General features: G+C 72.1%; 55 protein-coding genes and 6 tRNA genes (1 of these 61 running past the window's edge). 23 read left to right on the top strand and 38 right to left on the bottom strand.

What is annotated here, in order from left to right:
- Positions 1-107: 107 nt before the first annotated feature.
- Positions 108-179: transfer RNA gene (locus ACZ63F_RS35610), tRNA-Val, on the bottom strand.
- 75 nt (positions 180-254) lie between these two features.
- Positions 255-719 carry a TIGR02611 family protein gene (locus tag ACZ63F_RS35615; RefSeq protein WP_469717551.1) on the bottom strand — a complete coding sequence of 155 codons (465 nt, stop codon included), beginning with the start codon at positions 717-719 and terminating at the stop codon, positions 255-257.
- Positions 720-910: 191 nt separating this feature from the next.
- Here ACZ63F_RS35615 and ACZ63F_RS35620 point away from each other — a divergent pair, with 191 nt between their 5' ends.
- Positions 911-1,324 carry an SsgA family sporulation/cell division regulator gene (locus tag ACZ63F_RS35620; RefSeq protein ID WP_004002642.1) on the top strand — a complete coding sequence of 138 codons (414 nt, stop codon included), beginning with the start codon at positions 911-913 and terminating at the stop codon, positions 1,322-1,324.
- 272 nt (positions 1,325-1,596) lie between these two features.
- A complete protein-coding gene (locus ACZ63F_RS35625; protein WP_352366749.1) occupies positions 1,597-2,157 on the top strand; it encodes a CGNR zinc finger domain-containing protein in 561 nt (186 codons plus the stop codon).
- Positions 2,158-2,264: 107 nt separating this feature from the next.
- On the opposite strand, the gene ACZ63F_RS35630 is transcribed toward ACZ63F_RS35625, so the two are convergent.
- On the bottom strand, positions 2,265-2,417 hold the full coding sequence (locus ACZ63F_RS35630) for a hypothetical protein (RefSeq protein ID WP_167450005.1): 153 nt from the start codon (positions 2,415-2,417) through the stop codon (positions 2,265-2,267).
- 259 nt (positions 2,418-2,676) lie between these two features.
- Positions 2,677-3,132, bottom strand: coding sequence for a hypothetical protein (locus tag ACZ63F_RS35635; RefSeq protein WP_469717554.1), 456 nt, complete (start codon positions 3,130-3,132; stop codon positions 2,677-2,679).
- Positions 3,133-3,367: 235 nt separating this feature from the next.
- Here ACZ63F_RS35635 and ACZ63F_RS35640 point away from each other — a divergent pair, with 235 nt between their 5' ends.
- Positions 3,368-3,886 carry a DsbA family protein gene (locus ACZ63F_RS35640; protein ID WP_382724173.1) on the top strand — a complete coding sequence of 173 codons (519 nt, stop codon included), beginning with the start codon at positions 3,368-3,370 and terminating at the stop codon, positions 3,884-3,886.
- A 133-nt stretch (positions 3,887-4,019) separates the two neighbouring features.
- Here ACZ63F_RS35640 and ACZ63F_RS35645 read toward each other — a convergent pair whose 3' ends face one another.
- The 3 genes from ACZ63F_RS35645 to ACZ63F_RS35655 form a co-directional block, all read right to left on the bottom strand.
- Entirely contained in the window at positions 4,020-4,844 is an 825-nt protein-coding gene (locus ACZ63F_RS35645; protein ID WP_469717556.1) for a GNAT family N-acetyltransferase, read from the bottom strand.
- Positions 4,845-4,958: 114 nt separating this feature from the next.
- Positions 4,959-5,780: an aminotransferase class IV gene (locus tag ACZ63F_RS35650; protein ID WP_352367659.1), complete on the bottom strand. Its 822-nt coding sequence runs from the start codon at positions 5,778-5,780 to the stop codon at positions 4,959-4,961.
- Positions 5,781-5,881: 101 nt separating this feature from the next.
- Positions 5,882-6,946 carry a chorismate-binding protein gene (locus tag ACZ63F_RS35655; protein ID WP_469717558.1) on the bottom strand — a complete coding sequence of 355 codons (1,065 nt, stop codon included), beginning with the start codon at positions 6,944-6,946 and terminating at the stop codon, positions 5,882-5,884.
- Positions 6,947-7,124: 178 nt separating this feature from the next.
- Between ACZ63F_RS35655 and ACZ63F_RS35660 the strand changes: the two genes are divergently transcribed.
- From ACZ63F_RS35660 to ACZ63F_RS35680, 5 genes are all read left to right on the top strand, one after another.
- A tRNA-Gly gene (locus ACZ63F_RS35660) sits at positions 7,125-7,197 on the top strand.
- 38 nt (positions 7,198-7,235) lie between these two features.
- Positions 7,236-7,309: transfer RNA gene (locus ACZ63F_RS35665), tRNA-Cys, on the top strand.
- A gap of 1 nt (position 7,310) precedes the next feature.
- Positions 7,311-7,382: transfer RNA gene (locus tag ACZ63F_RS35670), tRNA-Val, on the top strand.
- A gap of 34 nt (positions 7,383-7,416) precedes the next feature.
- Positions 7,417-7,488, top strand: a tRNA-Val gene (locus tag ACZ63F_RS35675).
- Positions 7,489-7,522: 34 nt separating this feature from the next.
- Positions 7,523-7,594 (top strand) — tRNA-Val (locus ACZ63F_RS35680).
- 50 nt (positions 7,595-7,644) lie between these two features.
- On the opposite strand, the gene ACZ63F_RS35685 is transcribed toward ACZ63F_RS35680, so the two are convergent.
- The 4 genes from ACZ63F_RS35685 to ACZ63F_RS35700 form a co-directional block, all read right to left on the bottom strand.
- Positions 7,645-7,968 carry a TFIIB-type zinc ribbon-containing protein gene (locus tag ACZ63F_RS35685; protein ID WP_352367661.1) on the bottom strand — a complete coding sequence of 108 codons (324 nt, stop codon included), beginning with the start codon at positions 7,966-7,968 and terminating at the stop codon, positions 7,645-7,647.
- Between the two features lie 121 nt (positions 7,969-8,089).
- Positions 8,090-9,025, bottom strand: coding sequence for a phosphotransferase (locus tag ACZ63F_RS35690; RefSeq protein ID WP_469717561.1), 936 nt, complete (start codon positions 9,023-9,025; stop codon positions 8,090-8,092).
- A 356-nt stretch (positions 9,026-9,381) separates the two neighbouring features.
- The gene (locus tag ACZ63F_RS35695) at positions 9,382-9,558 is read right to left on the bottom strand and encodes a hypothetical protein (RefSeq protein WP_123978469.1); all 177 of its coding nucleotides are present in this window, start codon (positions 9,556-9,558) and stop codon (positions 9,382-9,384) included.
- 207 nt (positions 9,559-9,765) lie between these two features.
- Positions 9,766-10,041 (bottom strand): hypothetical protein, encoded by a 276-nt coding sequence (locus tag ACZ63F_RS35700; protein ID WP_093505273.1) that lies wholly within the window; start codon positions 10,039-10,041, stop codon positions 9,766-9,768.
- Positions 10,042-10,237: 196 nt separating this feature from the next.
- Between ACZ63F_RS35700 and ACZ63F_RS35705 the strand changes: the two genes are divergently transcribed.
- Positions 10,238-11,584: a serine/threonine-protein kinase gene (locus ACZ63F_RS35705; protein ID WP_469717694.1), complete on the top strand. Its 1,347-nt coding sequence runs from the start codon at positions 10,238-10,240 to the stop codon at positions 11,582-11,584.
- A gap of 15 nt (positions 11,585-11,599) precedes the next feature.
- On the opposite strand, the gene ACZ63F_RS35710 is transcribed toward ACZ63F_RS35705, so the two are convergent.
- The 9 genes from ACZ63F_RS35710 to ACZ63F_RS35750 all read right to left on the bottom strand — a co-directional run bounded on the left by ACZ63F_RS35710 (position 11,600) and on the right by ACZ63F_RS35750 (position 24,352).
- Positions 11,600-12,418, bottom strand: a complete 819-nt coding sequence (locus ACZ63F_RS35710) for a TrmH family RNA methyltransferase (RefSeq protein WP_093505269.1) — start codon at positions 12,416-12,418, stop codon at positions 11,600-11,602.
- Positions 12,419-12,497: 79 nt separating this feature from the next.
- Positions 12,498-13,730, bottom strand: a complete 1,233-nt coding sequence (gene cobA, locus ACZ63F_RS35715) for a uroporphyrinogen-III C-methyltransferase (protein ID WP_469717565.1) — start codon at positions 13,728-13,730, stop codon at positions 12,498-12,500.
- Between the two features lie 668 nt (positions 13,731-14,398).
- Positions 14,399-18,259: a nicotinate-nucleotide--dimethylbenzimidazole phosphoribosyltransferase gene (cobT, locus tag ACZ63F_RS35720; protein ID WP_469717568.1), complete on the bottom strand. Its 3,861-nt coding sequence runs from the start codon at positions 18,257-18,259 to the stop codon at positions 14,399-14,401.
- Positions 18,260-18,603: 344 nt separating this feature from the next.
- Positions 18,604-19,830, bottom strand: coding sequence for a precorrin-6y C5,15-methyltransferase (decarboxylating) subunit CbiE (cbiE, locus tag ACZ63F_RS35725; protein ID WP_352366003.1), 1,227 nt, complete (start codon positions 19,828-19,830; stop codon positions 18,604-18,606).
- A 114-nt stretch (positions 19,831-19,944) separates the two neighbouring features.
- Entirely contained in the window at positions 19,945-20,574 is a 630-nt protein-coding gene (locus ACZ63F_RS35730; protein ID WP_469717571.1) for a GNAT family N-acetyltransferase, read from the bottom strand.
- A gap of 141 nt (positions 20,575-20,715) precedes the next feature.
- Entirely contained in the window at positions 20,716-21,552 is an 837-nt protein-coding gene (locus tag ACZ63F_RS35735) for a MetQ/NlpA family ABC transporter substrate-binding protein (RefSeq protein WP_469717573.1), read from the bottom strand.
- A gap of 70 nt (positions 21,553-21,622) precedes the next feature.
- Complete coding sequence (locus tag ACZ63F_RS35740; protein ID WP_382724163.1) at positions 21,623-22,348, bottom strand: methionine ABC transporter permease; 726 nt, start codon at positions 22,346-22,348, stop codon at positions 21,623-21,625.
- On the bottom strand, positions 22,345-23,379 hold the full coding sequence (locus ACZ63F_RS35745; protein ID WP_469717575.1) for a methionine ABC transporter ATP-binding protein: 1,035 nt from the start codon (positions 23,377-23,379) through the stop codon (positions 22,345-22,347). Before ACZ63F_RS35745 ends, ACZ63F_RS35740 begins: the two co-directional genes overlap by 4 nt.
- 325 nt (positions 23,380-23,704) lie before the next feature.
- Positions 23,705-24,352, bottom strand: coding sequence for an HAD family hydrolase (locus ACZ63F_RS35750; RefSeq protein ID WP_469717577.1), 648 nt, complete (start codon positions 24,350-24,352; stop codon positions 23,705-23,707).
- A gap of 69 nt (positions 24,353-24,421) precedes the next feature.
- Here ACZ63F_RS35750 and ACZ63F_RS35755 point away from each other — a divergent pair, with 69 nt between their 5' ends.
- Entirely contained in the window at positions 24,422-24,781 is a 360-nt protein-coding gene (locus ACZ63F_RS35755; RefSeq protein WP_351958827.1) for a hypothetical protein, read from the top strand.
- A 1-nt stretch (position 24,782) separates the two neighbouring features.
- Positions 24,783-25,202: a hypothetical protein gene (locus ACZ63F_RS35760; protein WP_469717579.1), complete on the top strand. Its 420-nt coding sequence runs from the start codon at positions 24,783-24,785 to the stop codon at positions 25,200-25,202.
- 88 nt (positions 25,203-25,290) lie between these two features.
- On the opposite strand, the gene ACZ63F_RS35765 is transcribed toward ACZ63F_RS35760, so the two are convergent.
- The 3 genes from ACZ63F_RS35765 to ACZ63F_RS35775 form a co-directional block, all read right to left on the bottom strand.
- The gene (locus ACZ63F_RS35765) at positions 25,291-25,788 is read right to left on the bottom strand and encodes a GNAT family N-acetyltransferase (protein WP_469717581.1); all 498 of its coding nucleotides are present in this window, start codon (positions 25,786-25,788) and stop codon (positions 25,291-25,293) included.
- A 44-nt stretch (positions 25,789-25,832) separates the two neighbouring features.
- Positions 25,833-26,339, bottom strand: a complete 507-nt coding sequence (locus ACZ63F_RS35770) for an RNA polymerase sigma factor (protein ID WP_469717582.1) — start codon at positions 26,337-26,339, stop codon at positions 25,833-25,835.
- A 74-nt stretch (positions 26,340-26,413) separates the two neighbouring features.
- On the bottom strand, positions 26,414-27,595 hold the full coding sequence (locus ACZ63F_RS35775; protein ID WP_469717584.1) for a glycerophosphodiester phosphodiesterase: 1,182 nt from the start codon (positions 27,593-27,595) through the stop codon (positions 26,414-26,416).
- 319 nt (positions 27,596-27,914) lie between these two features.
- Between ACZ63F_RS35775 and ACZ63F_RS35780 the strand changes: the two genes are divergently transcribed.
- Both ACZ63F_RS35780 and ACZ63F_RS35785 read left to right on the top strand, forming a co-directional pair.
- On the top strand, positions 27,915-28,586 hold the full coding sequence (locus tag ACZ63F_RS35780; protein ID WP_089103180.1) for a lysophospholipid acyltransferase family protein: 672 nt from the start codon (positions 27,915-27,917) through the stop codon (positions 28,584-28,586).
- Between the two features lie 179 nt (positions 28,587-28,765).
- Positions 28,766-30,430, top strand: coding sequence for a multicopper oxidase family protein (locus ACZ63F_RS35785; protein ID WP_469717586.1), 1,665 nt, complete (start codon positions 28,766-28,768; stop codon positions 30,428-30,430).
- A gap of 95 nt (positions 30,431-30,525) precedes the next feature.
- Here the strand turns inward: ACZ63F_RS35785 and ACZ63F_RS35790 are convergent, their stop codons facing one another.
- The 5 genes from ACZ63F_RS35790 to ACZ63F_RS35810 all read right to left on the bottom strand — a co-directional run bounded on the left by ACZ63F_RS35790 (position 30,526) and on the right by ACZ63F_RS35810 (position 36,574).
- Positions 30,526-32,052 carry an MFS transporter gene (locus ACZ63F_RS35790; protein ID WP_469717588.1) on the bottom strand — a complete coding sequence of 509 codons (1,527 nt, stop codon included), beginning with the start codon at positions 32,050-32,052 and terminating at the stop codon, positions 30,526-30,528.
- Positions 32,049-32,600 (bottom strand): TetR/AcrR family transcriptional regulator, encoded by a 552-nt coding sequence (locus ACZ63F_RS35795; RefSeq protein ID WP_469717590.1) that lies wholly within the window; start codon positions 32,598-32,600, stop codon positions 32,049-32,051. Before ACZ63F_RS35795 ends, ACZ63F_RS35790 begins: the two co-directional genes overlap by 4 nt.
- A 125-nt stretch (positions 32,601-32,725) precedes the next feature.
- Positions 32,726-33,697 (bottom strand): aldo/keto reductase, encoded by a 972-nt coding sequence (locus ACZ63F_RS35800; RefSeq protein ID WP_469717591.1) that lies wholly within the window; start codon positions 33,695-33,697, stop codon positions 32,726-32,728.
- Between the two features lie 163 nt (positions 33,698-33,860).
- Complete coding sequence (argH, locus tag ACZ63F_RS35805; protein ID WP_469717593.1) at positions 33,861-35,288, bottom strand: argininosuccinate lyase; 1,428 nt, start codon at positions 35,286-35,288, stop codon at positions 33,861-33,863.
- A 68-nt stretch (positions 35,289-35,356) separates the two neighbouring features.
- Positions 35,357-36,574, bottom strand: coding sequence for an argininosuccinate synthase (locus ACZ63F_RS35810; protein ID WP_469717595.1), 1,218 nt, complete (start codon positions 36,572-36,574; stop codon positions 35,357-35,359).
- A 189-nt stretch (positions 36,575-36,763) separates the two neighbouring features.
- Here ACZ63F_RS35810 and ACZ63F_RS35815 point away from each other — a divergent pair, with 189 nt between their 5' ends.
- The 3 genes from ACZ63F_RS35815 (at position 36,764) to ACZ63F_RS35825 (ending at position 38,985) form a co-directional block, all read left to right on the top strand.
- Positions 36,764-37,627, top strand: coding sequence for a hypothetical protein (locus ACZ63F_RS35815; protein ID WP_469717597.1), 864 nt, complete (start codon positions 36,764-36,766; stop codon positions 37,625-37,627).
- Positions 37,628-37,689: 62 nt separating this feature from the next.
- Positions 37,690-38,277 carry a pyridoxamine 5'-phosphate oxidase family protein gene (locus ACZ63F_RS35820; RefSeq protein ID WP_469717599.1) on the top strand — a complete coding sequence of 196 codons (588 nt, stop codon included), beginning with the start codon at positions 37,690-37,692 and terminating at the stop codon, positions 38,275-38,277.
- Between the two features lie 3 nt (positions 38,278-38,280).
- Positions 38,281-38,985 carry a L,D-transpeptidase family protein gene (locus tag ACZ63F_RS35825; protein ID WP_469717601.1) on the top strand — a complete coding sequence of 235 codons (705 nt, stop codon included), beginning with the start codon at positions 38,281-38,283 and terminating at the stop codon, positions 38,983-38,985.
- 79 nt (positions 38,986-39,064) lie between these two features.
- On the opposite strand, the gene ACZ63F_RS35830 is transcribed toward ACZ63F_RS35825, so the two are convergent.
- The 4 genes from ACZ63F_RS35830 to ACZ63F_RS35845 form a co-directional block, all read right to left on the bottom strand.
- A complete protein-coding gene (locus ACZ63F_RS35830) occupies positions 39,065-39,451 on the bottom strand; it encodes a TraR/DksA family transcriptional regulator (protein WP_469717603.1) in 387 nt (128 codons plus the stop codon).
- A gap of 58 nt (positions 39,452-39,509) precedes the next feature.
- Positions 39,510-40,580, bottom strand: a complete 1,071-nt coding sequence (locus tag ACZ63F_RS35835; protein ID WP_469717605.1) for an NADH:flavin oxidoreductase/NADH oxidase — start codon at positions 40,578-40,580, stop codon at positions 39,510-39,512.
- A 203-nt stretch (positions 40,581-40,783) separates the two neighbouring features.
- Positions 40,784-42,265, bottom strand: coding sequence for a sensor histidine kinase (locus tag ACZ63F_RS35840; RefSeq protein WP_469717607.1), 1,482 nt, complete (start codon positions 42,263-42,265; stop codon positions 40,784-40,786).
- Between the two features lie 4 nt (positions 42,266-42,269).
- Positions 42,270-43,010 (bottom strand): response regulator transcription factor, encoded by a 741-nt coding sequence (locus tag ACZ63F_RS35845; protein ID WP_469717696.1) that lies wholly within the window; start codon positions 43,008-43,010, stop codon positions 42,270-42,272.
- 149 nt (positions 43,011-43,159) lie between these two features.
- Here ACZ63F_RS35845 and ACZ63F_RS35850 point away from each other — a divergent pair, with 149 nt between their 5' ends.
- The 7 genes from ACZ63F_RS35850 (at position 43,160) to ACZ63F_RS35880 (ending at position 50,357) form a co-directional block, all read left to right on the top strand.
- Positions 43,160-44,518: a ferredoxin reductase family protein gene (locus ACZ63F_RS35850; RefSeq protein ID WP_469717609.1), complete on the top strand. Its 1,359-nt coding sequence runs from the start codon at positions 43,160-43,162 to the stop codon at positions 44,516-44,518.
- Positions 44,519-44,537: 19 nt separating this feature from the next.
- On the top strand, positions 44,538-45,059 hold the full coding sequence (locus ACZ63F_RS35855) for an FMN-binding protein (protein ID WP_469717611.1): 522 nt from the start codon (positions 44,538-44,540) through the stop codon (positions 45,057-45,059).
- A gap of 59 nt (positions 45,060-45,118) precedes the next feature.
- A complete protein-coding gene (locus ACZ63F_RS35860; protein WP_351498861.1) occupies positions 45,119-46,501 on the top strand; it encodes a ferredoxin reductase family protein in 1,383 nt (460 codons plus the stop codon).
- A gap of 46 nt (positions 46,502-46,547) precedes the next feature.
- A complete protein-coding gene (locus ACZ63F_RS35865) occupies positions 46,548-47,342 on the top strand; it encodes an FMN-binding protein (RefSeq protein WP_469717614.1) in 795 nt (264 codons plus the stop codon).
- Positions 47,343-47,397: 55 nt separating this feature from the next.
- Positions 47,398-48,138, top strand: coding sequence for an FAD:protein FMN transferase (locus tag ACZ63F_RS35870; RefSeq protein ID WP_469717698.1), 741 nt, complete (start codon positions 47,398-47,400; stop codon positions 48,136-48,138).
- A gap of 205 nt (positions 48,139-48,343) precedes the next feature.
- Positions 48,344-48,508, top strand: a complete 165-nt coding sequence (locus ACZ63F_RS35875; RefSeq protein ID WP_469717616.1) for a hypothetical protein — start codon at positions 48,344-48,346, stop codon at positions 48,506-48,508.
- A gap of 76 nt (positions 48,509-48,584) precedes the next feature.
- Positions 48,585-50,357 (top strand): ABC transporter ATP-binding protein, encoded by a 1,773-nt coding sequence (locus tag ACZ63F_RS35880; protein ID WP_469717618.1) that lies wholly within the window; start codon positions 48,585-48,587, stop codon positions 50,355-50,357.
- On the opposite strand, the gene ACZ63F_RS35885 is transcribed toward ACZ63F_RS35880, so the two are convergent.
- The 6 genes from ACZ63F_RS35885 to argJ all read right to left on the bottom strand — a co-directional run.
- Complete coding sequence (locus tag ACZ63F_RS35885) at positions 50,352-51,110, bottom strand: hypothetical protein (protein ID WP_469717620.1); 759 nt, start codon at positions 51,108-51,110, stop codon at positions 50,352-50,354. The two genes, ACZ63F_RS35880 and ACZ63F_RS35885, sit on opposite strands and share 6 nt — an antisense overlap.
- Positions 51,100-51,687 carry an RNA polymerase sigma factor gene (locus tag ACZ63F_RS35890; protein WP_469717622.1) on the bottom strand — a complete coding sequence of 196 codons (588 nt, stop codon included), beginning with the start codon at positions 51,685-51,687 and terminating at the stop codon, positions 51,100-51,102. Before ACZ63F_RS35890 ends, ACZ63F_RS35885 begins: the two co-directional genes overlap by 11 nt.
- Positions 51,688-51,831: 144 nt before the next feature.
- The gene (locus ACZ63F_RS35895) at positions 51,832-52,377 is read right to left on the bottom strand and encodes an arginine repressor (protein WP_469717624.1); all 546 of its coding nucleotides are present in this window, start codon (positions 52,375-52,377) and stop codon (positions 51,832-51,834) included.
- Between the two features lie 7 nt (positions 52,378-52,384).
- On the bottom strand, positions 52,385-53,581 hold the full coding sequence (locus tag ACZ63F_RS35900) for an acetylornithine transaminase (protein WP_469717626.1): 1,197 nt from the start codon (positions 53,579-53,581) through the stop codon (positions 52,385-52,387).
- A complete protein-coding gene (gene argB / locus ACZ63F_RS35905) occupies positions 53,578-54,480 on the bottom strand; it encodes an acetylglutamate kinase (RefSeq protein ID WP_457698793.1) in 903 nt (300 codons plus the stop codon). The genes ACZ63F_RS35900 and argB overlap by 4 nt, the downstream gene beginning before the upstream one ends.
- Positions 54,477-54,506, bottom strand: the 3' portion of a protein-coding gene (argJ, locus tag ACZ63F_RS35910) for a bifunctional glutamate N-acetyltransferase/amino-acid acetyltransferase ArgJ (protein WP_469717628.1). Its footprint extends 1,122 nt past the window's final position; 30 of the gene's 1,152 nt are visible here — the last part of the coding sequence; its start codon lies off the right edge, out of view; the stop codon is at positions 54,477-54,479. The genes argB and argJ overlap by 4 nt, the downstream gene beginning before the upstream one ends.

Genomic DNA, 54,506 nt, shown 5'->3' on the forward strand with positions numbered 1-54,506 from the left:
AGGCGTATCGCTACCCCCCCCCCCCCCCCCCCCCCCCCCCCCCCCCACCCCCCCACCCCCCCCCCCCCCCCCCCCCCCCCCCCCCCCCCCCCCCCCCCGGTTCCGGGTGGGCGATACTGGGTTCGAACCAGTGACCTCTTCGGTGTGAACGAAGCGCTCTCCCACTGAGCTAATCGCCCGGGCGCAGGAAGAACATTACCCCATGTCAGGGGGTGCCCCCGACCAGTCGCCGGGGGCCTGGGCCCGCGACCGGATCACTCCTCGATCTTCCAGGGCATCACGATCCCGAACCTGGAGAGGTAGACGCCGGCCCCGGCGGCCACGACCGCCAGGCCGATCGTCGTGAGCGTGATGTTGCGGCGGCGCACCCTGGGGTCGAGGGCCTTCTGGGCCGCCTCCGTGACCTTGCGCTTCGTCCAGCGCAGCACCAGCTGGGCCCAGACGAACTCGGTGGCCCAGATCGCCATGCCGGCGAAGATGATCACCCAGCCGGGGCCGGGCAGCGGCAGCAGGACGATGCCCACGGCCACCACCGCCAGGCCGATCGCGAAGACCCCGACCTGCCAGCTCAGGTGCAGCATCCGGCGCGCCCTGACGAACTCGGGCGCCCGCGATCCGAGCCCGCGCTCGTCGCGCGCCCGGTCCGCCGCCGTCCCGTCCGCCCCGCTGCCGTCCGAGGCCACGGCAGTCTCGCCCGGTTCGTTACTCCCCGTATTCATACGACCAAACCCTACCCGAGCGATTCCCGTCACCGGAATGGTCGTAGATCGCGTCCAGGTTCTCGGCCGGAAGAGTTACGTAAACACACGCAAAACACTCAGAGGGGTTTACAACGGCACCGTAGGTGGCATGTCGATTTCGCCGACGTGCGAATCCCCGAGCGCACACTGAGCGAAAGGCCCTGGCGCTTATGAACACCACGGTCAGCTGCGAGCTGCACCTGCGCCTCGTTGTGTCGAGCGAGTCATCCCTGCCTGTCCCCGCAGGCCTGCGGTACGACACGGCCGACCCCTACGCCGTGCACGCCACCTTCCACACCGGAGCCGAGGAGACCGTCGAGTGGGTGTTCGCCCGCGACCTCCTCGCCGAGGGGCTGCACCGCCCCACCGGCACCGGAGACGTCCGCGTCTGGCCGTCCCGCAGTCACGGTCAGGGCGTCGTGTGCATCGCCCTGAGCTCCCCGGAGGGAGAAGCCCTACTGGAAGCCCCGGCGCGGGCCCTGGAGTCCTTCCTGAAGCGGACGGACGCCGCCGTGCCCCCGGGCACGGAACACCGCCATTTCGATCTCGATCAGGAGCTCTCGCACATCCTGGCGGAGAGCTGAGGGCACGCCCCCTGCAAGCCGCCCGGCGCCGTCCACTCGGGGAGACGGCTCGGGCCTAGACAACCGCATACGGCAGCACCGGCGCCCGCCACCGTGTTCGGTCACGGGGCGGCGCCGGTGTGTCCGCGTTCCCGCTGGAACCCCCGGGAGGCGGTGTGCGTTGTACCGGTCAGTCACGAGTGGGACAGGGCACGGTGCGGGGCCGCCGTATGTCGCTACCATCGGCCACCATCGGCGGGCGCCCGCCCGACCCTCAGGCCAGGGAGCGAAACGTGCTGATCACCCACGACACCCGGTGTTCTCTCGACGCCGTGGTGGATCTGGTGAACACCGTGCCGGAGGACGACGCGGCGGCGGACGGCCTGCCCGATGTCGCGGCCCTCCAGGATTTCGTACGAAACCACGACATCAGCGATGTGGGCGTGCTCTCGGAGTTCGACCTGTCGGCGGTGCGCAAGATCCGCGGCCGGTTCGCGGGCATCTTCGCCGCCCCGGACGCCAGGACCGCCGCCGGGATGATCAACGAGCTGGTCGCGGCCGCGGGCACCACTCCCCGGCTCACGGACCATGACGGCTACGACTGGCATGTGCACTACTTCGCGCCCGGCGCCTCGGTCGCCGACCACCTCGCCGCCGACTGCGGGATGGCACTGGCGTTCTTCGTCGTCGCCGGGGAGGAGGAGCGGCTGCGGCGCTGCGAGGCCCCGGACTGCAGGCGCGCCTTCGTCGACCTCTCCCGTAACCGCTCGCGCCGCTACTGCGACAGCCGGACCTGCGGAAACCGTCTGCATGTCGCCGCGTACCGGGCACGCCGCAAGGAGGCGGCGGGCTGATCGGGCGGCCGTCGGCGGCAGGGTGCCCGTGGCGGGAGGAGCGACGGGGCGCGGGGCGGATGCCGACGCCGGTCCCGGCGGGTGGCGCCGGGACGGGCGGGTACGGCTCACAGCCACAGCAGGTCGTGCAGCGCAGCCATGAGGAGCAGACACCCGATCACCGCTAGGAAGATCATCAGCGGTGGCTGGGAAAGGGCGAAGAGGCACCCGCGGGGCTCGTCCTTCGGCGGCGCGGCCTCGCTCTGTTTCGTGTCCAGCATCTCGCGGCGATGATGTCCCAGTGGGCACCCGCTACGCGATCAACACGCCCGGAATGGGCGGGAGTTCGCCGAATTCCGCGATGTCCGTTTCGCTTCCGCCCGTCCTCTGCACACTTCCGAGCGGGCCGTGGGCGCACTGTGTCGTTTCAATGCCTCATGCGATTGTCATATGCACGCGCCCGCAACCCGGCTGAACTGCGCCGCGCCCGGCGGGCTTCCGGGCGCCGCCCCCGGGCCCCCGGTCCGCCGCCGCGGTGTGTCATATCCCGTGCTTCTTGAGGATGGCCTCGATGTCGCTGAAGTCGTCACCGGAGCCGGTGCCGCGGGGCGCCGCCGCGGGCCTGGACGCCGGGCGGGCGGCCGGACTCAGGGTCGGCGCCGAGGCGGCGGGTGCGACGGCCTCGCGCTCCGCGCCCCGCGCGGCCGCCTTCCGCTCGGCGCGCGTGCCACGGGTGCCGCCACGCCGGCGCTCCACGGCGCGAGTGGTGGCGAACAGGGCCCAGGCCGCGCCGAGCACGCCGAAGCCCGCCCAGGCCGTCAGGCTGAAGGCGGTGTCGGCGAGCCAGCCGACCACGCCCGTCATCACCAGGCCGACGGGAACGAGGGAGTAGGCGGCGATACGGGCCGCCGCCAGGTACCGCTTGCGATAGGCGGTGACCACGGCGATGCCCAGGCCTGCCGCGGACACGGCGGAACAGACTGTCTCGGCGATCATCCGGTCCTCCTGCGGGCTGGGTCGGGCGGGCGGAGTGCGTGCGCCGCTCCGCCCCCTTCCATCGTGCACCGCCCGGCCCGTGCGATCCATGTCCAGGCCCGACAATCAGGGGCATCTCGGGGTCCGCTCCGGGGCACCTCCACCCCAGGGACGAGCCGCGGCCACACCCGGCGCCGCCGGCCGCCCCCGCCGTCTCGATTGGGTGGACTGAGCACGGCCTGGAAGACTGGCAGGCATGAACGACTCCCCCGCGCGGGCCGACGCCCCGGTCCTCGACGTCTGGTGTGAACTCCAGTGTTCCGACTGCCGCAGCGCCCTGGACGACCTCCGCGCCCTGCGTGCCCGGTACGGTGACCGGCTGGAGCTGCGGCTGCGGCACTTCCCGCTGGAGAAGCACAAGCACGCCTTCGCCGCCGCGCAGGCCGCCGAGGAGGCCCTGGTGCAGGGCAAGGGCTGGGAGTACGTCGAGGCGGTCCTCGGCCGGGTCGAGCGGCTGGACCGCGAGGGCGAGCCGTTCCTGGTCGAGGTGGCCGGCGAACTGGGCCTGGACGCCGAGGAGTTCGACACCGCACTGATCGACGGCCGGCACATCCTGATCGTGGACGCCGACCAGGCCGAGGGCAAGGCCATCGGGGTGACCGGAACCCCGACGTACGTCATCGGCGGCGAACGCCTCGACGGCGGAAAGAGCCAGGAAGGCCTGCGCGAGCGCGTGACGGAGATCGCCGACCGGTTGCTGGCCGAGCAGGAGTGATCCGGCAGGACTGACCGCGCCGAAGCGACCGGGCCGAAGCGACCGGGCCGGAGTGACCGGGCGGCAGCGACCGCGCCGAAGTGACCGGGCCGAGGTGACCGGGCCGGAGTGAGCGCGCCGGAGTGACCGGGCCTCAGATCAGGTTCTTGTACAGGACGCAGGAGACGGTGACGTACCCCAGCGACTCGTAGAGCCGCTCGGCCGGGGTGTCGCCGGCGAACACGTTGAGGCCGAGGACGGGTCTGCGGGCGGCGATCGTCTGCTGCTCCGCCAGCAGCATGAGGGTGCGGCCGTGTCCCCGGCCGCGGTGGGCGGCGTCGACCTGCACGTCGTACACCCAGGCCTGGTCCTTCCGGAAGGCCATCCACAGGGTGCCGACGGGTGTCCCCTCGTGTTCGAGGACGGTGAGCCGCACGTCCTCGGTGGCGAGGCCGCCCGGCAGCAGCCGCTCGTGGTCGCGCCGCGACTTCTCGTGGGCCTCGGCCTCGGGCAGGCCCCGCTCGATCCACGTGCGCGCGTACGCCTCGGACTGGCGGCCGAACCACTCCTCGAACTCGGCCTCGGTCATGGCGCGGCCGACGCTGCCCGCCGGCAGGGCCGGCGGGGTGCCGCCGAGGTGCTTCTCCATCCTGCGGTTGCGCGGGACGTACCCGAGCGCTGTGACGAGCCGCAGCGCGGGCTCCGCGGCGGCCGGGACGCTCACCTCGATCTGCCGGCAGCCCCAGCCCCGCGCCACCTCCTCCGCGGCGAGCGCGGCCACGGTGCCCCGGCCCCGGTGGCGGTCGGGCTCCTCGATGCGCAGGTCGGCGATCCGGGCCACGCGGGCCCCGAGATGCGGCGAGGTGCCGAGGTGGAGGGTTCCGACGGGCCTGCCGTTCACGCACACCTGGAAGTGGCGGGACGGCGCCCCGTCGGCGCCGTGCTGAAGCGGCTCGGTCGGCCGCAGGGTCGTGGTCATCAGCCGTGTTCTACCCGCCCGGGACGGTGACGTCAGCCCCACGAGGCCCGCCGGTCAATGCCCTGCCTGGCAAAGCCCCGTGGGGCTCTGCCGGGCAAAGCACCGTGGAGGCACTCAGGGATCCAGATCCTCACCCGAGCGCTCGTCGAAGATGCGCATGGCCTTGGCGGTCACCGGGCCCGGGGCGCCGGGCAGTGCACGGTCGTCGACGCGGTGCACGGCCTGGACGTCGCGCAGGGTGGAGGTGAGGAAGATCTCGTCGGCCCGCTCCAGGACGTCCAGGGGCAGGTCGGTCTCGCGGGCGCCGGTCCACTCGACGGTCAGGGCGCGGGTGATGCCGGCCAGGCAGCCGGAGGAGACCGGCGGGGTGTGGATCTCTCCGTCGAGGACGACGAAGACGTTGGAACCGGTGCCCTCGCAGAGCTGCCCGACCGTGTTGGCGAACAGGGCCTCGGAGGCGTCGTGCCGGTGGGCGCGGGCCAGGGCGACGACGTTCTCGGCGTAGGAGGTGGTCTTCAGGCCGGTGAGCGCACCGCGCTCGTTCCGGGTCCAGGGGACCGTGATCACGGCGGTGGAGTCGGGGCGGCGGCCGGTCTCGCCGAGGGCGACCACGAGGGTCGGGCCGCGGTCGCCACGGTCGGAACCGAGGGGACCGTGGCCGCCGGTGTAGGTGATGCGCAGCCGGCCCAGCTCCATCGGGTTGGCCGCGAGGACCGCCTCGCAGGCCCGGCGGACCTCGTCGTGGTCGGGGTCGGGCAGGCCGAGGCCACGCGCCGAGCGGGTCAGCCGGTCGAGGTGGCGGGTGAGCGCGAAGGGCCGGCCCCCGGTCGCCTTCACCGTCTCGAAGATGCCGTCCCCCACGGTCAGCCCGTGGTCGAAGACGGAGACACGCGCGGACTCCACGTCCTGCAACCCGCCGTCCAGCCAGATCTTCACTGCTCACTACCTCTACACGTCAGCGTCCGGAGCGTCGGACGCACGAGGTGCGTCCGACGCGGCGGACCGGCCGGGGTCCGAAGGTCGTCGGCCGGGCCGGCTCAGCACCCGGGATCCCCTTCGTTCACGTCGTACGTACCCGACGCTATCGCGAGCAGTCGGGCGGCCTTCAGTTCGGTCTCCCGCCACTCGCCCTCCGGGTCGGAGCCCCAGGTGATCCCGGCGCCGGTGCCGAACCGGAGCACGTCACCTTCGCCGGACCGGTCGATCCAGAAGGTCCGGATTCCCACGGCCAGCTCGCCGACGCCCCGGTCCGCGTCCACCCAGCCGATGCCGCCGCAGTACGGGCCGCGCGGCGCGGTCTCCAGGGCCTCGATGATCCGCAGGGCGCTCGACTTGGGCGCGCCGGTGACCGAGCCGGGCGGGAAGGCCGCGGCGAGCAGGTCGGGCCAGCCGGCGTCGGCGCGCAGCTCGCCCCGGACCGTGGAGACGAGGTGGACCAGCCCCGGGTGCTTCTCCACGGCGCACAGGTCGGGGACGGTCACGGTGCCGGTGGCACAGACCCGCCCGATGTCGTTGCGGACCAGGTCCACGATCATCACGTTCTCGGCGTAGTCCTTCTCCAGGAGGTCCGCCTCGGTGCGGCCGGTCCCCTTGATGGGCCCGCTCTCGACGGTCCGCCCGGTCCTGCGCAGGAACAGCTCGGGCGAGGCGGTGGCTGTCTCCACCCCGTGCGCCGGGAGGCGAATCGTTCCGGCGTACGGCGCCGGGTTGCCGCGGGCCAGCAGTGCGGTCAGGGCGTCCACATCGGCGTCCGGGTCGGCCGGCGCGGACAGCACGCGGCAGAGGTTGGCCTGGTAGACCTCGCCGGCCGCGATGTGCGCACGGATCCGCCGCACCGCCGCCGTGTACGCGGCGCGGTCGAGGGACGACGTCCAGTCACCGGCCGCCGGCCCCCGCCACCGCCCCGGAACCGGTGCGGGCACCGGCTCCTCCCGTACGTCACCGAAGCGGGCACAGGTCAGCCGGCCCTCGAAGTCCGCGCAGACGGCCCAGAAACCGGACGAGTCGAGGGCCGCGGGATCGCTGGTCACGTCGAGGAGACCGGTGGCGACACGGCCGCCGAACCGGGCGAGAGGAGGGTGATGAGCAGGACGACGAAGCACGTGGTCGAGTCTATGGCGGGTGTCCTGGGGGTGACCCGGGCATGTCGTCAAGGGTGCCCTGACCACCGCATCCGCCGGGACCGGCGCAGCACGCTGCGCAAACGCGTTTTTGTGCTGGCCCGGGAATCCGCTAGAGTTCAACACGTCGCCGGGACGCGAGAGCGGACCGAAACGACAGGCGGACGTAGCTCAGTTGGTAGAGCGCAACCTTGCCAAGGTTGAGGTCGCGAGTTCGAGCCTCGTCGTCCGCTCGCAGGAACCAGGGGTCTTCCCGATCCCCTACACTCCTGGTGGAGTGGCCGAGAGGCGAGGCAACGGCCTGCAAAGCCGTCTACACGGGTTCAAATCCCGTCTCCACCTCCAAGGACGATTAGCTCAGCGGGAGAGCGCTTCCCTGACACGGAAGAGGTCACTGGTTCAATCCCAGTATCGTCCACTGGGTCCTGGCCGGAAGGCCGTGGATCTGTCCCGCGCGATTAGCTCAGCGGGAGAGCGCTTCCCTGACACGGAAGAGGTCACTGGTTCAATCCCAGTATCGCGCACGCAGTGCCCGTGATCCTCGGATCACGGTCCCGAGGACGATTAGCTCAGCGGGAGAGCGCTTCCCTGACACGGAAGAGGTCACTGGTTCAATCCCAGTATCGTCCACACAGCAAAGAGCCCCGGTCGTCTCGTACGGCCGGGGCTTCTTCGTGGGTTCAGCTGGAGAAGAGCATGTGCGCCCAGCTCTTGTGGCCGTGGTGACCGTGGCCGCCGTAGTGCCCGCCGTGACCGCCGCCGTGGTGGCCGCCGCCGTGCGGGGCGCCCCAGGCCGGTGCGGGCGGGGCCGGGTAAGCCTGCGGGGCCGGGTACGCCTGCGGAGCCGGCGGCGGCACGGGCTTGGACCACTGCGCCTCCAGCTGGGTCAGCGCCTCCAGCTCGCCGTAGTCGAGGAAGATGCCCCGGCAGCCGCTGCACTGCTCGATCTGGACGCCGTTGCGGTTGTAGGTGTGCATCGGCGCATGGCACTTCGGACACTGCATGGTCGGCTCAACTCCTCGCCGGTGAAAACTGCTTCACGTTCTTCCAGGACAGACTCCGTCCGACCCTGGCCGGTTGCAGCGTACTTCGGGAAGTCGTGCGTCAACCGGGGCGGACGAAGGGTCATTCCGGTGTCATCCGGGCACAAGCATCGATCAGGGACTGCTCCACCTCGTCCAGGGGGCGGTCCGCCGCGATCGCCTTCGCGAGGTAGCGCGCGCCGGTCTGGACGGTGAGGGCGCGGGCCGGGACGTCCAGGGCGGGCCAGGGGTCGCCGTCCTCCGGTACGGCCGGACCACCGGCCGCGCGGTAGGCACCGAGGAAGCGGGCCCATTCGTCGGGCGGGAGGAGGCCGCAGGCGTACCAGGACGCGGGGCGGGCGAGGTCCCAGGCGGGGTCGCCCACGCCGAGATCGTCCACGTCGATGAGGCGCCACGGGCCGTCCGGCGCCGGGTACCGGACCAGCTGGCCGAGGTGCAGGTCGCCGTGGCAGAGGGCGCGGGGCCGGCCGGGTGCGGCCGGAGCCTTGGCGCGGGCCCAGGCGGGCAGGGCGGACCAGGCTCGCAGGACGGGCGGGGCGGCGGGGTGGGCGTCCGCGGTGGCGAGGGCCTGCCTGAGCCGCGCGATCGCCTGGGCCGCCTTGACGGGGCCGCGCGTCGGGGGCGCGGCGGCGAGGGCGGGCGGGGCGCGGTGGAGCAAGGCGAGGAGGGTGGCGGCGGCTTCCCAGGGGGCGGCCTCCGGGTCGCCGGGGTCGACGGGGGCGCCGTACGGCCAGAGGGTGACGGGGCGGTCGTCGACGAAGGCGGCGGGGGCCGGGGTGAGGGGCGGGAGGAAGACGTCGGGGAGGCGGGCGGCGGTGGCCAGGCGGCGGGTGAGGGCGGTGGGGTCGGTGCCGGGGGCGTGGGCCTTGGCGACGGTTGCCGCGTGGCGGAGGACGGTGGTGTCGGGGCGGTGGGCGAGGGTGGTGGTGCCGCCGGTGCACTGGCAGAGGGCCGCCGGGTCGGGGTGGGCGGCGGCTGCGACCTCGGCGGTCAGCTGGGGCAGTACGTCTGCGGTCATGGAGTCCCCCGGGAGGTGCGGCTGTGCAGGGGTGAGGGTACGTGGGTGCGGTGGGCCGGGGTTCACGGCCGGGCGGGGTCGGGGCTGGGGCACCGGGGTGTCGCTCGCCCGCCCTTGGGGGGTGCCGCTGCGCCCACCCGTGCCGCCCAGCGGCACGACTGCCCGCAGCTGGGACGTGCCCCATAAGGGGCGCGGGAACTGCGGCCGGACAACGGCGGTCAGCCCCGGGAAAAAGCAATGCCGGCGCAGCTCCCCAGCTGCGCCGGCATTTTGCCGTCCGCCGCACCCCCGTCCCCACGGGGTTTCATGGGTGGATGTCCCCGCCCGGACCGCTCTTCCGGGCCTGGGGTCGCCGCTCAGCGCCCCAGCATCACTCCCACGGACGACGCCTGTGTGGCCACTGTCTCCCAGCCGTCGAAGACGACGAGGAGCAGGACCGCCAGGGGAAGGGCCATCAGCGTCGCCACCAGTGGGTGGCGGCGGCCCTGTCGGCGGGGGCGGGTGGTGTGTGTCCGCTGTGCCGTAAGAGCCATGGTCCCTCTCCTGACCGTTCAGTTGTCGTTGGCAGCGGCGGGTGTCTGACCTCGGGGGACGAGTGCTGCACCCGCCGCTTGACCTCAAATCTAGGCGCGTGGCACCTCGCGGACGTCATGCCCTCGTACCGAATCGCGGGCCTCCGAGAGGATGAGCCGTGACCTGCGGTCTACTCCCCTGGGTGGAGACGGGCCCCAGGTCTCGTCCTACCCCTCGGGGTCTTCCCGGAGGGGGTGCCCGGTCCTTCCCGGTTTTTCCGAGCTGTCCTCTCGGGGCACCGGCTGCTCCACGAGGGCCAGGACCCGGGTCGCCATGAAGCGCGCGGTCCGGACGACGGTGCCGTTCCGCGTGACTTCGCTCACTTCCACCACCCCTCGCCGGACCGCCGTCTCCACCCGGCGGCCGGCCCGGCTCGCCACCACCTCGTACGTACGGGTCGTGTCGCCGGCGTCCACGACTATCTCCACGCGGTCACCCTTCACAGCATCAATCCCCCTTCTGTGACGGCTTGTTGGAGCAGACGGGTGCTCAAAGACGCCGATAACGGCGCCTTCCTGACCACTCCTCAAGTCTCGCACCCGGCACTGACAATCCATCGGGCCGAGAGGGCGCGGCCTCTGCGCACGGGCGGCCCGGTAAACGTAAGCTGTGCCACGTCAGACGGACCGGGCAGCGGGGATGAACATGGCGATGATGCGCCTGAGGCGCGAGGACCCGCGCGTCGTCGGCTCGTTCAGGCTTCACAGAAGGCTCGGCGCCGGCGGCATGGGCGTGGTCTACCTCGGTTCCGACAAGAAGGGGCAGCGGGTCGCGCTGAAGGTGATCCGGCCCGATCTGGCGGAGGACCAGGAGTTCCGGTCCCGCTTCGCCCGTGAGGTCTCGGCGGCCCGGCGGATCAGGGGCGGCTGTACCGCGCGGCTGGTCGCGGCGGATCTGGACGCCGAGCGGCCCTGGTTCGCCACCCAGTACGTGCCCGGCCCCTCGCTCCACGACAAGGTCGCCGACGACGGCCCGCTGGTCGCGGCGGACGCGGCGGCGGTCGGCGCGGCGCTCTCCGAGGGCCTGGTCGCCGTACACGAGGCCGGGGTCGTGCATCGGGATCTCAAGCCTTCGAACATCCTGCTGTCCCCGAAGGGGCCGCGGATCATCGACTTCGGCATCGCCTGGGCCACCGGGGCATCCACCCTCACCCACGTGGGTACGGCGGTGGGCTCCCCCGGGTTCCTCGCGCCCGAGCAGGTGCGCGGGGCGGCCGTCACCCCCGCGACGGACGTCTTCTCGCTCGGCGCGACCCTCGCCTACGCCTCGACCGGCGACTCGCCCTTCGGGCACGGCAGTTCCGAGGTGATGCTCTACCGGGTCGTCCACGAGGAGCCGCAGCTGCACGGCGTGCCGGACGCGCTCGCGCCGCTGGTGCGGGCCTGTCTGGCCAAGGACCCGGAGGAGCGGCCGAGCACGCTGCAGCTGTCGCTCCGGCTGAAGGAGATCGCCGCGCGCGAGGCGCAGGGGCTGGCCGACGTACGGCCGCCCGTGCCGCGTGCGGCGGAGGCGGACCGGCCCACCGGGCGGCTCACCGACACCTACTCGACCTACCCGGATCCGCAGCGTACCCAGCGCCGGCCGCAGTCCTCGCCGGGTGCGGCGGGCGCGCAGGCGCGGGGCAACGCTCCCTCGCGCGGCGGCAGCGGTCCGCGCCCGGCCGGCGGAGTGCCGTCCCGGCCGAACGGCGCGCGCCCCACGCCCGCCCCGCGCGGCAACGGCACCCGGCCTGGGAACGGAAGCGGGAACCGGCCCGCGTCACGCGCGGGCAACGGGCGTCCGGCGCCGCGTCCCACGGGTACCGGACGGCGGCCGGCCAATCCCCGGCTGCTGCGCCAGCGGCTGTTCGTGTTCGTCGTGGTGACCCTGCTGGTGGCGTTGGGGATCGCGCTGGCGCAGGGCTGTTCCGGGCCCGCCCGCGGGATGGGCGCGCCCGGTGCCGGCAGCGGTGCCGTGGCCGCACAGGCCGTGGCCCTCAGGGAGTAGCGGGAGCAGCCGGGCCTACGCCTCGGGGCGGCCGGCGGTCACCGCGTAGAAGGCGACCGCGGCCGCCGCGCCCACGTTGAGGGAGTCGACGCCGTGGGACATCGGGATGCGCACCCATTCGTCGGCGGCGACCAGCGCCTGGGTGGAGAGACCGTCGCCCTCCGCGCCGAGCATCAGGGCGACCCTGTCCATCCGGTGCGGGGCGGCCTCGTCCAGGCTGCGGGCCTTCTCGTCCGGGGTGAGGGCGAGCAGCGTGAACCCTGCCTCGCGGACCGAGTCCAGCCCCTTCGGCCAGGTGTCGAGACGGGCGTACGGCACGGAGAAGACCGCTCCCATGGACACCTTCACGCTGCGCCGGTAGAGCGGGTCGGCACAGTCCGGGGACAGCAGCACCGCGTCCATGCCGAGGGCGGCCGCCGAGCGGAAGATCGCGCCGATGTTGGTGTGGTCGTTGACCGACTCCATGACGACGACCCGGCGGGTGGTGCGCAGCAGCTCGGTCGCCGTCGGCAGTGGCTTGCGCTGCATGGAGGCGAGGGCGCCGCGGTGCACGTGGTAGCCCGTGACCTTCTCGGCGAGTTCCGGGCTGACCGCGTAGACGGGGGCCGGCAGTTCGTCTATGACGTCGCGCATGACGTCCACCCACTTGGCGGACAGCAGCATCGACCGCATCTCGTAGCCCGCGTCCTTCGCCCTGCGGATGACCTTCTCACCCTCGGCGATGAACAGTCCCTCGGCCGGTTCGCGCTTGCGGCGCAACTCGACGTCGGTCAGGCCCGTGTAGTCACGGAGGCGCGGGTCGTCGGGATCCTCAACGGTGATGAGATCGGCCACAGGGTGATACTGCCTTGTCCTGGGTGGGGTGCCAATGGTCTGGAGCTAGTTGTGTTACCCGGGGTTACGCCGAGGTCCTTCAGGGCGCCGCCGGCGGGCCGACGTTCACGACCTCGCCGATCACGATGACCGCGGGCGGTTTCACTTCCTCCGCTCGGACCACCTCCGCCACCGTGGCGAGGGTGGCGTCGACCCGGCGTTGAGCGGCCGTCGTGCCTTCCTGGACCAGGGCGACAGGGGTTTGCGGGGACTTCCCGTGCGCGACCAGGGTCTCGGCGATCTTCCCGATCTTGTCGACGCCCATGAGGACGACGAGGGTCCCGGTCAGCTTCGCGAGGGACGGCCAGTCGGCCAGCGAGCGCTCGTCGTCCGGGGCGACGTGGCCGCTGACCACCGTGAACTCGTGTGCGACGCCCCGGTGGGTGACCGGGATGCCCGCGGCGGACGGTACGGAGATCGAGCTGGAGATGCCCGGGACGACGGTGCACGGAATCCCGGCGTCCGCGAGCGCCTGGACCTCCTCCATGCCCCGGCCGAACACGTAGGGGTCGCCGCCCTTCAGCCGGACGACCGACTTGCCCTGCTTGGCGTGTTCGATCAGGGCGTTGTTGATGGCCTCCTGGGCCATGTACCGGCCGTACGGGATCTTCGCGGCGTCGATCACCTCGACGTGCGGCGGGAGTTCGGCGAGGAGGTCACGGGGGCCGAGGCGGTCGGCGATGACGACGTCGGCGGCGGCCAGGAGGCGGCGGCCGCGGACCGTGATCAGGTCGGGGTCGCCGGGGCCGCCGCCGACCAGGGCGACGCCCGGGGTGCGGGTGCGGTGGTGGGGGGCGACGAGGGTGCCGTCGCGCAGACCCTCGACGACGGCGTCCCGGATGGCGGCGGTGTGGCGGGGGTCGCGGCCGCGCGCGTCGGTGGTGAGGACGGCGACCGTGACGCCCTCGCTGTGGCCGGTCGCCGGTGTCCAGGCGGTGGCCTGGTCGGCGTCGTCGGAACGCACGCACCACACGCGGTGGCGCTCCGCTTCCGCGGAGGCGGCGGTGTTGGCGGCGGGGTCGCTGGTGGCGATCAGCGCGTACCAGGCTTCGCCGAGGTCGCCGTCCTGGTAGGGGCGCCTGACCCAGGTGATCTCGCCGGCGTCGGCCATGGCCTCGACGGAGGGGGTGGCCTCCGGGGAGACAAGGGTGACGTCGGCACCTGCCGCGATGAGGGCCGGCAGGCGGCGCTGCGCCACCTGCCCGCCGCCGAGGACGACCACGCGACGGCCTGAGAGGCGGAGGCCTACGGGGTAGGCGGGGTGTTCGGCCATGAGGGGGCGGCTCCTCTTTCGGCGGCGATGGGTGGCCCTGACGTGCAGATTTTACGGGGCGGGGGTTTTGGGCGGCTCAGGTGTCCGGTGGCTGGGCTGCGGGGCCGGGTGCGGGGGTTGTGGGTGGCTGTGCCCACCCGTTCCGCCCCAGCGGAACGACTGCCCACAACCACCGGGTCGGCCGACAGGGAAACCGGCGCAGCGATCCCGCTGCCGACAGCCGCCACAGCCAGCAGCCAGCAGCCAGCAGCCAGCAGCCAAGGAAACACAGCCGCCTCGCGGCCACCGGCAACCAGTCCCGGCCACTTGCTCCCGGCCCCCGGCTGTCGGCTGTCGGCTGTTGGCTCCCAGCCTCCGGCGATCATTCCCAGCCACCGCAACCGGCTCCGACCAACCGTCGGCGATTGGCGGCCGACCACCGACGGCAGGCGACTGACGACTGCCGACCGACGGCCAACTACGTCCGGTCGGGAACCGGCCGCCAACCTCCGACGACCGGCGACCGACCGCTCCGGGCGGAAGGCAGTCCGCGGCCGGCCATCGGCGGCCAGCAACCAACCGCCGGCCTCCAGCGGCCGACCAACGGCGGCAGGCGGTCGGTGGTCGGCCGTCGGGGAACCGCGGGCGATGGCAGGCGGCACGAGGTTGGGAACGCGGGTACGCCGTTCCTACTTCTCCGTGACGCCCGCCGAGTCGAAGGTCGCCACCTCGTGCATGGCCCTTGCCGTGCTCTGGACCAGGGGGAGGGCCAGCAGGGCGCCCGTGCCCTCGCCCAGGCGGAGGTCGAGGTCGACCAGGGGACGCAGGCCCAGTTTGTTCAGGGCTGCCACGTGACCCGGTTCCGCGCTGCGGTGGCCGGCGATGCAGGCGGCGAGGACCTCGGGGGCGATGGCGCGGGCCACCAGGGCGGCGGCGCCGGCGCTGACGCCGTCGAGGATCACCGGTGTGCGCAGGGACGCGCCGCCCAGCAACAGGCCCACCATCGCCGCGTGTTCGAAGCCGCCGATCGCGGCCAGGACACCGATCGGGTCGGCCGGGTCCGGCTGGTGGAGTTCCAGGGCACGGCGGACCACCTCGGTCTTGCGGGCGAGGGTCTCGTCGTTGATGCCGGTGCCGCGGCCGGTGACCTCGGCGGGGTCGGCGCCCGTGAAGACGGAGATCAGGGCCGCGGACGCGGTCGTGTTCGCGATGCCCATCTCGCCGGTGAGGAGCGCCCTGTTGCCGGCCGCCACCAGGTCACGGGCCGTCTCGATACCCACCTCGATGGCCTGCTTGGCCTCCTCGCGTGTCATCGCGGGGCCGGTGGTCATGTCGGAGGTGCCCGCACGGACCTTGCGGGGCAGCAAGCCCGGCGTGGCGGGCAGTTCGGAGGCGACGCCCACGTCGACCACGCACACCTCGGCACCCACCTGGCCGGCGAACGCGTTGCAGACCGCTCCCCCGCCGAGGAAGTTCGCCACCATCTGAGCGGTGACCTCCTGCGGCCACGGCGTGACGCCCTGGGCGTGCACCCCGTGGTCACCGGCGAAGATCGCGACGGCCGCGGGCTCCGGGATCGGCGGCGGGCACTGCCGGGACAGGCCGGACAGCTGGGCGGAGATGATCTCCAGCATGCCGAGCGCGCCGGCCGGCTTGGTCATCCGCTTCTGCCGTTCCCAGGCCTCGCCGAGCGCCTTGGCGTCCAGCGGGCGGACGCTGGCGACGGTCTCGGCGAGCAGGTCGTGCGGGTCCTCGCCGGGCAGCGCACGGCGGCCGTACGTCTCCTCGTGGACCACCCAGGACAGCGGGCGGCGCTTGGACCAGCCGGCCTGCATCAGCTCGGGCTCGTCCGGGAACTCGTCGACGTACCCGACGCACAGGTAGGCGATGACCTCGAGGTGCTCGGGCAGGCCGAGGGCGCGGACCATCTCGCGCTCGTCGAAGAAGCTGACCCAGCCGACGCCGAGGCCCTCGGCGCGGGCGGCGAGCCAGAGGTTCTCGACGGCCAGGGCGGCGGAGTAGGGGGCCATCTGCGGCTGGGTGTGCCGGCCAAGGGTGTGGCGGCCGCCGCGCGTCGGGTCGGCGGTGACGACGATGTTCACCGGGGTGTCGAGGATGGCCTCGATCTTCAGTTCCTTGAACTGCTTCGCACGGCCCTTGGGGAGGGACTTGGCGTACGCGTCGCGCTGGCGCATGGCCAGTTCGTGCATCGAGCGGCGGGTGTCGGCCGAGCGGATGACGACGAAGTCCCAGGGCTGGGAGTGGCCGACGGACGGCGCGGTGTGGGCGGCCTCCAGGACGCGCAGCAGCACCTCGTGCGGGATGGGGTCGCTGCGGAAGCCGTTGCGGATGTCACGGCGTTCGCGCATGACCTTGAGGACGGCCTCGCGCTCGGCGTCGTCGTAGGCGGGCGCGGCCGGGCCGGTGGACTGACGTGCTTCTGCCACGGGGGCCGTGCTCTCTTCCTGGTCGGCGGCCCTGGTGTCCAGGTCCTCCGCTTGCTGTACGACATCGGGGTGCTCCGGCAGCGGAGCGGGCTCGGCCTCCCGCGGGGCGGGGACCGTCGCGGTCTGTTCGGGCAGGGACGGCCCGGGCCCGCCCTGGTCCTGGGTCGGGAGGACCAGCGGGTGGGGCGGGGTGGGGGCGAGGTGCGGGGTGGTCGGCACCTGGCCGTCGACGGGGACGAACTCGCCGAGCGGGTGGTCCGCGGCCGGTTCCGCCGGGGCCTCCTCGGGCGCGGGCGCCGGGACCTGGGTCTGCGGGCCCGCGAGGGGGGCGCCGACCGGCTGGGCGGACTCGGCGGGGTGCGCCTCGGGCGTCTCGGACGGCGGCGGTACGGCAGCCGCCGCGGGTGCGTCGGTGGCGGCGGGGGTGACCTGCTCGCTCGCCGGGACGGCGGGCGTGGGGACCTCGGCAGGCTGAGGCGGCTGGATGGCGACGGGGGACGCGGGAGGCACCGGGGCGAACCCCTCGGCTGCGGCCCCCTCGGGCTGTACCGGCACGGCCGCCACCGGCTGGACGGGCTCGGCCACTGCGGGCTCGGCCACGCCGGGCTCGGCCACGTCGGCCTCCGCAGCCGGGACGGCCCCAGGCGCCCCGGCTTCCGGTACGCCACCTTCCGGTACGACACCTTCCGGTGCGGCAGCCTCTGACAGGACCGCCTCCGGCACGACCGCTTCCGGCACGACTGCTGCGTGTACGCCCGCCTCCGGCACGACCGCCTCCGGCACGACTGCTGCGTGTACGCCCGCCTCCGGCGCCACCGCCTCCGGCACCGGACCCGGCTCGGGCACCCCGGCCTCCGTGGCCTGCTCAACGCCGGCCGGCGCTACGGCCTGCTGCTCCGGCGCGGCCACCACGGCCTCGGCGGCCGTCTCCGGCTCCGCGAGCCGGTGCCCGGTGTGCTCCGGTAGCGGCGGGACACCGCCGCCCACGGTCGCGTCGGCGGCGCCGGGAGCCTGCGCGGCCTCCGGACCCACCGCCATCACCGGAGGCGCCACGACCGGAGCCGCCTGCACCGGCACCGCGTCCGGCCCCGGAGGAGCCTGCACCGGCACCGCGTCCGGCCCCGGAGGAGCCTGCGGGACCTCGGCGGTCCCGGGAGCGTCAGGGAACTGCGGGGCCTGCGGGACCTGGGCCGTGTGAGAACCGTCCGGTGCCTGCATGGCCTGCGGCGCCACCGGTGCGGCCACCGACGCCGGGACGCCGACGGCGACCGGCTGGACGGCGCCCTGGGGCTCGCCCGCGGTGCCCGTGGCCGTGGCCGTGGCCTCCGTGGTGAGGCGGGCGACTGCCGCCTGGGCGGCGCCGGCCGGGTCGGGAGTACCGGGTTCGTGGGCGGCCACGGGCTGCAACTGCGGCTCGGGTTCCGCAGCAGCGGGAGAGGCAGGGGCGGCGGGAGCCGCGACGGCGACCGGCTCCGGTGCCGTGCCGACCGGAGCAACCGTTTCGGCAGCCGGGGCCTCCGCGGCCACCTGTGCCACCGGAGCGGCCTGCGGGACGGTCTGCGACGCCGTCTGCGGCGCACCCCAGGGCGCGGCGGACGGCGGTACCGACTCGTGGAGCGGCTGGACGTCGAGGTACTCGGGGCCTGCCGCCGGCACCCCGGGCTGCCGTACCGGTGCGCCGGCCGGGCCTCGGTCGGCGAGGGAGCGGACCGGGCTGGTGGAGGCGTCGGGGATCGGCGGGCCGAGGTGCAGCGGGCGGCGCGGGGCCGGGGCGGCCGCCGGGTCGTGCGGCACGGAGAGGATCGGGGACGCCGGTACCGAGCTGGGCAGCCGGACGGCGCTGAGGTCGACCGAGCCGCTGTCCCGGCCGCCCATCTCGTGCGGGCCGGGCTCGTGGACGGTCTCGACGACCGGCTCCGGAGCCGGCGGCGGCACTTCGTTCCCCCAGGCGCCCTGGGCGCCGGGGAGCAGCAGGTCCTCTTCGTCCTCGGCAGGCGACTCGGAGAGGTAGGTGTACGCGCCGTGCGCGGTGACGCCCGGCTGTTCCACCATGCCTGCGCTCTCCGGCAGTCCCTCGCCCGGGACCTGGCCGGTGTCCGTCATGCGTACCCCTCGCCCATCGGTTAGTGCCTTCTACGACCAGCTCGCCCGGGGCGGCGCACCGACCGCCCCACAGTGAAGAACGAGCGTGCGTGCCCAGCGGCACGAACGACCCGCCGGAAAAGGCGACAAAGCCATTCAGTGGCATTGTCCCGGCCGTTCGACCGTCGCGACAGCGTGATCCGCGACAGCCCGCTGTGGACTGCGCCACGTTGCGCGTCCCCGGCTCTGCCGTACCACACCCGCCCCAAAAGGGGCGTGTTTTCCGGACATTGACGAACAGATTTCCGGGCCACCGGTGCGGTGCAGCGATCGGCCAGCCTACCGCGCGCAGTATGACAACAGGATCACGGGGCGCGCTCGGGCAGAACACCGCTGAGCAGGAACGCGACGTTCCGCTCGGTCTCCGTCCAGGCCCTGGTGTCCAGTTCGACGGACTGCAGGAGGGCGCACTCGACCTGGTATCCGTGCTCGGTCAGGTCGCGTCCGACGAGTTCGGCCGCGTCACGGGTGGCGGCGTGGGTGACGATGCGCTGCGGACGGCGGTCGGCGACCGCGGTGACCACGGCCGCTCCCCCGCCGCCGACCCGTACGACGTCGGGCTCGGGCAGGTTCTCCAGCACGTGCGGGGCAGCGCCGTGCACGATCTGGAGCTGGACGCCGAACTTCCGGGCGGCCGCGTCGCTGCGCACGCAGGCCGCGAGGTCCCGGTCGACGGCGATGACGGCGGCCCCGGCGCGCGCGGCCTCGGTGGCGAACGCGCCGCTGCCGCAGCCGATGTCCCAGACGAGGTCGCCGACCCTGGGCCCCAGCCGGGCGAGTTGGGCGGCCCGCAGCAGATCCGTTTCCCCTTCGCCGAGCGGGGCGCCGTCGCCGTACTCCGCGTCGGGCAGCACCCAGCCGCGCGGGCCGGCGGCCGGGTCGCGGCCGGCGATCCAGCCGCCGCCCTCGGGGGCCGGCACCGCTCCGGTCGTGCCGCCGATGACGATGACGACGTTGGGGTCGCGCCAGGCGTGGTCGGCGGCCTTGTCGGAGGTGACGACGTGGACCTGCTCGCGTTCGGTGCCGAGTTCCTCGCAGATGACGAAGGTGCGGTGGACGCCCTCCATGAGGAGGCCGAGTTCGGCGGGTCCGGCGCCGGGTGAGGTGAGGACGGCGACCTTGGTGTGGGCGCGGCACACATTCACCGCGCGTCGCAGGGTGCGCCGGTGGGCGACGACCACCTGTGCGTCGTCCCAGGGCATTCCGGCGCGGGCGAAGGCGGCGGCCACCGAGGAGACGGCGGGGACGACCTCGACCTCCAGGCCGAACTCGGGGGCGCGCAGGGTCCGTACGACGCCGAAGAAGCCGGGGTCGCCGTCGGCGAGCACCACGGCGGTGCCGCGGTGGCCGGCGATGCGGCGGGCGGCGAGGGCGACGCTGCCGAGGCGGATGCGTTCCGCGCCGGGCGGCACTTCGGGGAGGGCGAGGTGGTGGGCCGCGCCCGCGACGAGCGTGGCGGCGCCCAGTGCGCCGCGCCCTGCGGCGGTCAGGGGCGAGCCGTCCCAGCCGATCACCGTGACCCGGTCGGCCATCGTCGTCAGTCTCCAGGGTTTTCGCAGGTCGTCAGGGTCCGGGCCCGGAGGACGGGCACCGTGAGGGTACCTGGTGGAGGTGTACGGCGCGCGAGGGGGCGGGTTTCGCCGCCGTCAGTTCCAGGAGGTGAAGCCGTCGCTGCCGGTGAGTTCCTCACCCGCGCCCTCCAGGTCCTCCGGGAGCAGGCTCCATACGATGTAGTCGCTGCGCACGTCCGCCCAGGTGCCGTCCTCGGTGCGGACGTGGACTATGCAGGCGTTGCGCAGCACGCCCTCGCTGATACAGCCGATCTTCTGTGCCACCTGCTGTGCGGCGGTGTTGTCGGCGGCGGTGCGCAGTTCGATGCGCTCGAACTTCTGGTCGCCGAGCAGCCACTGGGCGGTGGCGAGCGCGGCCTCGGAGGCGTAGCCCTCGCCCCGGGCCCAGGGGGCGATGATGTACGACAACTCGGTCGACCGGATGTGCCAGTTGGTCCTGGCGAGCCGGACGACGCCGACCAGCCGCTGGGTGAGGAACTCGGTGACGGCGAGGTCCAGGCCCCGGCCGGCGAGCCGTTCGGCCGACGCGTGCTCGGTGATCCAGCGCCGGGCTGCGTCCTCGCCGTACGGCTGCGGGACGCTGGTCCAGGCCCCCACCTGCTCGTCGTTCATCATCTCGGCCACCGCGGGCACGTCGTCCTCGTCGAGGGGACGCAGCACCAACCGCTCCGTGCTGATGGAGATGTTGGGGAAGGTGCTAGTCATGCGCCGCTCCGTAACCTTCGGAAATCCTTCAGGGCCTGCGAACTGCCCAGCATGCAGCATGAAACCACTGAACCGCACGACGGGGTCCACCCGTGGTGACCGAGTGGACCCCGTGCGTGGCGATACGCCGTATACGTGCCGTCAGAAGGACGGGATGACCGAGCCCTGGTACTTGTCCTCGATGAACTTCTTCACCTGGGGCGAGGTGAGCAGCTCGGCGAGCTTCTTCACCCGCGGGTCCTTCTCGTTGCCCTGCTTCACCGCGAGGAAGTTGCCGTAGGGGCTGTTCTTCGCGGACTCCAGGACGAGGGCGTCCTTGGCGGGCTTGATGCCGGCCGAGATGGCGTAGTTGCCGTTGATGACGGCGGCGTCCACGTCGTCCAGGGAGCGCGCGGTCTGGGCCGCCTCGACCTCCTTGAACTGGAGGTTCTTGGGGTTCTTGGCGATGTCCTGCGGGGTCGCCTCGCTGCCGGCGCCGTCCTTGAGGGTGATGAGTCCGTTGGCGGCGAGCAGCTTGAGGGCGCGGGCCTCGTTCACGGAGTCGTTGGGGACGGCGACGGTCGCACCGCTCTTCAGCGCGTCGACGCTCTTGACCTTGTGGGAGTAGAGGCCGAGCGGCTCCAGGTGCACCGTGACGACGGGCACGATGTGGGTGCCGCGCTTCTTGTTGAAGTCGTCGAGGTACGGCTTGTTCTGGAAGTAGTTGGCGTCCACCGAGCCGTCCTCGGTCGCCGTGTTCGGCGTGATGTAGTCGGTGAACTCCTTGACCTCCAGGTCGAGTCCGGCCTTCTTCGCCAGGTTGTCCTTGATGTAGTCGAGGATCTCGGCGTGCGGGGTCGGGCTCGCCGCGACGACCAGCGGACCGCTGTAGTCGCCGGAGCCGGAGGCGGAGTCCTTGTCCGAGCCGCAGGCGGTGAGCCCGAAGGTGAGGGCTCCGGCGGCGAGGACGGCGGTGGTGAGCTTGGCGGTGTTACGCACGAAAAGTGCCTTTCCTTAAGGGTGGAGCGGCCCCGCGGTGGGTGGTGCGGGGAGTTCTGGGGGGGTTGGCTCAGACGGTCTTGCTCGTGGCGGTGGACGCCTTGAGCAGCCGGAGCTTCGGCACCGGGCCCGACTGGCCGCCTCGGCGGTGCAGCGAGCGGGCCGCGTAGTCGCCGGCGAACTGGATGACCGAGATGACGACGGCGAGGATGGCGACCGTGATCCACATCAGTTCGGTCTCGAACCGCTGGTAGCCGTAGCGGATGGCGATGTCGCCGAGCCCGCCGGCGCCGACCGTGCCGGCCATCGCGGAGTAGCCGATGAGCGCGACGATCGTGGTCGTGGTGGAGGAGATGAGCGAGGGCAGCGACTCGGGTACGAGGACCTTCCGTACGACGGTCCAGGTGTTGCCGCCCATGGCCTGCACGGCCTCCACGAGCCCGCCGTCCACTTCGCGGACAGCCGTCTCGACGAGGCGGGCGAAGAAGGGGATCGCGCCGATGGCGAGGGGCACGATGGCGGCCTCGCGGCCGATGGTCGTCCCGGTGATCCAGCGGGTGAAGTTCATCAGCGCGACCATCAGGATGATGAACGGCATCGAGCGGGCGACGTTCACGATCTGCCCGATGACCTTGTTGGCCAGCACGTTCTGGAGCAGGCCGCCCCGGTCGGTGAGGACCAGCAGGACGCCCAGCGGAAGTCCGCCGACGACGGCGATCAGCGTGGACCAGCCGACCATGTAGAGGGTGTCCCAACACGCCTGGGACAGCAGGGGCTGCATCTCGGACCAGGTCACTTGGCACCGTCCTTCACCAGCGCGGGCTCCTGGCCCAGTACGTCGATCTGCAGGCCCTGCTCGCGCAGGAAGCCGATGGGCACCACGTTGTCCTCGTAGCGGCCGGGCAGTTCGATGCGCATCCGGCCGATCTGGAGGCCGCCGACGGTGTCGATGGCGGCGCCGAGGATCGATATGTCGATGTTGTAGGTGCGGGAGAGCTGGGAGATGACCGGCTGGGTGGCGGCCTCGCCGTGGAAGGTGACGTCGAGGACGGTCCGGTCGTCTCCGGACGCCTCACCGCCGACCGGGAAGAGCGCGGCGGCCAGTTCGGAGCCGGGGGTCGCGAGCAGTTCGCTGACGGTCCCGTGCTCGACGATGCGGCCGCGTTCCATCAGCGCGGCGGAGTCGCAGACGGCCTTCACGACGTCCATCTCGTGCGTGATGAGCAGGACGGTCAGGCCCAGCTGCCGGTTCAGGTCGCGCAGCAGCTGGAGGATGGAGCGGGTGGTCTCCGGGTCGAGGGCGCTGGTGGCCTCGTCGGAGAGCAGCACCTTGGGGTCGCCGGCCAGGGCGCGGGCGATGCCGACGCGCTGCTTCTGGCCGCCGGAGAGCTGGGCGGGGTAGGACTTCGCCTTGTCGGCGAGCCCGACGAGGTCGAGCAGCTCGAGCGCCTTGCGGGAACGTTCCTTCCCCGACTTTCCGAGGATTTCCAGCGGCAGTTCGACGTTGTCCTGGACGGTCCGGGAGGACAGCAGGTTGAAGTGCTGGAAGACCATGCCGATCCGGCTGCGCGCCTGCCGCAGCTCCCGGCCGGCCCGCGGGCCGCGTCCGGCGAGGGCGGTGAGGTCCCGTCCGTCGACCGTCACGGTGCCGGCGGTGGGGCGTTCCAGCAGGTTGACGCAGCGGATGAGCGAGGACTTGCCGGCGCCGGACTGGCCGATGACGCCGTACACCTCGCCCTCGCGGACGTGCAGGTCGACGCCGTCGAGGGCGGTGACCTCTCGGCCGCGGGTGCGGTAGACCTTGGTCAGGCCCGATGTGGTGATCACTGGGATTCCGTCACTGTTGAGTACGCGGGCGTGGGTGTGCCCTGGTACGGGAGGAAGAATGTGCGCGGGGCAGCCGGGTCACGTACGGCTCAGGGCGTACGGACACACGGACAGGCCACGGCGGCTCGCTTCGGGGCGCGAGGCTCTGGGGTGGTGCGGGGGCCCTCTAGAAGGCGCACATTCGACACATACAACGAGCACCGGGCGTCATGGTCGCCTCGGTCGCAGGGGTGCGGTCGCTCGTCGTGGTCATGCGATCAGTAAACCAGACCTACGGTCCTGACAGGCCGCCGCTGTCCGCATGCTGGACAGCGGCGGACACGTTTCAGCCGCGGGGCGATATCGCGACGCCGCGGTCGGTGACCAGCGCGGACAAGGCCGAGAGGTCCTTGACCACGAGGTCCGCGTCCAGCTCGTGAGCCTGATGGGTTGTGGCCAACGCCACGGTGGTCATGCCGGCCGCGCGGCCGGCCTGGAGGCCGGCGGGGGCGTCCTCGAAGACCACGCAGTGGGCCGGGTCGACGCCGAGCTGCCGGGCGGCGAGGAGGTACGGCTCGGGGTCGGGCTTGCCGCGGGTGATGTCGTCGGCGCAGACCAGCGTCTTCGGCCGGATCCCGACCGCCTCCAGGCGGGCCTCGGCCAGGCGGCGGGTGGCGGAGGTGACGACGGCCCAGCGGTCGGCGGGGAGCGAGTCCAGGAAGACGGCGGTGCCGGGGAGCAGGTGGACGCCGTCGTGGGGGACGTCCTCCACCTCCAGCTGTTCGACCCGGGCGACGGCTTCCGGCACGAGGTCCGCCGGGAGCAGGTCGGCGACGATGTCCGCGGCGGGCCGTCCGTGCAGTTCGACGCGGGCGAACTCCTCGGTGACGCCGTACTCGGCCGCCCAGCGGGTCCAGCAGCGGTCGACCGATGCGAGGGAGGAGACCAGGGTGCCGTCGTTGTCGAACAGGAGGGCTTGTGCGTGGATCGTCATGGTCTCGACCCTACGGTGTACGGCAGGGGCGACGGCATCGGGCCGTTTCGGCCGTAATAAGGTCACCGCATGCTCAATGCCCTGCTGACGGTGACCGGAGTCGCCGCGCTGCTGCTCGCCGCGTGGTGCGGCTGGGCGGCGTACCGGGACCAGCCGACGAAGGACTGGCACTTCATCGGGATGGCCGTGGTCTCGGTGCTGGCGGTGATCCAGCTGATCGCCGGGATCGTGCTGCTGGCGCGGGGCGAGAAGCCGGACCAGGGGACGACGATCTTCGTCGCCTATCTGCTGGGTGCGTTCGCGTGCGTGCCGGCCGCGGGGTTCATGTCGCTCGCCGAGCGGACCCGGTGGGGTTCCGTGACGGTCGCCGCGGGCGGTGTGGTGCTGGCCGTGCTGGAGGTGCGGCTCTATGACATCTGGGGAGGGTGAGATGACGGCCGTGGAAGAGAGGCCGAAGCGGCTGACCAGTGGGCCGGGGACGCTGCTGGTGTGGTTCTACGGCGTGATGGTCGTCGGGGCGGTGTCGCGGTCCGCTTACCAGATCGCGACCGAGTTCGACCGGGCGCCGCTCGCGTACTCGTTGTCCGCCGTCGCCGGGGTGGTGTACGCGTTCATCACGTACACGCTGGTGCGGGGCGGCGAGACCGCGCGCAGGGTGGCGCAGGTGTGCTGCGCCGCCGAGCTCGCGGGGGTGTTGATCGTGGGTACGTGGACCGTCGTGGACTCTTCCGCGTTCCCGGATGCGACCGTGTGGTCGGACTACGGGATGGGGTACGTGTTCATTCCGGTGCTGTTGCCGATCTCCGCGTTGTACTGGTTGCGGAAGGGCGCCCAGGGGGGAACTGGTTGAGGAACGTGCGCGGCAGCGGGTGCGTTGTGGCTGATCGCGCAGTTCCCCGCGCCCCTGAAAGGGGCGCTTCAGTGAGGGCGTTGGAAAGCTAGGCCGTTGTCGCGTACGTACTGGCCGGCTTTTCGAGGATGATCATCGGGACGCCGTCTGCGCCCTTGGACGTGCCTACCGTCTCGTAGCCGACCCTCCTGTACAGGCGGAGGTTGCCCTCGCTGCGGTGGCCGGTGAAGAGGCGGAACCGCTTGGCGCCGCGCTCCTCCTCCAACGCGGCCTCGGCCGCACGGAGCAGGCGGGCGCCGATGCCATGGCCCTGGAGGCGGGGGTGGACGCAGAGCTTGCCGATGGCGGCGGCGCCGTCCTCGGTGACCGAACCGCGGACCGAGCCGACGACCTCCTCGCCGAGGCGGGCGACGAAGACGCAGTCGGTGGCGAGTTCCTGACGGACCGAGTCGAGGCTCTGGACGAGCGGGTCGATGCGGTAGTTGCCGTACAGCGCCGCCTCACTCTGGAAGCACAGGTACTGGAGCCTGAAGATCTGCTCTGCATCCTGCTCGGTCGCCACCGAGATGGTCACGCTCATGCCCATGTGCGCACGCCTCCCGCTCACCTGATCGCCTGTCGTTCTCACTCCTATCCCCGTGCTTCGTGGGGCGCAACCTCCGGCGTCAACAATCGGCGCAGACAACCCAGACATCTGGAACGTTCCGGGCCGAGACTGCCCTGTGAGATACCCAACTCCCCTGCGATCTCCCGGTATGTCAGGTCTTTCGGGGACAGCAGGGCCTGCAGGAGGCGCGGGCAGCGGCCGGGGAGACGGGCCACCGCCTCGCGCAGGGCGCGATGGCGGGCGGTGGTGAGGACGCGTTGTTCGGGGGTGGGGGCGGCGGGGTCGGCGGGCTCGGTGGAGTACGGGTGTTCCCGGCCGGCGGTACGGCGGGTGCGGCGCGACTCGGCTCGGACCGCCCTGCGCAGCCAGTCCTCGGGGGCCGTGGGCGGGCCGTGGGTCTCCAGGCGCTCCAGGAGGCGGAGCCAGACGGTCTGCTCCAGGTCGCGGGGGTCGCTGCCGCAGGCATGTGCCTCGGCGGCGGCCTCGGCGGTGAGCAGCGGGCGCAGGGCGGCGACCAGGTCGTTCGTCATATGCGGAACGACGCGGCCGCCCCGGCACGGGTTGCCGGGGCGGCCGGGAGACACCCCGAACGGGGTGCGGGGGCTCAGCCGTTGACGAAGTCGGCGCGGGCCAGCAGGGCGGTGTCGGCGTTGTCGGTGAAGACGCCGTCGATGCCGGTCTCGAAGTACTTCTGGAAGACCGGGAAGACGTTTCCGTAGGCGTCCGCGTCGCTGCCGATGCGGTAGGCGGGCGGCAGGAAGGGGTTCTCGTTGCGCATGGTGTAGGGGTGCAGGATCAGGCCCACCTTGTGCGCGTCGGCGACCAGCGTGCTCGGCGTGGTGAAGTTGCCGTTCGCGTCCTTCGGGATGATCAGGTCGACGGTCGGGCCGATGCCCTGTGCGTAACCGGCTATCTCCCGCAGGCCCTTCGGCGTGATCAGGTCGGCCACCGTGCGCGGGTCGCCCGTCGCGACGAAGTCGTAGGGCTGGGTGCCGGCGGCGGAGAGCAGCACGACCAGCGGGTTGTCGATCAGCTTGTTGAGACGCTGGATGCTGGTCGGCTCGAAGGACTGGACGATGACCGGCGAGTTCCGCTTGTCCTTGCCGTACTTGCGCAGCAGCTTGGCGATCCGCTCCTCGACACCGAGGCCGAGCCTGCGGAAGTACGTGGGGTGCTTGGCCTCCGGGTAGATCCAGACCTGCTTGCCGCGCTTGCGGGTCTGCTCGTCCTGCCACGTGAGGACTTCCTCGAAGGTGGGGATCTCCCAGCGGCCGTTGTAGAGCGTGTTGTGCGGGCGGTTGGCCGGGATGCGCTCGATCGCGCGCAGCGTCTTCAGCTCGGCGAGCGTGAAGTCCTCGGTGAACCAGCCGGTGGTGGGGACGCCGTCCAGCGTCTTGGTGGTCCTGCGGTCGGCGAACTCGGGGTGGTCGGCGACGTTCGTGGTGCCGCCGATCTCCGGCTCGTGGCGGCAGACCAGGTGGCCGTCCCTGGTGGGGACGAGGTCGCCGGCTTCGACGACGTCGGCGCCGAGGTCGAGGGCGAGGTTGTAGGAGCCGAAGGTGTGCTCCGGGCGGTAGCCGCTGGTGCCGCGGTGGCCGATGATCGTCGGCTTCGGCAGGCTCTTCAGGCCGCCGCCGTGAGCGGCCTGACCGGCCTCGGCCGCTCTGGCCGCGCCCGGCAGCCCGAGGACCGCGCCACCGGCGCCGAGCACCGCGGCGCCGAGCAGCGCCCGTCGGCCGGTCGTACCGTTCGTCTGCGTCCGCTCGTTCGAGTCATGCGCGTCCATGAGCGCCCTCCTGACCTTCGCCCTGTGATGCCGGCCGATCGTAGGACTGCGCAGGTGACCGAAGGGAGACCGCCGGCCCAACGGGCGGGTGACGCCGTATGGCTGACGGACGGCGAGTCATGACGGTCCGTCGGCGACATCCGTCACACCGCCCGAGCCGGTGACGACCTGGTTTCGGGACGTCACCGCAGGTAAACCAGCGTCAACAGTACGTAAGACCTCGGTGAACCGGCCGCTCCCGATGTGCGCTTCCCGTGGAGCCGCGAGTAATGTCCTCACCTGCACAGACTCATACCGCCCCTCGACTTCGGAGGACCCGTTGTCCCGCTTCGCGCTCATCAAGGCAGTGCTCGGACCGATCATGCGCCTGATGTTCCGCCCCCAGGTGGAAGGCGTGGAGCACATCCCGGGGGACGGGCCGGTCATCCTCGCCGGCAATCACCTGACGTTCATCGACTCGATGATCCTGCCGCTCGTGAGCAAGCGGCAGGTGTTCTTCATCGGCAAGGACGAGTACGTCACCGGGAAGGGCTTCAAGGGCCGGCTGATGGCCTGGTTCTTCACGGGTGTCGGCATGATCCCGGTGGACCGGGACGGCGCCAGCGGCGGCGTCGCCGCGCTGATGACCGGCAAGCGGGTCCTGGACGAGGGCCGGATCTTCGGGATCTACCCGGAAGGCACCCGCTCCCCCGACGGCCGGCTGTACCGGGGCCGTACCGGCATCGCCCGGCTGACCCTGATGACCGGGGCGCCGGTGGTCCCCTTCGCGATGATCGGCACGGACAAGCTGCAGCCGGGCGGCGCGGGCATCCCGCGGCCCGGCAAGGTCACCGTCCGGTTCGGCGAGGCGATGGAGTTCTCCCGGTACGAGGGGATGGACCGGGACCGCTACGTGCTGCGGGCCGTGACCGACTCGGTGATGGCCGAGGTGATGCGGCTGTCCGGGCAGGAGTACGTGGACATGTACGCCACGAAGGCGAAGGCCGCCTGACGGGGGCACGGCGCGACACACGTTCGGCGCAAGGGCGTGGGCCGGTGGTCCGCGCCCTTGTGTCTGCCATCCGCCTGACACCCGTCCGGCGTCCGCCTGCCGGTGGAATCTGCCCCGACACTTCGCCCGTTCATCCACATTTACCGGCCATATGAGCACACAGCATGTCTTATTCAGACATGCAGAAACCTTCTCGGCGTACCCTGCTCCGTGCTCCGTTCGCTGCCGTCGGCGCCGGACTCCTCGCGGCATGTACCGACTCGGGCTCAGAACCCCGTTCCGGCCCGCAGCACACGGCCGGCACCTCGGGTTTCGTCCCGCAGGGGCCCAAGGGGTTCGTCAACCCGTCGGACCCGGAGGTGCTCGCGGCCGAGCGGAGACGCGGGTCCGGCCCCGTCCGCATGATCAAGTTCACGGCGGCCAGGAGCATGCTGGACCTGGGCGGGCGAACGGTCCACAGCTGGGCGTACAACGAGTCGGTCCCCGGGCCGCTGGTGCGCGTCACCGCCGGTGACGTCCTCAGCCTGACCCTCTCCAACCAGCTGGCCGAGAAGACCTCGCTGCACGCGCACGGGGTGCGCCTGCGCTGCGACATGGACGGCGTCCCCGACCTGACCCAGCCGGCCATCGCGCCGGGCACGGACTTCATCTACCGCTTCGTCGCCGCCCACCCGGGCACGTACCTGCTCCATTCGCACGTCGGCATGCAGCCCGACCGGGCCCTCTACGCGCCGTTCATCGTCGACGACCCGAAGGAGCCGCTCGCCTACGACCAGGAGTGGGTCGTCGTCCTGGACGACTGGGTCGACGACGTCGACGGCTCCAACCCCGACCACGTGCTCGACCAGCTCAAGCCGGGCGGGTCCATGGCGATGCACATGGGGATGGGCATGGGTCCCGGCCCCGGCAGTCCGAGCCCGCACGGCTCGGCGCACGGCTCGGCGCATGCCTCCCCGTCGCCGTCCAAGTCCGCGGCCAGGACCAAGCCGAAGTCCCCGACGGGCCCCGACCGGGTGCTGCGCAACTCCCACAGCGAGCTGCTGCACGGCGAGGGCGGCAACGTCGCCTACCCGTACTACCTGGCCAACGGGCGGCTGCGCACCGACCCCTCGGTCTTCCGCTGCCGTCCCGGCGACCGGGTCCGGATCCGGATCATCAACGCGGGCTCCGAGACGGCGTTCCGGGTGGCGCTCGGCGGCCACGAGATGACCGTCACCCACACCGACGGCTACCCCGTGCAGCACAAGAGGACCGACGCGCTCCTCATCGGCATGGCCGAGCGGTACGACGTCCTCGTCACCGCCAAGGACGGGGTCTTCCCGCTCGTCGCGCTCGCCGAGGGCAAGAACGGCAAGGCGCTCGCGATCCTCCGCACCGACAAGGGGAGAGACCTTCCGGCGCCGGATGTCCGGCCGGCCGAGCTGGACCGCGAGATCGTGCCGGCGCGCCGCCTGCTGCCGGCCGAGTCCGTCGCCATGGACGACCGGGTCCCCGACCGTGACCTGCTCATCCGGATCACGGGCTCGATGCAGAGGTACGACTGGGGGTTCGACCACAAGCAGTACGACGTGCGGCAGCGGCATGCGGTGCGGGCCGGTGAGCGGGTGCGGCTGACGCTCGTCAACGCGACGGACATGTGGCACCCGATGCATCTGCACGGGCACACGTTCTCCGTCACCGGGATCAGCTCGGCGGGGGCGCGCAAGGACACGACGATCGTGCTGCCGCACCGCAAACTGGTGCTCGACTTCGATGCCGACAACCCCGGGTTGTGGATGCTGCACTGTCACAACCAGTACCACTCGGAGAGCGGGATGATGACGGTGCTCGGTTACCAGAAGTGATGCGGGGTGCTTCGGCGGTCCTCCGGGCGCGGACAGGTCGTGGTTGCTCGCGCAGTTCCTCCCCCGGCCTTCGGCCGGGGGCACCCCCAGCGCCCCTACGGAGTGCTCTCCAACCGTTGATTCCGGAGCAGGAACCAGGCTGCCGCCGCCGTTGCCAGGAGGACCGCGGCGCCTGCGCCCGAGGCCAGGTGGAGGCCGTGGGTGAAGGAGTGGCGGGCCGCGGTCAGCATGTCGGCCGCCGAGGGTGCGGGCATGGTCTTCGAGGCCTCCAGGGCCGCACCCAGTGATTCGTGGGCGGCGGCCGGGGTGCCCGGCGGAGCCGTGAAGCCGCGGTAGACGCCCGTCACGATCGAGCCCAGCAGGGCGATGCCCAGCGCCGCGCCCAGTTCGTACGCCGTCTCGGAGACCGCCGAGGCGGCACCGGCCTGGTCCTTGGGGACGCTGGAGAGGATGACGTCGGCCGTGACCGTGAAGGAGAAGCCCGCGCCGACGCCGACCACCAGGAGGGCGGCGCCGAGGACCGGGTAGCCGGTGGACTGCGAGAGGGTGGTCAGGGCCGCGAGGGCCACGCCCACGGCCGCCAGGCCACCGGAGACCACCGCCCGTACCGAGTAACGGCGGGCCGCCCGGCCCGCCACCAGGCCCGCCGCCACCGCGCCGACCGCGGCCGGGACCTCGGCGAGGCCGGCCTCGAACGGGTGCCTGCCCTGCACCAGTTGCAGGAACTGGGAGAGGAAGAACACCAGCCCCGACATGCCGAGCACGGTCAGCAGGTCGGCCAGGACCGCACCGCTGAAGCCGCGGTTGCGGAACAGCCGCATGTCCAGCAGGGGCCTGGGCATGGTGAGCTGGCGGCGGACGAAGCCGTAGAGGGCCGCGACGCCGAGGAGGGCGGCGGCCGCGGTCACGCCGGTGAGGCCGTGCGTCGCGGCCTCCTTCACCGCGTACACGACGGCGATCATGCCGACCAGTGACAGGACGACGCTGCTCAGGTCCCAGGGGCCCGGGGCGGGGTTGCGGGACTCCGGGAGCGTCCGGAGGCCGACGAGGACGAGGAGCACCATCACCGGCAGGTTGATCAGGAAGACCGAGCCCCACCAGAAGCGTTCGAGCAGGAAGCCGCCCGCGATCGGGCCGACGGCCGTGCCGGCGGAGGCCGCCGCGCCCCAGATGCCGACGGCGAGGCTGCGCTCGCGCGGGTCGTGGAAGAGGTTGCGGATCAGGGCGAGGGTGGCCGGCATCAGGGTCGCGCCCGCGACGCCCAGCAGGGCGCGGGCCGCGATCAGCATTCCGGGGGTGGTCGCGTACGCGTTCAGTACGGAGATCGCGCCGAACGCCGCCGCGCCGACGAGCAGGATCCGCTTGCGGCCGACGCGGTCGCCGAGGCTGCCCATCGAGACCAGCAGGCCGGCGATGACGAACGAGTAGACGTCGCCGATCCAGAGCAGTTGGGTGCCCGAGGGGCTGAGGTCTTCGCTGATGTAGGGGGTCGCCAGGCCGAGGACGGTCGCGTCGACGGCCACCAGCAGCACGGCGAGCACGAGGGCGGAGAGGGCGAGCCAGCGGCCCGGCCGCTTCTCTTCCGTCTCCGCTGTGCGCGCCGGCTGCACGGTGCTGGTCATGGTTCCTCTCTTCGTCGTGCGCCGCCGAGCAACAGCTCGACGATCATGTGGGTGAAGTCCCTGGGGGCGACGCGGCCTTCGGAGACCGCCCAGGCGGCGGAGGCCAGCAGGCCGTACAGCGCCTCGGTGAGCCAGGCGGGCGTGAGATCGATTCGGAACTCGCCGGTCTGCTGACCGCGTCGGAAGAGGGCCGCGATGCGGTCGTCGATCCGCGTCCAGCCCTGGTTCTGCCCGTCGCCCTCGAACAGCTGGTTCTCGGTGTAGAGGAACGCGAGCAGACCGGCGGCCGGCTCGATCTCCCGGACCAGGCGGTGTACGGCGTCGGACGCCGGGCCCTCGGCCAGGCGGGCCGCGTCCAGGGCCGCCTCGCACTCGGCGATGCCGAGCGCCTCCAGCGCGCGGACGAGCGCGTCCCGCCCGGCGAAGTGCCGGTGCAGGGTGGCCCGGCTGATCCCGGCGGCTTTGGCGACCTCGTCCATGGTCGCGGTGGATTTCCGGGTCAGCAGGGCGGCTGCGCTGCGCAGGACGTGGTCGCGGTCGAGGGCCATGAGACGAGGATAAATCATGTGAGACATCTTTGTCTCACGTGCGGCGTACACGCATCAGGAGACCGGCGTTGTGTGCGAGTTTGTGGTGTTAAGTGCATTTCTGGGACGTTACGCCCGGTTCTGTGTCAGTGCCACGGCAGACCGCCGCGGTGCTCCCAGTAGGCGCGCGGTTCCTCGGCCAGGGCGGCGAGGCGGCTCAGCTGGTCCGTGTCGAGGTCGACCGCGGCCGCGTGCAGGTTGGAGGCGAGCTGGGCGACCGTCGCCGCGCCGGAGAGGACGACCCCGGCCCAGGGCTGGCGGAGTACGGCCGCGAGGGCGACGGCGTCGCAGCCCAGGCCGGTCTCCTCGGCCACGGCCCGCAGGGCGTCGGGGGCGTGCGGGGCGGCCAGCCTGCCGTTGGCCATGCCCTCCTTCACGATCACCGTGAGCCCGGCGTCGTGCGCCTCGGCGAGGGCCGGGCCCGCCGAGGTCTCCAGGACGTTGTACGTCGACTGGACGGTACCGAAGAGGGGATCGCCGTCGACCGTCACGGCGAGGGCGGCGCGGATCGCGTCGGCCTGGGCGGGGCCGCTGGTGGAGAAGCCGATGGTGAGGCCGCCGGCCGCAGCTTCGGCGAGGCGGGCGTGGAGTTCCTTGTCGGTGAGGGCGGGGCTGTCCGGTGTCACCGAGTGGATCTGGTAGAGGTCGAGCCGGTCGCCGAGGAGTTCGGCGGTCTCGGCGCGCTGCCGGGCGTACGTCTGCGGGCTGTGGTCCTTGACCTCGTGGGTCTCGGCGTCCGCCGACCAGCCGGCGGTGTAGGTGTAGCCCCACTTGCTGCCTACGACGACGTCCTGGATCTCCGGGTGGGCGGCCAGCCAGCCGGCCAAGAACTCCTCGCTGCGGCCGTAGGAGCGGGCCACGTCGAAGTAGCGGACGCCCTGGGCGTAGGCGGCGTCGAGGAGTTCGTGCGTGCGGGTGCGGAGGGCGCCGACGCTGCGGTCCTCGCCGAGGTCGGTTTCGCGGCCGAGGTTGATGTAGCCGGGGCGGCCGACCGCGGCGAGGCCGAGGCCGATGTGGCAGGTGGGAGTTGTTGCTGTTGCCAGTCGGGCGAAGGGCATCGCGGGCTCCGTCGTGGTCGGCTGCGTGGGGCTATTGACCAACGTAACCCGCGATGACCTCTGGTTCGCCGTTCAGCTCGGGGGGTGCGGTGCATTCGCGACCGCGGGCGCTTCGTGGTTGCTCGCGCAGTTCCCCGCGCCCCTGAAGGGGCGCGGGGAAGTCCTACTTCTTCGCGTCCGCCCACTCGTGCTGCCGGGCCACGTCCGCCTTGACCTCGGTCAGTTGTACCGCGACCGCGCTCGGGGCCGTGCCGCCCCTGCCGTTGCGGGAGGCGAGGGCGCCGGGGACGTTGAGGACCGTGCGGACCTCCGGGGTCAGGTGGGCGGAGATCTTGGCGAACTGGTCGTCCGTCAGCTCGTCGAGTTCCTTGTTCTCGGCCTCCGCCGCCTTGACGCACTCGCCGGCCACCTCGTGAGCGACGCGGAACGGCACGCCCTGCTTGACCAGCCACTCGGCGATGTCGGTGGCGAGGGAGAAGCCGGCCGGGGCCAGTTCCTCCATGCGCTCGCGGTTGACGGTGAGGGTGGCCATCATGCCGGTGAAGGCGGGGAGCAGGACCTCCAGCTGGTCGCAGGAGTCGAAGACCGGCTCCTTGTCCTCCTGGAGGTCGCGGTTGTAGGCGAGCGGGAGCGCCTTGAGGGTGGCCATCAGGCCGGTGAGGTTGCCGATCAGCCGGCCGGACTTGCCACGGGCCAGCTCCGCGATGTCGGGGTTCTTCTTCTGGGGCATGATCGAGGAGCCCGTGGAGAACGCGTCGTGCAGGGTCACGAAGGAGAACTCCTTCGTGTTCCAGATGATGACCTCCTCGGCGATCCTGGAGAGGTTGACCCCGATCATCGCGGTGATGAAGGCGAACTCGGCGACGAAGTCGCGGGAGGCCGTGCCGTCGATGGAGTTCGCGGAGCTGCCGTGCTCGAAGCCGAGGTCCTTCGCCACCGCCTCCGGGTCCAGGCCGAGGGAGGAGCCGGCGAGGGCGCCGGAGCCGTACGGGGAGACGGCCGTGCGCTCGTCCCACTGCCGCAGCCGCTCGGCGTCCCGGGTGAGGGACTGGACGTGCGCGAGGACGTGGTGGGCGAAGAGGACCGGCTGGGCGTGCTGGAGGTGGGTGCGGCCGGGCATCGCCACGTCCGGGTGGGCCTCGGCGAGGCCGATCAGGGCGTCCTGGAGGTCGGCGACCAGGCCGCCGATGATGCGGGCGTGGTCCCGCAGGTACATCCGGAAGAGGGTCGCCACCTGGTCGTTGCGGGAGCGGCCGGCGCGCAGCTTGCCGCCGAGGTCGGGGCCGAGGCGCTCCAGGAGGCCGCGCTCCAGGGCGGTGTGGACGTCCTCGTCGGCGATCGTGCCGACGAAGGAGCCGTCGGCGACGTCGGCTTCGAGCTGGTCGAGGCCGGCGATCATGCGCTGGAGTTCGTCCTCGGTGAGCAGGCCCGCCTTGTGCAGCACGCGCGCGTGGGCACGTGAACCGGCGATGTCGTAGGGCGCGAGCCGCCAGTCGAAGTGGACGGACGCGGACAGCTTCGCCAGGGCCTCGGCGGGACCGTCGGCGAAACGGCCGCCCCAGAGCCGTACGTCACCGCTGTTGCTGCTCACTTGCGTTGCTCCTAGGAAGGGTTGACGGGTAGCGCAGATCCTTGCAGATCTGTGCCTGGTCTACGTCTCTATGCCTGGTCCACGTCGGGCTGTGCCCGCAGATGGCGCTGCGCGGCGATCTTCGACGACAGGCTGTAGATGTCGATGAAGCCCTTGGCCGCGGCCTGGTCGAAGGTGTCCCCGGTGTCGTAGGTGGCGAGGTTGAAGTCGTAGAGGGAGGAGCCGGAGCGGCGGCCGGTGACGACCGCGCGGCCGCCGTGGAGGGTCATGCGGATGTCTCCGGTGACGTGCTGGTTCGCCTCGTCGACGAAACCGTCCAGGGCACGCTTGAGCGGGGAGAACCACAGGCCGTCGTAGACGAGTTCGCCCCAGCGCTGTTCCACCTGCCGCTTGTAGCGGGCGAGTTCGCGCTCGACGGTGACGTTCTCCAGCTCCTGGTGGGCCGTGATGAGCGCGATCGCGCCCGGCGCCTCGTACACCTCGCGGGACTTGATGCCGACGAGACGGTCCTCGACCATGTCGATGCGGCCGACACCCTGGGCGCCCGCGCGCTCGTTCAGCTCCTGGACGGCCTGGAGGACGGTGACGGGCCTGCCGTCGATCGCCACCGGGGCGCCCGCCTCGAAGGCGACGACGACCTCGTCGGGTTCACGCGGGGTGGCCGGGTTCTTGGTGTACTCGTAGATGTCCTCGATCGGGCCGTTCCAGATGTCCTCCAGGAAGCCGGTCTCGACGGCGCGGCCGAAGACGTTCTGGTCGATCGAGTACGGGGACTTCTTGGTGGTCGCGATCGGGAGGTTCTTCGCCTCGCAGAAGGCGATCGCCCTGTCCCGGGTCATCGCGTAGTCGCGGACCGGGGCGATGCAGGTCAGGTCGGGGGCGAGGGCGGCGATACCGGCCTCGAAGCGGACCTGGTCGTTGCCCTTGCCGGTGCAGCCGTGGGCGACCGTGCCGGCGCCGTGCCTGCGGGCGGCCGCCACCAGGTGCTTGACGATCGCCGGGCGGGAGAGGGCGGAGACCAGCGGGTAGCGGTCCATGTACAGGGCGTTGGCCTTGATCGCCGGGAGGCAGTACTCGTCGGCGAACTCGTCCCTGGCGTCGGCGACCTCCGCCTCGACCGCGCCGCAGGCCAGGGCGCGCTTGCGGATGACGTCCAGGTCCTCGCCGCCCTGGCCGACGTCCACCGCGACGGCGATGACCTCGGCGCCCGTCTCCTCGGCGATCCAGCCGATGGCGACGGAGGTGTCGAGACCGCCGGAGTAGGCGAGTACGACGCGCTCGGTCATGGGTGTCTCCTCACATACATCCGCTCGCTATGCATGAGTATGCAGAGCTCTGCATGATTCGTCAATCTGCCGGGGTTCGGCCGACCGATAGGAAAAAGGGTTGAACAAACGAAACCGCTTACTCGTACCCATCCCTGAACGCAGGCGCCGCGTTGGTAAACCCACCCCTGACCCAAGTGAGGCATCCGCATGTCCAGGGCTCTTCCGAAGTACAACAAGCGTCGTGTCGCGCTCATCGGCGGTGCCGCCGCCGTGGCACTCTCCGGCGCGGTCATCGCCGGTACGGCCCTCGCCGGTACGCCTGACAAGAGCAGCGGCACGAACAACGCGCGCACCCTCGCCGCCTCCCCCGGCACCATCACCTGCCCGGACGTCGCCTCCCAGCTCCCGGCGATCCCCGCCTCCGCGCAGGCCGAGGTCGACCGCAACCTCACGCTCCTGCAGACGCAGATCCAGGAGGCCGACAAGCGGCTGGTCGACACGGTGGGCCAGGGCGGGCCGAACTTCGTGAACAACGCGATCCTCGGTCCCCTCAAGGACAAGCGGGTGGCGACCATCAACCGGATCGCGACCGCGATCGGCCGTACCGCCGCCAAGCCGGCCGGCCTGGACTCGCTGGCGCCGTGCACCCTGAACGCGAGCGGGGCCGGCGCGAACACCGGCAGCGGTACGGCGACGGGCACCGCCTCGGCCAAGCCGAGCACGGGGGCGACCCAGCAGCAGTCGACGGGCAGCACCGGCAGCACGAGCAGCAGCGCGGTGGGCACGATCACCTGCCCGGACGTCGCCTCGCAGCTCCCCGCGATCCCCGCCTCCGCGCAGGCCGAGGTGGACCGCAACCTCACTCTGCTCCAGACTCAGATCTCCGAGGCCAACAACCGGCTCCGGACCACGGTCGGACAGGGCGGCCCGAACTTCGTCCAGAACGCGATCCTCGGCCCGCTTCAGGACAAGCGGAAGTCGACCATCGACCGGATCGCCATCGCGATCGGCCGGACCGCCGCCAAGCCGACCGGTCTCGACTCCCTGGCCGCCTGCACGCTCACCAAGTGACGTGACAGGCAGCTGTGGCCGCCCCGTGTACAGCGCCGGCCGGGGCGGCCACAGTGGGCCTCATGGGAAAGACCTACGAACGCATCGACGGCAGGCTCCGCACGTTCATCGAGGAACAGCCCCTTTTCTTCACCGCCACCGCCCCGCTCGCGGGCGACGGCACCGTCAACCTCTCCCCCAAGGGCCTGCAGGGCTCCTTCGCCGTACTCGACGAACTCACCCTCGCCTACCTGGACTTCGCCGGCTCCAACGCCGAGACCATCGCCCACCTGCGGGAGAACGGCCGCATCACCCTGATGTGGTGCGCCTTCCAGGGCCCGCCGAACATCGTGCGGGTGCACGGACACGGGGAGGCGGTCTTCCGCGACGACCCGCGCTTCGCGGAACTCCTCACCCGTTTCCCGGACATCGACCCGTCCCTGCACGGACTGCGCGCCGTCATCGTCGTCCACGCCGAACTCATTCGCGACAGCTGTGGGTACGCGGTCCCCTACATGGCCTACGAGACCGACCGTGACCTGCACGGGAAGCGCTTCGCGCGCGAGGACGACGCCACGCTGAGCGCGTACTTCGAGAAGAAGGACCACATCGCGGTGAGCCTGGACGGCCTACCCGGGCTGCCGTTGCCGCTGCCTCCGTCTAGCGTCTGAGCCATGCGTCGAGGCGTCGTCATCACCTTTGTGTCCATGTCCCTGCTGCTGCTCGGTGCGGCGCCGGGAGCCACGGATCCGCAGCCGCTGCCCGCCCAGATGGCCGACACGGGCGGCGGCAGCCAGCTGATCACCGCGGAGGCGTCCGCGCCGAGCTCGACCTCGGGGACCGTCACCTGGTGGGAGCGCCGGGACGGGCTATGGGCACAGGTGGGGTCGGCCGCCGCGCGGTTCGGGGCGAAGGGACTGGTGGAGGGGGCGAAGCGGCAGCAGGGTACGAACACGACGCCGACGGGACTGTACGACCTTCCGTTCGGGTTCGGGCTGCAGCCGGCGCCGGCCGGGACCGCGGTCGAGTACCGGCCGGTGACGGCGGACTCCTGGTGGTGCCAGGACAACGACTCGGCCTCCTACAACCGCTGGGTCGAGCCGCTGCCGTCCGACTGCCGGGCCACGGAGTCGGAGAAGCTGTCGTCGTACACGACGCAGTACGGGTACGCGCTGGTGATCGGGTTCAACTACGCGCAGCCGGTGCGGGGGCGGGGGGCCGGGATCTTTCTGCATGTCGACGGGGCGGGGGCCACGGCGGGGTGCGTGTCGGTGCCGGAGGACGCGATGCGGCGGATCCTTCAGTGGGCGGATCCGAAGAAGGGGCCGCACATCGCCATCGGGACGGTGAGCGGGGACACGGCCCTCACCCGGTACTGAGGTTGCGGGCGCTGCTCGCCGGCTACCCGCACGACGAGTTCGGGCAGGACGACATGTCGCGCCCTCAGCCGTGCGCCCTTCACCGAGCCGCGGACGCGCAGCGCACGCAGGTTTTCGCCGCCGGGCGAACTTCGAGGCGCTCCGTCGGGATCGGCTCACCGCACTGCTCGCAGCGCCCGTAATCGCCTCTCTCCAGCCGTTCCAGCGCGCGATCGAGATCGTTCAGATGCTCACGCGCCTGGGACAGCAGGGCGGCGACGTGTGCCCGCTCGAAGGCCGTGCTGGCCCCCTCCGGGTCGTGCTCGTCGTCGATGGCCACCAGTGCGTTCGCCTCGACGATCCCTTCGAACTCACGGCTGAGGGCGGATATCTGCCGCAGCGTGCCGACACGGTCGGCCGCGAGCAGCGCCCGCATCGACTCGCCCTGGGGTGCGGGAAAAGCCGCATCGGTGCATGGATCGCTCATATCGGGAGAACCCTCACTGTCGTGTGCCGAATTCCCGGGTGCCCGGACGGCGACGGCCTCAGCGATGACGTGGGCGGCCGCGCTGGTACTGCTTCGGCCACGGGACGTCGTCACCGAGTACGTGGGCCGCGCGGAGCGGCCAGGTCGGGTTGCGCAGCAGTTCGCGCGCGAGCATGATCGCGTCGGCCGAGCGGTCCACGAGGATCTGGTCGGCCTGCTCCGGTGCGGTGATCAGGCCGACCGCGGAGACGGGCAGGGCCGCGCCCTCGCGGACGGTCCGGGCGAAGGGCACCTGGTAGCCGGGCTCCGCTTCGATACGGGCGTTGTGGACGAGCCCGCCGCTGGTGATGTCCACCAGATCGACACCGTGGGCCACCAGGTGCCGCGACAGCTCGACCGTCTCCTGCGGGGTCCAGCCGCCGTCGGCCCAGTCCGTGGCCGAGAAGCGTACGAACAGGGGGCGGTCCTCCGGCCACTGCGCCCGCACGGCGTCGATGACCTGGACCAGGAAACGGCTGCGCCCGTCGAGATCGCCTCCGTACTCGTCGCTGCGGTGGTTGGACAGCGGTGACAGGAACTGGTGCAGCAGGTAGCCGTGCGCGGCGTGGATCTCCAGGACCTCGAAACCGGCGGACAGAGCCCGCTCGGCGGCCTGGCCGAAGGCCCGGACCAGAGCGCGGATGTCGTCCGCGCCGAGCTCCCGCGGGGCCGGCCAGTCACCGAACGGCAGCGGTGACGGTGCGACCGTCTGCCATCCACCGGCCTCCGGTTCGACGTACATGTCACCCTCCCAGGGCGGTGCCGTCGACGCCTTGCGGCCGGCATGGGAGATCTGGATGCCGGCAACGGCTCCCTGCCCATGGACGAAGTCGGTGATCCGCTTGTACGCGGCGGCCTGCCCGTCGTCCCAGATGCCGGCGTCGGAAGGGGTGATCCGGCCCTCGGGTTCCACTGCCGTGGCCTCCTGCATGACCAGGCCGGACCCGCCGCGTGCCAGGGAGCCGAGATGGACCAGATGCCAGTCCTGCGGATAGCCGTCGACCGAGCTGTACTGGCACATGGGTGCCACCCAGGCCCGGTTCGGGAAGGTCGTACCGCGGAGGGTGAGCGGCGAGAAGAGTCGGCTCATCGGAGACCTCGCAGGAGGGATGTGGGACGCCGAGTGCCCCGCAGCCCTCGAGCCGAGGCCCGGGTTCCCGGCGGGCGCCCCGCACGGGCTGGGCCCCCGAGTACCCCGGCCGCTCGCGGCACACACCACGGCGACGACGTCCCACGGTCGTACCGGAGCCCCGGGAACCACCCGCGGGAAACAACTCCCGCAGGAGACGACCTCTAGGTGTCTTCGCCGGTCGCGAGTTCGACCGTGAACGTCGTTGATCCCGGGGCGCTCTCCAAGGCGACTGTCCCTCCGTGTGCCTCCACCACCGCCGCCACGATCGAGAGGCCCAGGCCCGCTCCGCTGCCGGAGGCGTCCGGGCGGCGGCGGTGTTCCGCCCTGGTGAAGCGTTCGAAGACGCCCGGCTGGATGTCCTTCGGGACGCCGGGGCCGTCGTCGTGGACCTGGAGGACCGCCGCCGTGCCGTCCGTCTCCAGGGTCACCGTGACCTTGGTGCCGGCGGGTGTGTGCGACCGCGCGTTGGCCAGCAGGTTGGCCAGCACCTGCTGGAGGCGGTGGGTGTCACCGGTGACCGTCACCGGGTCCTCGGGGAGGTCGAGGGCCCAGCGGTGGTCGGGGCCGGCGGCGCGGGCGTCCGTGACTGCGTCCAGGACCAGGTGGGTGAGGTCGACCGGGTGGCTCTCCAGGGGGCGGCCCGCGTCCAGGCGGGCCAGGAGGAGGAGGTCGTCGACCATCTCGCCCATCCGGGAGGACTCGGCGGCGATGCGTTCCAGGGCGCGGGTGACCTCGCGGGGCACCGGGCCCGGGTGCAGCAGCGCCAGTTCCGCGTGGCCGCGGACCGAGGCGACCGGGGTGCGCAGCTCGTGGCTGGCGTCGGCCGCGAAGGTGCGCAGGCGCTCCTCGCTGGCGTGGCGCTTGGTGAGCGCGTCCTCGACGTGGCCGAGCATGCGGTTGAAGGCGGTGGCCATCCGGCCGACCTCACTGCGGGGGTCGGACTCGGGGGCGCGGGAGGGCAGGGCCACCTCGCCACTGGCGAGCGGGAGTTCGCTGACCCGGGTGGCGGTGTCCGCGACGCGGCTCAGGGGGCGCAGGGACCAGCGGACCCAGAGGGCACCGGCCACTCCGGCCGCGGCCAGGGCGAGGCCGAAGACGGCGGCGGCGACCAGTTCCAGGCGGTGCACGGTGGCCCGTACCGGTTCCAGGGGCAGGCCGGCGACCAGGACGTCGCCGTCGCGGCCCGGCCAGGCCAGCAGCCGGTAGGCGCCGATCGAGGCGAGGTGGACCGTGTGGCCCCGGCCGTCCACCGGCAGCGCGGCGAGGACCGTGCGGTCGCGGTCCGTGAGGGCGACGGTCAGGTCCGGGTCGGCTCCGGAGGGGATCAGCGCCGCGTTGGTGACCTGGCCCTTCAGCAGGCGGGCGCCGAAGGTGCCGGCGGCCTGGCGGCGGGTGTCGCCGCGTTCGTCGCCGTCCCGGTCGGTGGGCTTGTACATGCCGTGTTCGAGGGACTGCGGGAAGCTCGGGCCGGTCTGCTGGAGCTGCTGGTCCAGCCGGCCGGTGAGGAAGCCGTCCAGTTCCACCACGGCCGCGACGCCGACGGCCGCGCAGCTCACCGCGAGCAGCACGACCAGGCCCGCGGTGAGGCGGGCGCGGAGGGTGCGGAGGCGGGGCAGGTGCCGTAGCCGGCGGAGCAGGTTCATCCGGTCACCTGGTCACGGGCTTGAGGACGTAGCCCGCCCCGCGGACCGTGTGGATCATGGGCTCGCGGCCCGCGTCCACCTTCTTGCGCAGGTAGGAGATGTACAGCTCGACGACGTGGGCGCGGCCGCCGAAGTCGTACGACCAGACCCGGTCGAGGATCTGCGCCTTGCTGAGGACGCGGCGCGGGTTGCGCATCAGGAAGCGCAGGAGTTCGAACTCGGTCGGGGAGAGCTCGATCAGCTCGCCCGCCCGGGTCACCTCACGGGCCTCCTCGTCCATGGTGAGGTCGCCGACGACGAGGCGCGGGCCGTCCTCCTGCTGGCGGGCCATGCCGGCCCGGCGCAGCAGGCCGCGCAGCCGGGCGACGACCTCCTCCAGGCTGAAGGGCTTGGTGACGTAGTCGTCGCCGCCCGCGGTGATGCCGGCGATCCGGTCCTCGACGGCGTCGCGGGCGGTGAGGAAGAGCACACAGACGTCCGGCTTGACCTGGTGCAGCGAGCGGAGCACGGCGAAGCCGTCGGTGTCCGGGAGCATCACGTCGAGGATCACCGCGTCCGGCAGCAGTTCCCGGGCCGCGGCCAGCGCGCTCGCGCCGTCGCCGGCCGCGCGGACCTCCCAGCCCTCGTAGCGCAGGGCACCGGTGAGGACCTCCGCGAGGTCGGGGTCGTCGTCGACGACGAGGACGCGGAGCTGGGTGCCGTCGGGTCTGGTGAGGGCGGGGCGGCCGGAGCGGGTCGTGTTCATCGCGCCTACCAGCATCCCTCCTCCCGGCGGCGAGGGCTGACCGCCGATGCTCTGAGTTTCCTCTGAGCGGGCTCGGCGGGCCCGTTTCAGAAGGTGCTCAGAGGTTCGGGCTGCACAGTGGCGTCCTGACCGGAGAAAGGACCCGATTCATGACGACGGTGGACGAACGGCGCACGGCCCGGGCCGCGCCCGCCGTGCCCACGCGCCGCTCCCCCGCCGCCGCGGTGCTCACCCTGCTGTGGGGCGGGGCCGTGGCCGTGCTCCTGCTGTGGTGGTCGGACACGGGCTCCGTGGTGGGTGCGGCGGGCTGGCTGACCGGGGCCGGGCGGATCGCCGGGCTGCTGTGCGGGTACTCCTGCGCGGTGCTCGTCGGCCTGATGGCCCGGGTCCCGCTGCTGGAGGTGCGGGTCGGCTCGGACCGGATCGCCCGCTGGCACGCGATGGCCGGCCGTTACACGGTCTGTCTGCTGGTCGCGCACGTCGTGCTGATCCTCACCGGGTACGCGGCCCAGGACCACGCCTCGATCGTCCACGAGACGCTGAACGTCGTCCTGGACTACCCCGACATGCTCAAGGCGACCGCCGCCACGGTGATCCTCTTCGCCGTCGGCATCACCTCGATGCGCGCGGCACGCCGCCGGACCAGCTACGAGTTCTGGTACTACGTCCACCTGCTCACCTACGCGGCCGTCATCCTCGCCTTCTTCCACCAGCTGACGCTGGGCAACGACCTCAACGGCAAGCCGGTCGCCACCGCCTTCTGGTACGCGCTGTACCTCGGGGTCGCCGTCCTGGTGCTGTGGTTCCGGATCCTGGCGCCGGTGCGGCTCAACCTCCGGCACCGGCTGCGCGTGCACTCCGTGCAGCAGGAGGCGCCGGGCGTGTACTCGGTGGTCGTCCAGGGCCGGCGGATCGGGGAACTGGGCGCACAGGCCGGGCAGTTCTTCCGCTGGCGGTTCTTCGGCGGCGACGGCATGGGCTGGACGTCGACCCCGTACTCGCTCTCGGCACCGCCGCGCGGCGACCTGCTGCGGATCACGGTCAAGTCGCTCGGCGACCACAGCGCGGCCGTGTCGCTGCTGCGCTCCGGCACCCGGGTGTGGGCGGAGGGCCCGTACGGCGGCCTCACCGCGGACCGGGCCACCAGCCACCGGACCCTGCTGATCGCGGCGGGCGTCGGCGTCACCCCCCTGCGGGCGCTCTTCGAGACGCTGCCCGGAGACGTCACCCTGCTCTACCGGGCGCGCACGGCCGAGGACCTGGCGCTCGGCGGCGAGCTGGAGGCGATCGCACGCTGGCGCGGCGCCCAGGTGCTGTACGCCCTCAACGGCCCGCGGGGCGAGCGCCCCGCCCTCACGGCGGAGTCGCTGCGGGCTACCTTCCCGGGCCTCGCCGGTTACGACGTGTACATATGCGGTCCGCACGGCTTCGCCCAGGAGCTGTACGGGGCGCTGCGCGCGGCCGGGGTGCCGGACCGCCGCATCCACCACGAGTCGTTCGAACTGTGAGAGCTGTGAGGCCCCTGTCGTGCACGCACTGAACAAGAACCGGCCCCTGCGGCGCATCGTGCTCGCGAGTGCCGCCACCGTCTCCGGAATGGTGATGCTGCTGGCGCTGAAGCCGCACACCGCCCCGACCGTGGTCACCGACTCCGCGGCCCCCGCCCCGTCGGCGTCCGCGAGCGCCTCCCCGGGCGCGACCGGCGGCTCCGGCAGCTCCGGCAGCTCCGGCAGCTCCGGCAAGTCCGGCACCTCCGGGAGCAGCAGCACCGGCACCAGGACCGTCACCGGGGACACCGTCCAGACCCGCTGGGGCCCGGTCCAGGTGAAGGTGACCATCAAGAACGGCAAGATCACCGACGTCACGGCGGTCCAGTACCCGTCGGACAACCCACGGGACCAGGAGATCAACCAGTACGCCCTTCCGCAGCTGCGCACCGAGGCGCTGGCGGCACAGAGTGCGAGCATCGACACCGTCTCCGGGGCCACCTACACCAGCCAGGGTTACCAGCAGTCGCTCCAGTCCGCACTGGACTCCGCGGGACTCTGAACGCTCAGGCGGTACGGCACGTACCTGTGGGCCAAGGGTCAAGTCCCTACGGAGGAACCGTGACCACCACGCTCGCAGGCGGACGTGCCGCCCGCCGCCAGACGATGCGCCGCATCCGCCCGCGCCGCTCACCGGCCGTACCGCTGCTGCTCGCCGTATGGGCGGGCGCGGCGGCCGTGCTCTGGCTGTGGTGGCACAACACCCCGTCCATCGCCGACCAGAACGGCAAGATCCTCAACGCGGGCCGGATCACCGGCCTGCTGGCCGGCTATCTGATGGCACTCGTGGTGCTCCAGATGGCCCGGGTGCCCGCGCTGGAGCGGCGGGTCGGCTCCGACCGCGTCGCCCGCTGGCACGCGATGAGCGGCCGCTACACGCTCTGCCTGGTCTTCGCGCACGTCTTCCTCATCATGTGGGGCTACGCGCTGCAGGCCGGCAAGACGCTGAACGACATTGTCCAGCAGACCATCGACTCCGTGAACCAGCTCCCCGACATGGGCAAGGCGGCCATCGGGACCGGCCTGTTCGTCGTCATCGGCCTGACCTCGATCGGGCCGGTGCGGCGCCGGATGCCGTACGACACCTGGTACCACGTGCACCTGCTGACCTACGCGGCGGTGTTCCTGACGTTCTGGCACCAGATCACCACCGGCAACGACTTCGCCCTCACCCCGATGGCCAAGACCTTCTGGTACGGGCTGTACGGCGCCGTCACCGCGCTGGTGGTCTGGTACCGGATCCTCACCCCGATCCGGCTCAACCTGCGGCACCGCATGCGGGTCGAGGCGGTCATCGAGGAGACGCCGGGCATCGTGTCCGTGCTGATCGGCGGGCGCAAGCTGCACCGGATGGGCGCGGAGGCCGGCCAGTTCTTCCGCTGGCGGTTCATGGCCCCCGGGATGCGGTTCAGCTCGCACCCGTACTCCCTGTCGGCGGCCCCCCGCCCCGACATGCTGCGGATCACCGTCAAGGCGATCGGCGACCACAGCGCGCGGCTGCGCGAACTACGGCCCGGGACCAAGGTGTGGGCCGAGGGGCCGTACGGGGCGATGACCGCGTCCCGGCGCAGCCGCGGCAAGGTCCTGCTGGTGGCGGGCGGCGTCGGGATCACGCCCATGCGGGCGCTGTTCGAGACGCTGCCCGGTGCCGCGGGTGACCTGACCCTGCTCTACCGGGCCAACACCACGCAGGACCTCGCCCTGTGGGACGAGCTGGCCAAGATCGCCAAGGAGCGCGGGGCCCGGCTGATGTACGCGGTCAACAGCCCGGAGGGCGAGCGTCCTGACATCTCCGCCGAGAACCTCCAGCGGAAGATCCCGGACATCGTCGACCACGACGTCTTCATGTGCGGCCCGCCCGGGTTCGCGCAGGGCGTGTACGAAGCACTGCGCGGCGCGGGGGTTCCCGCCCGCCGCATCCATCACGAGTCGTTCGAGATGTGAGCGACGGGACCACACGGGAATCCAGGGAATCGGGAGTTCGTAAGCGATGAGGAAGAGTCACCCCATCAGGCGTGTGGTGCTGGCCACCGCGGCGACCGTGTCCGGTGTCGTGCTGCTGCTGTCGCTGAAGCCGTCGTCGGACCCGGCGTCCGCGTCGGCGGCGGGCGCGGCCCCGTCGGCCGCGGCGGCCGGGCAGGAGTCGCCGCAGGGCGGCACCGGGGCCGCCGGCAGCACCACGGTGGACGGGGCCGCGACCCAGACGCAGTACGGGGTCGTCCAGGTCCGGCTGACCGTCGCGGGCGGCAAGATCACCCAGGCCCAGGCGATCCAGGCGCCCAAGGGCGGCACCAGCGACCAGAAGACCGCGCTGTCGGTGCCGCAGCTCAACAAGGAGACGGTGGCGGCGCAGAGCGCGAACATCGACTCCGTCTCCGGGGCCACCTACACGAGCACCGGCTACAAGAAGTCGCTGCAGTCGGCGCTGGACAAGCTGAAGGCGGCGAGTGCGTCGAGCTCCGCGGGCTCCTCCGCGGGCTCCTCGTCCTCCTCCGGGTCCGCGCAGGCGCAGGCCAAGACGGTGACCGGGCAGGTCGCGCAGACCCAGTACGGGCCGGTCCAGGTCCGGATCACCGTCTCCGGCGGGAAGATCACCAAGGCGGAGGCGGTGCAGGCGCCCAAGGGCGGCACCAGCGACCAGAAGACGGCGCTCTCCGTCCCGAAGCTCAACCAGGAGGCGGTTGCGGCGCAGAGCGCGAACATCGACTCCGTCTCCGGGGCCACCTACACCAGTACCGGCTACAAGCAGTCCCTGCAGTCGGCGCTGGACCAGGCCGGTGGCTGAGGCGGTGGCCGAGTCCGCGGAGGCTCCCGCCGCGGTGCGTCATGCGGAGGAGGTCATGGGGACCGTCTTCTCCTTCGACGTCCGCGGCGGGGATCCGGATGCCGTACGGGCGGCCCTGGACGAGGCGGTCGCCGGGCTGCACCGGGTCGACGAGGTGTTCAGCACGTACCGCGAGGACAGCCAGGTGTCCCGGCTCGCGCGGGAGGAGATCGGCGTCGGCGACTGCGATCCCGAGGTGGCCGAGGTGCTGGAACTGGCTGCCGAGGCGGAGCGGACGAGCGACGGCTGGTTCAGCACGCGCTACCGGGGGCGGCTCGATCCCACCGGGATCGTGAAGGGCTGGTCCGCGGAGCGGGCGGCGCAGACACTGGCGCGGGTGGCCGGGGTGCGGGGCGTCAGCGTGAACGGCGGCGGAGACGTCCAGATGTTCGGCGCGCCCGAGCCGACGCGGGCGTGGCGGGTGGGCATCGCCGATCCGTTGCGGCCGGGCGGGCTGGCGGCGGTGATCTCGGCGGCGGGGGTGCCGGAACTGGCGGTCGCCACGTCCGGTACGGCGGAGCGGGGCGCCCACATCGTCGATCCGCGGACCGGGAAGTCGGCGGTGACGGACCTGGTGGCGGTGACGGTGGTGGGGCCGCGGCTGACGTGGGTGGACTGCTGGGCGACGGCGGCGTTCGCGATGGGGTCGCGGGCCGGGCTGGCCTGGCTGGAGTCGCTGCCGGACGTGGAGGGGCTGTTGATCACGGCGGGGGACGAGGTGCGGTGCACCGGGGGACTGGCCGCACGTCTGGGCTGAGGTCCAGGGCGGCACGGGCGGGCGCGGCTGGACAGCGTCCCGCAAGGGGCGCTGGGGGCACCCCGGCCGAAGGCTGGGGGGAGAACTGCGCGACCGGCCTCCCACGGCCCGCAGTTGAAAAGTTTTCCGGATTTGTCCCGTAATCGGCCATCCCGATTCCCTCCTCGGCCGTACCCCCTGTGACGCAAGATTCGGGAGGAACCCAATGGCCGTCTTCAGCAACCTGATGCCGTTCAAGCACGATCGCGACCACGACCACGACCATGACCACGACGACCGGCACGGTCACCGGCACGACCACGGTCACGACCACGACCGGCACGACCGGCACGACCACGACCGGCACGACCACGACCACGACCACTACTGACCACACCGAATGACGGAGCGGACCGGTTACGGGTCAGCCGGGCCGCTCCGCCGGTGTTCTCCGAGGACCCCCTCTCATGGCGCAAGTGGTCACGGCCGCTCCCCCGGTCCCCCCACGCGAGGTCTTCCGGCGGTTCTGGCCTTACACGAGAGGCGGCCGCCGCTGGCTCGTGCCGCTCGTCGTGCTGAGCCTGACCGGCCCGGCGGTCGACGCCGCGGAGCTCTGGCTCTTCAAGTTCGTCGTCGACGACGTGCTCGTCGGCCGGGAGTTGCGCCCCTTCCTGTGGATCGCGCCCGCCTACCTCGGCCTCGTCCTCTGCTCCGGCATCCTCGGCTACGCCGACGACGTGACCTCCACCTGGGTCGGCGAACGCTTCCTGCTCGCCCTGCGCGCCGACGTCTTCCGGCATGTCCAGGGGCTCTCGCTCGGCTTCTTCGAGCGCCGGCGGCTCGGGGACGTCCTGTCGAGGGTGACGGGCGACGTCGACGCGGTGGAGACGTTCCTGCTCTCGGGTGTCGCGGACGCCCTGTACTACGTGATCAGCCTGGGCGTCTACCTCGGCATGCTGCTCTACCTGCGCTGGGACCTGACCCTGCTCGCCCTCGTCGTCGTACCGCTGTTCTGGGGCGCGGCCCGGTACTTCTCGCGGCTGGTCAGGGAGGCCTCGCGGGAGCGCAGGCGGCGTGGCGGGGCGCTCGGCGCGATCGCCGAGGAGTCGCTGGGCAACGTCGTCCTCGTGCAGGCGTACAACCGGCAGGCGTGGGAGGCACGCCGGTTCGAGCGGGAGAACACCGGCCGGTTCCGGGCGGCGATGGCCTCGGCGCGGATCCGCGCCGTGTACGCGCCCGCGGTCGAGTTCGTGGAGGTGACCGGCGGCCTCGCGGTGCTGGCCCTCGGCACCTGGAAGCTGGCCCAGGGTCAGCTCACGCTGGGCGGACTGCTGGTCTTCCTCGCGCTGATCGGCAAGCTGTACAGCCCGGTCCACGGGCTGTCCGGGCTCGGCACCACCTTCTACACGGCCTCCGCCGCCGCGGAACGGATCATCGAACTGCTCGACGAGCGGCCCCAGGTGACCGAGGCGGCCGGCGCGCGCCGGATCCAACGGGCGCGCGGCACCCTGGAGTTCGACGGGGTGTGGTTCCGCTATCCCGGCACCGAGGCCTGGGCGCTGTCCGACGTGTCGTTCCGGGCGGCTCCCGGGGAGACGGTGGCGCTGGTCGGGGCGAGCGGGTCGGGCAAGTCCACGCTCGCGAAGCTGCAGTTGCGGTTCTACGACCCCGACCGGGGCGCCGTCCGCCTCGACGGGACCGATCTGCGCGAGCTCAGCCTGACCGACGTCCGGGAGAACATCGCGGTGGTGCTGCAGGAGACCCTCGTCTTCCACGGCACCGTGCGCGAGAACATCGCCTACGGCCGGCCGTCGGCCACGGAGGCGGAGATCGTCGCGGCGGCGCGGGCCGCGGACGCCCACGAGTTCGTCGAGCGGCTCCCCGACGGCTACGACACGCTCGTCGGACAGCGCGGCCGGACGCTCTCCGGGGGCCAGTGCCGTCGGCTGGCGATCGCCCGCGCGATGATCCGGGACGCCCCGGTGCTCCTGCTGGACGAGCCCACCGCAGGGCTGGACGTCCGCTCGGCGCGGCGGGTCATGGAGCCGCTGCGCCGGCTCATGGCCGGGCGGACCACCGTCGTCGTCTCGCACCAGCTGCCGACCGTCCGCGACGCCACCCGGATCGTGGTGCTCGACCACGGCCGCGTCGTCGAGGACGGCGCGCCCGCGGACCTGCTCGGGCGGCAGGGTCCGTACGCCCTGCTGCACCGGCTCGGCTCGGGAGCCGTGCTGTCATGACACCTCCGGGGTCACCACCTTGCCCTTCAGCAGCTGGGCGGTGGCGAGGACGGTGCCGTCGGCGGAGGTGAGGCGGGCGGCGGAGTACCTGGTGAGGTCCACGGGGACCGCCACGCCCCAGTTGCCGCGTCCGCCCCGCAGGGGGAAGTCGCCGATCCGCGTGGTCGTACCGTCGGCGCGTGCCAGGAGGCAGGTGACCCTGTCCTTGTAGGGGGTGCCGGGGAGGGCGACGGAGACGAACATCCAGGCGGGGATGCCGGGGTGGGCGTAGATCTCGCCGACGGGCTCTCCGCCGCCTGCCGGGATCATGTCCCCGGCCAGCATGGGCTCGGACTCCACCGCGGGCGCCGAGGCGGTGACGGCGCCCTCGACGGCGCTGCCGATCGCCCAGCCGGCGAAGCCGACCGCGACCGCGGCGGTGGCGGCGACCGCGGCGAGCCGCAGCCTCAGGCGCCGGACTCGGCCGCGCCGGACCTGGGCGGCGTAGGCGGGCCGCCGGGCCCCCTCGGCCCCTGCCGCCTGCTCGGCCAGGCTGCGCGCCACCCGCGTCTCGAAGCCGGGCGGCGGATCGCTCTCCGGCAGCAGGCCGATCAACCGGTCGCCTATCCCGGTGAGCCGGCGCACGTACTCCCGGCAGTCCGCGCACCCGTCCAGGTGGGCGACCGCCTCGGCCCGCTCGCGGCCGGGCAGGACGCCCAGCGCCAGTTCGGCGCCGGCCTCGCGCAGCTTCGCGCAGTGCGCGTCAGCGGACATGGTCGCCTCCCTTCGGGCACGTGAGCGCGGCGCGGAGTTTCGCCATCGCCGCTCTGATCCGCGTCTTGGCCGTGCCCAGCGGGATCCGCTCCGCGTCGGCGATCTGCTGGGCCGTCATGCCGTAGATGCCGGCCATCATCAGGGCCCTGGCCTGTTCCCTCGGCAGCCGGGCCAGCGCGGCCCGGAGCTGGGTGGAGGCCTCGTCGGCCAGCGCCCACCGCTCGGGGGTCTCGGTGACCGCGTCGAGCAGGGGGTCGAGGTCCTCGGGTGCCATCGGTTCCGTCCGCCGGGCCCGGACGGCGTCGACGGCGAGGTTGTGGGCGATGGTGGTGAGCCAGGTCCCGACCGAGCCGCGGCGCGAGTCGTAGATCTGGGCATGCCGCCATGCGCGCTCGAACGTCTGCTGGGCGACGTCCTCGGCAAGCTGCTGGTCCCGGGTGACGGCCATCGCGACCCCGAAGACCCGGTGCTGAAATCTCCGTACGAAGACCTCGGCGAGCTCCGGGTCTCCGGTGGCCAGCCCGGACAGCAGAGCCTCGTCCGGGAGGCGGCCGACAGGGAACCGGAATCCCGACACACCTCTGGGTACGTTCGACGGCCGCCAGGGGATTGCCCACCCGCCTGACCGCTCGCCGCGGAACATCACACGGTCATTGTCCGTCGCCGCACCGGGCCCCGCACGCGGGTCGGCCGGCGGCTCCCGGCGCCCGGAAAGTGGCCGTCAGTGGCCGTTCTGGGCGAGCCGCAGCAGGTGGTCCGCGAGGGCCTGGCCGCCGGTCGGGTCCCTGCTGATGAGCAGCACCGTGTCGTCGCCGGCGATGGTGCCGAGGATGTCGTGCAACTCGGCCTGGTCGATCGAGGACGCGAGGAACTGGGCCGCGCCGGGCGGGGTGCGCAGGACGACCAGGTTGGCCGAGGCCTCGGCCGAGATCAGGAGCTCCTGGGAGAGGCGGCGCATCCGCTCCTCCTTCGCCGACTCCCCGAGCGGGGCGCGCGGGGTGCGGAAGCCGCCCTCGCTGGGTACCGCGTAGATCAGCTCGCCGTCGGTGTTGCGGATCTTCACCGCGTTCAGCTCGTCGAGGTCCCGGGAGAGCGTCGCCTGGGTCACCGTCAGCCCGTCGTCGGACAGCAGTTTCGCGAGCTGGCTCTGCGAGCGCACCGGCTGCCGGTTGAGGATGTCCACGATCCGGCGGTGCCGGGCGGTCCGGGTCTGCGGCACCGCGGGCCCCGCCCCGCCCGACTGGTCGTACTCCTGCGCCTGGCTCATCGTCGTCTCATTCTCCGGATCGTCCGTCCCCGCTCGCTGCGTCGAGGATGCCGGGCAGGGCACGCAGCAGCGCGTCCGCCTCGGCGTCGCGGAGGTTCAGCGGCGGCATCAGCCGTACGACGTCGGGAGCGGGCGCGTTCACCAGGAACCCGGCCTCCTGAGCCGCCTGCTGCACCTGCGCTGCCAGCGGCTCGGTGAGCACGATACCCAGCAGGAGGCCCGCGCCCCGGACATAATCGATCAACCGGTGGCCGAGACCCTCGATTCCGTCCCGCAACCTTCCGCTCTGCCGCTTGACGTTCTCCAGCAACCCCTCGTTCTCGATGGTGTCGAGGACGGCGAGGCCGGCGGCGCAGGCGACCGGGTTGCCGCCGAAGGTGGTGCCGTGGTGGCCGGGCTGGAGGAGTTCGGCGGCGCGGCCGAAGGCCACCGTCGCGCCGAGGGGCAGCCCGCCGCCGAGCTGCTTGGCGAGGGTGACGACGTCGGGCAGCACGCCCTCGTGGGCCTGGTACTCGAACCAGGTGCCGGTGCGGCCGATCCCGGTCTGCACCTCGTCCAGGACGAGCAGCGCGCCGGTGGCGGCGGTGATCGCGCGGGCCGCCTTGAGGTAGCCGGCCGGGGGCACGACCACGCCGTTCTCCCCCTGGACGGGCTCGATGACGACGAGGGCGGTCTCCTCGGTGACGGCGGCGGCCAGCGCCTGCGCGTCGCCGTAGGGAACGTGGGTGACGTCGGCGGGCAGCGGGCGGAACGGGTCCTGCTTGGCGGGCTGCCCGGTGAGTGCGAGGGCGCCCATCGTCCGGCCGTGGAAGCCGCCGTCGGTGGCGACCATGTGGGTCCGCCCGGTCAGCCGGCCGATCTTGAAGGCGGCCTCGTTGGCCTCGGCGCCGGAGTTGCAGAAGAAGACCCGGCCGTCCCGGCCGAAGAGCTGGATCAGCCGTTCGGCGAGGGCGACGGTGGGCTCGGCCATGAAGAAGTTGGAGATGTGGCCGAGGGACGCGATCTGCCTGCTGACGGCCTCGACGATCGCGGGGTGGGCGTGGCCGAGCGCGTTGGTGGCGATGCCACCGACGAAGTCGAGGTACTCGTGGCCCTCGGTGTCCCAGACCCTGACACCCTCGCCGCGGACGAGCGGCAGGCGCGGGGTGCCGTAGTTGTTCATGAGCGCGCCCTGCCAGCGCGTGGTCAGTTCCTGGTTGCTCATGACTCCCCCTCCTGGTCCGGCACGACCATCGTGCCGATGCCTTCGTCCGTGAAGATCTCCAGCAGGATCGAGTGCTGGACCCGGCCGTCGATGACGCGGGCGGTGGTGACGCCGTTGCGTACGGCGTGCAGGCAGCCCTCCATCTTCGGCACCATGCCGGAGCTGAGGTCCGGCAGCAGCTTCTCCAGCTGGGAAGCGGTGAGGCGGCTGATCACCTCGTCGGAGTTCGGCCAGTCCTCGTAGAGGCCCTCCACGTCGGTGAGGACCATGAGGGTTTCGGCGCCCAGAGCAGCAGCGAGTGCCGCAGCCGCCGTATCAGCATTGACGTTGTAGACATGTCCGTCGTCCTGGGAGCGGGCGATCGAGGAGACGACCGGGATCCGGCCGTCGGCGAGCAGGGCCTCGATCGCGCCCGTGTCGATCGAGGTGATCTCGCCGACCCGTCCGATGTCGACGAGTTCGCCGTCGATCTCGGGCCGGTGCTTGGTGGCGGTGATGGTGTGGGCGTCCTCGCCGGTCAGTCCGACGGCGAGCGGCCCGTGCTGGTTGAGCAGGTTGACCAGCTCACGCTGGACCTGCCCGGCGAGCACCATCCGTACGACGTCCATGGCGTCCTCGGTGGTGACCCGGAGGCCGGCCTTGAACTCGCTGACGATGCCGTGCCTGTCCAGCGCGGCGCTGATCTGCGGGCCGCCGCCGTGCACGACGACCGGCTTGAGGCCGGCGTGGTGCAGGAAGACGACGTCCTGGGCGAAGGCCGCCTTCAGGTCCTCGTCGATCATGGCGTTGCCGCCGAACTTGATCACGACGGTCTTGCCGTTGTGACGGACCAGCCAGGGCAGGGCCTCGATGAGGGTCTGGGCCTTGGGCAGCGCGGTGTGCCTGCGCGTGGTGCTCATGACGAGTACGCGCTGTTCTCGTGGAC

It is taken from the genome of Streptomyces sp. NPDC104761 (genome assembly GCF_055583445.1).

What these genes read in the sequence shown, in the direction of transcription:
- ACZ63F_RS35615 (WP_469717551.1), bottom strand. Translation starts at nt 719, where the DNA reads ATGAATACGGGGAGTAACGAACCGGGCGAGACTGCCGTGGCCTCGGAC.
- ACZ63F_RS35620 (WP_004002642.1), top strand. Translation starts at nt 911, where the DNA reads ATGAACACCACGGTCAGCTGCGAGCTGCACCTGCGCCTCGTTGTGTCG.
- ACZ63F_RS35630 (WP_167450005.1), bottom strand. Translation starts at nt 2,417, where the DNA reads ATGCTGGACACGAAACAGAGCGAGGCCGCGCCGCCGAAGGACGAGCCC.
- ACZ63F_RS35635 (WP_469717554.1), bottom strand. Translation starts at nt 3,132, where the DNA reads ATGATCGCCGAGACAGTCTGTTCCGCCGTGTCCGCGGCAGGCCTGGGC.
- ACZ63F_RS35640 (WP_382724173.1), top strand. Translation starts at nt 3,368, where the DNA reads ATGAACGACTCCCCCGCGCGGGCCGACGCCCCGGTCCTCGACGTCTGG.
- ACZ63F_RS35645 (WP_469717556.1), bottom strand. Translation starts at nt 4,844, where the DNA reads ATGACCACGACCCTGCGGCCGACCGAGCCGCTTCAGCACGGCGCCGAC.
- ACZ63F_RS35685 (WP_352367661.1), bottom strand. Translation starts at nt 7,968, where the DNA reads ATGCAGTGTCCGAAGTGCCATGCGCCGATGCACACCTACAACCGCAAC.
- ACZ63F_RS35690 (WP_469717561.1), bottom strand. Translation starts at nt 9,025, where the DNA reads ATGACCGCAGACGTACTGCCCCAGCTGACCGCCGAGGTCGCAGCCGCC.
- ACZ63F_RS35695 (WP_123978469.1), bottom strand. Translation starts at nt 9,558, where the DNA reads ATGGCTCTTACGGCACAGCGGACACACACCACCCGCCCCCGCCGACAG.
- ACZ63F_RS35705 (WP_469717694.1), top strand. Translation starts at nt 10,238, where the DNA reads ATGAACATGGCGATGATGCGCCTGAGGCGCGAGGACCCGCGCGTCGTC.
- cobA (WP_469717565.1), bottom strand. Translation starts at nt 13,730, where the DNA reads ATGGCCGAACACCCCGCCTACCCCGTAGGCCTCCGCCTCTCAGGCCGT.
- cobT (WP_469717568.1), bottom strand. Translation starts at nt 18,259, where the DNA reads ATGACGGACACCGGCCAGGTCCCGGGCGAGGGACTGCCGGAGAGCGCA.
- cbiE (WP_352366003.1), bottom strand. Translation starts at nt 19,830, where the DNA reads ATGGCCGACCGGGTCACGGTGATCGGCTGGGACGGCTCGCCCCTGACC.
- ACZ63F_RS35730 (WP_469717571.1), bottom strand. Translation starts at nt 20,574, where the DNA reads ATGACTAGCACCTTCCCCAACATCTCCATCAGCACGGAGCGGTTGGTG.
- ACZ63F_RS35750 (WP_469717577.1), bottom strand. Translation starts at nt 24,352, where the DNA reads ATGACGATCCACGCACAAGCCCTCCTGTTCGACAACGACGGCACCCTG.
- ACZ63F_RS35755 (WP_351958827.1), top strand. Translation starts at nt 24,422, where the DNA reads ATGCTCAATGCCCTGCTGACGGTGACCGGAGTCGCCGCGCTGCTGCTC.
- ACZ63F_RS35760 (WP_469717579.1), top strand. Translation starts at nt 24,783, where the DNA reads ATGACGGCCGTGGAAGAGAGGCCGAAGCGGCTGACCAGTGGGCCGGGG.
- ACZ63F_RS35765 (WP_469717581.1), bottom strand. Translation starts at nt 25,788, where the DNA reads ATGGGCATGAGCGTGACCATCTCGGTGGCGACCGAGCAGGATGCAGAG.
- ACZ63F_RS35770 (WP_469717582.1), bottom strand. Translation starts at nt 26,339, where the DNA reads ATGACGAACGACCTGGTCGCCGCCCTGCGCCCGCTGCTCACCGCCGAG.
- ACZ63F_RS35775 (WP_469717584.1), bottom strand. Translation starts at nt 27,595, where the DNA reads ATGGACGCGCATGACTCGAACGAGCGGACGCAGACGAACGGTACGACC.
- ACZ63F_RS35785 (WP_469717586.1), top strand. Translation starts at nt 28,766, where the DNA reads ATGCAGAAACCTTCTCGGCGTACCCTGCTCCGTGCTCCGTTCGCTGCC.
- ACZ63F_RS35790 (WP_469717588.1), bottom strand. Translation starts at nt 32,052, where the DNA reads ATGACCAGCACCGTGCAGCCGGCGCGCACAGCGGAGACGGAAGAGAAG.
- ACZ63F_RS35795 (WP_469717590.1), bottom strand. Translation starts at nt 32,600, where the DNA reads ATGGCCCTCGACCGCGACCACGTCCTGCGCAGCGCAGCCGCCCTGCTG.
- ACZ63F_RS35800 (WP_469717591.1), bottom strand. Translation starts at nt 33,697, where the DNA reads ATGCCCTTCGCCCGACTGGCAACAGCAACAACTCCCACCTGCCACATC.
- ACZ63F_RS35810 (WP_469717595.1), bottom strand. Translation starts at nt 36,574, where the DNA reads ATGACCGAGCGCGTCGTACTCGCCTACTCCGGCGGTCTCGACACCTCC.
- ACZ63F_RS35815 (WP_469717597.1), top strand. Translation starts at nt 36,764, where the DNA reads ATGTCCAGGGCTCTTCCGAAGTACAACAAGCGTCGTGTCGCGCTCATC.
- ACZ63F_RS35820 (WP_469717599.1), top strand. Translation starts at nt 37,690, where the DNA reads ATGGGAAAGACCTACGAACGCATCGACGGCAGGCTCCGCACGTTCATC.
- ACZ63F_RS35825 (WP_469717601.1), top strand. Translation starts at nt 38,281, where the DNA reads ATGCGTCGAGGCGTCGTCATCACCTTTGTGTCCATGTCCCTGCTGCTG.
- ACZ63F_RS35830 (WP_469717603.1), bottom strand. Translation starts at nt 39,451, where the DNA reads ATGAGCGATCCATGCACCGATGCGGCTTTTCCCGCACCCCAGGGCGAG.
- ACZ63F_RS35835 (WP_469717605.1), bottom strand. Translation starts at nt 40,580, where the DNA reads ATGAGCCGACTCTTCTCGCCGCTCACCCTCCGCGGTACGACCTTCCCG.
- ACZ63F_RS35840 (WP_469717607.1), bottom strand. Translation starts at nt 42,265, where the DNA reads ATGAACCTGCTCCGCCGGCTACGGCACCTGCCCCGCCTCCGCACCCTC.
- ACZ63F_RS35845 (WP_469717696.1), bottom strand. Translation starts at nt 43,010, where the DNA reads ATGAACACGACCCGCTCCGGCCGCCCCGCCCTCACCAGACCCGACGGC.
- ACZ63F_RS35850 (WP_469717609.1), top strand. Translation starts at nt 43,160, where the DNA reads ATGACGACGGTGGACGAACGGCGCACGGCCCGGGCCGCGCCCGCCGTG.
- ACZ63F_RS35865 (WP_469717614.1), top strand. Translation starts at nt 46,548, where the DNA reads ATGAGGAAGAGTCACCCCATCAGGCGTGTGGTGCTGGCCACCGCGGCG.
- ACZ63F_RS35870 (WP_469717698.1), top strand. Translation starts at nt 47,398, where the DNA reads ATGGGGACCGTCTTCTCCTTCGACGTCCGCGGCGGGGATCCGGATGCC.
- ACZ63F_RS35875 (WP_469717616.1), top strand. Translation starts at nt 48,344, where the DNA reads ATGGCCGTCTTCAGCAACCTGATGCCGTTCAAGCACGATCGCGACCAC.
- ACZ63F_RS35880 (WP_469717618.1), top strand. Translation starts at nt 48,585, where the DNA reads ATGGCGCAAGTGGTCACGGCCGCTCCCCCGGTCCCCCCACGCGAGGTC.
- ACZ63F_RS35885 (WP_469717620.1), bottom strand. Translation starts at nt 51,110, where the DNA reads ATGTCCGCTGACGCGCACTGCGCGAAGCTGCGCGAGGCCGGCGCCGAA.
- ACZ63F_RS35895 (WP_469717624.1), bottom strand. Translation starts at nt 52,377, where the DNA reads ATGAGCCAGGCGCAGGAGTACGACCAGTCGGGCGGGGCGGGGCCCGCG.
- ACZ63F_RS35900 (WP_469717626.1), bottom strand. Translation starts at nt 53,581, where the DNA reads ATGAGCAACCAGGAACTGACCACGCGCTGGCAGGGCGCGCTCATGAAC.
- argB (WP_457698793.1), bottom strand. Translation starts at nt 54,480, where the DNA reads ATGAGCACCACGCGCAGGCACACCGCGCTGCCCAAGGCCCAGACCCTC.